At 59.8% G+C, this 47,721-nt stretch carries 43 protein-coding genes and 4 pseudogenes; 18 read left to right on the top strand and 29 right to left on the bottom strand.

Going from position 1 to position 47,721, the window contains the following annotated elements:
- Nucleotides 1–493 precede the first annotated feature (493 nt).
- On the top strand, nucleotides 494–1,252 hold the full coding sequence (locus Q8O69_RS20080; protein WP_090253579.1) for a GntR family transcriptional regulator: 759 nt from the start codon (nucleotides 494–496) through the stop codon (nucleotides 1,250–1,252).
- 91 nt (nucleotides 1,253–1,343) lie between these two features.
- On the opposite strand, the gene guaD is transcribed toward Q8O69_RS20080, so the two are convergent.
- The 5 genes from guaD to Q8O69_RS20055 all read right to left on the bottom strand — a co-directional run bounded on the left by guaD (nucleotide 1,344) and on the right by Q8O69_RS20055 (nucleotide 9,009).
- Nucleotides 1,344–2,648: a guanine deaminase gene (gene guaD / locus Q8O69_RS20075; protein WP_305593994.1), complete on the bottom strand. Its 1,305-nt coding sequence runs from the start codon at nucleotides 2,646–2,648 to the stop codon at nucleotides 1,344–1,346.
- A gap of 61 nt (nucleotides 2,649–2,709) precedes the next feature.
- Complete coding sequence (xdhC, locus tag Q8O69_RS20070; protein ID WP_305593992.1) at nucleotides 2,710–3,546, bottom strand: xanthine dehydrogenase accessory protein XdhC; 837 nt, start codon at nucleotides 3,544–3,546, stop codon at nucleotides 2,710–2,712.
- A 184-nt stretch (nucleotides 3,547–3,730) separates the two neighbouring features.
- Nucleotides 3,731–6,127: a xanthine dehydrogenase molybdopterin binding subunit gene (gene xdhB / locus Q8O69_RS20065; RefSeq protein WP_305593990.1), complete on the bottom strand. Its 2,397-nt coding sequence runs from the start codon at nucleotides 6,125–6,127 to the stop codon at nucleotides 3,731–3,733.
- Nucleotides 6,120–7,559 (bottom strand): xanthine dehydrogenase small subunit, encoded by a 1,440-nt coding sequence (gene xdhA, locus Q8O69_RS20060; protein ID WP_269381215.1) that lies wholly within the window; start codon nucleotides 7,557–7,559, stop codon nucleotides 6,120–6,122. The genes xdhB and xdhA overlap by 8 nt, the downstream gene beginning before the upstream one ends.
- A 310-nt stretch (nucleotides 7,560–7,869) precedes the next feature.
- Nucleotides 7,870–9,009 carry an alkane 1-monooxygenase gene (locus Q8O69_RS20055; protein ID WP_305593988.1) on the bottom strand — a complete coding sequence of 380 codons (1,140 nt, stop codon included), beginning with the start codon at nucleotides 9,007–9,009 and terminating at the stop codon, nucleotides 7,870–7,872.
- Between the two features lie 239 nt (nucleotides 9,010–9,248).
- On the opposite strand from Q8O69_RS20055, the gene Q8O69_RS20050 reads away from it, so the two are divergent.
- From Q8O69_RS20050 to ligA, 4 genes are all read left to right on the top strand, one after another.
- Complete coding sequence (locus Q8O69_RS20050) at nucleotides 9,249–9,908, top strand: GntR family transcriptional regulator (protein WP_305593986.1); 660 nt, start codon at nucleotides 9,249–9,251, stop codon at nucleotides 9,906–9,908.
- Between the two features lie 12 nt (nucleotides 9,909–9,920).
- Nucleotides 9,921–13,409 (top strand): chromosome segregation protein SMC, encoded by a 3,489-nt coding sequence (gene smc / locus Q8O69_RS20045; RefSeq protein WP_305593984.1) that lies wholly within the window; start codon nucleotides 9,921–9,923, stop codon nucleotides 13,407–13,409.
- A 182-nt stretch (nucleotides 13,410–13,591) separates the two neighbouring features.
- Nucleotides 13,592–14,416 (top strand): cell division protein ZipA, encoded by an 825-nt coding sequence (zipA, locus tag Q8O69_RS20040; protein ID WP_275962920.1) that lies wholly within the window; start codon nucleotides 13,592–13,594, stop codon nucleotides 14,414–14,416.
- A gap of 61 nt (nucleotides 14,417–14,477) precedes the next feature.
- Nucleotides 14,478–16,847 carry an NAD-dependent DNA ligase LigA gene (gene ligA, locus Q8O69_RS20035; RefSeq protein WP_305593982.1) on the top strand — a complete coding sequence of 790 codons (2,370 nt, stop codon included), beginning with the start codon at nucleotides 14,478–14,480 and terminating at the stop codon, nucleotides 16,845–16,847.
- A gap of 53 nt (nucleotides 16,848–16,900) precedes the next feature.
- Here the strand turns inward: ligA and Q8O69_RS20030 are convergent, their stop codons facing one another.
- The 4 genes from Q8O69_RS20030 to Q8O69_RS20015 form a co-directional block, all read right to left on the bottom strand.
- Nucleotides 16,901–17,209 carry a TRL-like family protein gene (locus Q8O69_RS20030; RefSeq protein ID WP_090253600.1) on the bottom strand — a complete coding sequence of 103 codons (309 nt, stop codon included), beginning with the start codon at nucleotides 17,207–17,209 and terminating at the stop codon, nucleotides 16,901–16,903.
- Nucleotides 17,210–17,467: 258 nt separating this feature from the next.
- Nucleotides 17,468–17,824: a 6-carboxytetrahydropterin synthase QueD gene (gene queD, locus Q8O69_RS20025; RefSeq protein WP_090241991.1), complete on the bottom strand. Its 357-nt coding sequence runs from the start codon at nucleotides 17,822–17,824 to the stop codon at nucleotides 17,468–17,470.
- Between the two features lie 105 nt (nucleotides 17,825–17,929).
- Nucleotides 17,930–19,063 carry a catalase family protein gene (locus Q8O69_RS20020; protein WP_305593979.1) on the bottom strand — a complete coding sequence of 378 codons (1,134 nt, stop codon included), beginning with the start codon at nucleotides 19,061–19,063 and terminating at the stop codon, nucleotides 17,930–17,932.
- A 53-nt stretch (nucleotides 19,064–19,116) separates the two neighbouring features.
- Nucleotides 19,117–20,991, bottom strand: coding sequence for a di-heme-cytochrome C peroxidase (locus Q8O69_RS20015; protein WP_305593977.1), 1,875 nt, complete (start codon nucleotides 20,989–20,991; stop codon nucleotides 19,117–19,119).
- Here Q8O69_RS20015 and Q8O69_RS20010 point away from each other — a divergent pair.
- Nucleotides 20,990–21,127, top strand: coding sequence for a hypothetical protein (locus Q8O69_RS20010; protein WP_305593975.1), 138 nt, complete (start codon nucleotides 20,990–20,992; stop codon nucleotides 21,125–21,127). The genes Q8O69_RS20015 and Q8O69_RS20010 overlap by 2 nt on opposite strands.
- 25 nt (nucleotides 21,128–21,152) lie before the next feature.
- Nucleotides 21,153–21,620: a DUF3429 domain-containing protein gene (locus tag Q8O69_RS20005; protein ID WP_275962926.1), complete on the top strand. Its 468-nt coding sequence runs from the start codon at nucleotides 21,153–21,155 to the stop codon at nucleotides 21,618–21,620.
- On the opposite strand, the gene Q8O69_RS20000 is transcribed toward Q8O69_RS20005, so the two are convergent.
- Nucleotides 21,588–22,139 carry an AAA family ATPase gene (locus tag Q8O69_RS20000; protein ID WP_305593972.1) on the bottom strand — a complete coding sequence of 184 codons (552 nt, stop codon included), beginning with the start codon at nucleotides 22,137–22,139 and terminating at the stop codon, nucleotides 21,588–21,590. The two genes, Q8O69_RS20005 and Q8O69_RS20000, sit on opposite strands and share 33 nt — an antisense overlap.
- Nucleotides 22,140–22,149: 10 nt before the next feature.
- A complete protein-coding gene (gene pnuC, locus Q8O69_RS19995) occupies nucleotides 22,150–22,716 on the bottom strand; it encodes a nicotinamide riboside transporter PnuC (protein ID WP_275962928.1) in 567 nt (188 codons plus the stop codon).
- A gap of 148 nt (nucleotides 22,717–22,864) precedes the next feature.
- Here pnuC and Q8O69_RS19990 point away from each other — a divergent pair, with 148 nt between their 5' ends.
- Nucleotides 22,865–23,977 carry an ABC transporter substrate-binding protein gene (locus Q8O69_RS19990; protein WP_371136201.1) on the top strand — a complete coding sequence of 371 codons (1,113 nt, stop codon included), beginning with the start codon at nucleotides 22,865–22,867 and terminating at the stop codon, nucleotides 23,975–23,977.
- A 1-nt stretch (nucleotide 23,978) separates the two neighbouring features.
- Here Q8O69_RS19990 and Q8O69_RS19985 read toward each other — a convergent pair whose 3' ends face one another.
- The 5 genes from Q8O69_RS19985 to Q8O69_RS19965 form a co-directional block, all read right to left on the bottom strand.
- Complete coding sequence (locus tag Q8O69_RS19985) at nucleotides 23,979–24,194, bottom strand: DUF2970 domain-containing protein (protein ID WP_275962929.1); 216 nt, start codon at nucleotides 24,192–24,194, stop codon at nucleotides 23,979–23,981.
- 431 nt (nucleotides 24,195–24,625) lie between these two features.
- Nucleotides 24,626–25,294, bottom strand: a complete 669-nt coding sequence (locus Q8O69_RS19980) for a hypothetical protein (protein WP_275962930.1) — start codon at nucleotides 25,292–25,294, stop codon at nucleotides 24,626–24,628.
- A 2-nt stretch (nucleotides 25,295–25,296) separates the two neighbouring features.
- On the bottom strand, nucleotides 25,297–25,869 hold the full coding sequence (locus tag Q8O69_RS19975) for a DUF2589 domain-containing protein (protein ID WP_305593968.1): 573 nt from the start codon (nucleotides 25,867–25,869) through the stop codon (nucleotides 25,297–25,299).
- A 60-nt stretch (nucleotides 25,870–25,929) separates the two neighbouring features.
- On the bottom strand, nucleotides 25,930–26,592 hold the full coding sequence (locus Q8O69_RS19970) for a DUF2589 domain-containing protein (protein WP_275962932.1): 663 nt from the start codon (nucleotides 26,590–26,592) through the stop codon (nucleotides 25,930–25,932).
- Between the two features lie 79 nt (nucleotides 26,593–26,671).
- Nucleotides 26,672–27,055, bottom strand: a complete 384-nt coding sequence (locus Q8O69_RS19965) for a Mor transcription activator family protein (RefSeq protein ID WP_160014328.1) — start codon at nucleotides 27,053–27,055, stop codon at nucleotides 26,672–26,674.
- A gap of 165 nt (nucleotides 27,056–27,220) precedes the next feature.
- On the opposite strand from Q8O69_RS19965, the gene Q8O69_RS19960 reads away from it, so the two are divergent.
- On the top strand, nucleotides 27,221–27,775 hold the full coding sequence (locus tag Q8O69_RS19960) for a pesticin C-terminus-like muramidase (RefSeq protein ID WP_305593964.1): 555 nt from the start codon (nucleotides 27,221–27,223) through the stop codon (nucleotides 27,773–27,775).
- 49 nt (nucleotides 27,776–27,824) lie between these two features.
- Here Q8O69_RS19960 and Q8O69_RS19955 read toward each other — a convergent pair whose 3' ends face one another.
- The gene (locus Q8O69_RS19955) at nucleotides 27,825–28,283 is read right to left on the bottom strand and encodes a hypothetical protein (RefSeq protein ID WP_305593962.1); all 459 of its coding nucleotides are present in this window, start codon (nucleotides 28,281–28,283) and stop codon (nucleotides 27,825–27,827) included.
- A 187-nt stretch (nucleotides 28,284–28,470) separates the two neighbouring features.
- Between Q8O69_RS19955 and Q8O69_RS19950 the strand changes: the two genes are divergently transcribed.
- Nucleotides 28,471–28,854: a hypothetical protein gene (locus Q8O69_RS19950; RefSeq protein ID WP_305593960.1), complete on the top strand. Its 384-nt coding sequence runs from the start codon at nucleotides 28,471–28,473 to the stop codon at nucleotides 28,852–28,854.
- A gap of 30 nt (nucleotides 28,855–28,884) precedes the next feature.
- On the opposite strand, the gene Q8O69_RS19945 is transcribed toward Q8O69_RS19950, so the two are convergent.
- The 5 genes from Q8O69_RS19945 to Q8O69_RS19925 form a co-directional block, all read right to left on the bottom strand.
- The gene (locus Q8O69_RS19945; RefSeq protein ID WP_305593958.1) at nucleotides 28,885–29,076 is read right to left on the bottom strand and encodes a DUF1272 domain-containing protein; all 192 of its coding nucleotides are present in this window, start codon (nucleotides 29,074–29,076) and stop codon (nucleotides 28,885–28,887) included.
- 23 nt (nucleotides 29,077–29,099) lie between these two features.
- The gene (locus tag Q8O69_RS19940; RefSeq protein ID WP_305593956.1) at nucleotides 29,100–30,095 is read right to left on the bottom strand and encodes a GlxA family transcriptional regulator; all 996 of its coding nucleotides are present in this window, start codon (nucleotides 30,093–30,095) and stop codon (nucleotides 29,100–29,102) included.
- Nucleotides 30,096–30,265: 170 nt separating this feature from the next.
- Nucleotides 30,266–30,535, bottom strand: a complete 270-nt coding sequence (locus tag Q8O69_RS19935; RefSeq protein ID WP_108487995.1) for a hypothetical protein — start codon at nucleotides 30,533–30,535, stop codon at nucleotides 30,266–30,268.
- Nucleotides 30,536–30,724: 189 nt separating this feature from the next.
- The gene (locus Q8O69_RS19930; protein ID WP_305593954.1) at nucleotides 30,725–31,564 is read right to left on the bottom strand and encodes a hypothetical protein; all 840 of its coding nucleotides are present in this window, start codon (nucleotides 31,562–31,564) and stop codon (nucleotides 30,725–30,727) included.
- Nucleotides 31,565–31,614: 50 nt separating this feature from the next.
- Entirely contained in the window at nucleotides 31,615–32,694 is a 1,080-nt protein-coding gene (locus Q8O69_RS19925) for a patatin-like phospholipase family protein (protein WP_305593952.1), read from the bottom strand.
- A 195-nt stretch (nucleotides 32,695–32,889) separates the two neighbouring features.
- Between Q8O69_RS19925 and Q8O69_RS19920 the strand changes: the two genes are divergently transcribed.
- Genes Q8O69_RS19920 through Q8O69_RS19905 form a run of 4 tightly spaced genes read left to right on the top strand, consistent with a single transcriptional unit; the run spans nucleotide 32,890 to nucleotide 35,500 of the window.
- The gene (locus Q8O69_RS19920; protein WP_275962941.1) at nucleotides 32,890–33,198 is read left to right on the top strand and encodes a PepSY domain-containing protein; all 309 of its coding nucleotides are present in this window, start codon (nucleotides 32,890–32,892) and stop codon (nucleotides 33,196–33,198) included.
- Nucleotides 33,198–33,515, top strand: a complete 318-nt coding sequence (locus Q8O69_RS19915) for a PepSY domain-containing protein (RefSeq protein WP_275962942.1) — start codon at nucleotides 33,198–33,200, stop codon at nucleotides 33,513–33,515. Before Q8O69_RS19920 ends, Q8O69_RS19915 begins: the two co-directional genes overlap by 1 nt.
- Entirely contained in the window at nucleotides 33,516–34,184 is a 669-nt protein-coding gene (locus tag Q8O69_RS19910; RefSeq protein WP_305593950.1) for a response regulator transcription factor, read from the top strand.
- Nucleotides 34,181–35,500, top strand: coding sequence for a sensor histidine kinase (locus tag Q8O69_RS19905; RefSeq protein ID WP_305593948.1), 1,320 nt, complete (start codon nucleotides 34,181–34,183; stop codon nucleotides 35,498–35,500). Before Q8O69_RS19910 ends, Q8O69_RS19905 begins: the two co-directional genes overlap by 4 nt.
- Before the next feature lie 27 nt (nucleotides 35,501–35,527).
- Here Q8O69_RS19905 and Q8O69_RS19900 read toward each other — a convergent pair whose 3' ends face one another.
- The 3 genes and pseudogenes from Q8O69_RS19900 to Q8O69_RS22290 form a co-directional block, all read right to left on the bottom strand.
- Complete coding sequence (locus Q8O69_RS19900) at nucleotides 35,528–36,124, bottom strand: NADPH-dependent FMN reductase (RefSeq protein ID WP_275962945.1); 597 nt, start codon at nucleotides 36,122–36,124, stop codon at nucleotides 35,528–35,530.
- Between the two features lie 112 nt (nucleotides 36,125–36,236).
- Nucleotides 36,237–36,749, bottom strand: a pseudogene (locus tag Q8O69_RS22295) (methyl-accepting chemotaxis protein); the annotation flags it as partial.
- Between the two features lie 345 nt (nucleotides 36,750–37,094).
- A pseudogene (locus Q8O69_RS22290) lies at nucleotides 37,095–38,162 on the bottom strand (HAMP domain-containing protein); the annotation flags it as partial.
- A gap of 497 nt (nucleotides 38,163–38,659) precedes the next feature.
- Here Q8O69_RS22290 and Q8O69_RS19890 point away from each other — a divergent pair.
- From Q8O69_RS19890 to Q8O69_RS19880, 4 genes and pseudogenes are all read left to right on the top strand, one after another.
- Nucleotides 38,660–39,979, top strand: coding sequence for a Na+/H+ antiporter family protein (locus tag Q8O69_RS19890; protein WP_305593943.1), 1,320 nt, complete (start codon nucleotides 38,660–38,662; stop codon nucleotides 39,977–39,979).
- 119 nt (nucleotides 39,980–40,098) lie between these two features.
- Nucleotides 40,099–40,875: pseudogene (locus Q8O69_RS22285) on the top strand (cache domain-containing protein); the annotation flags it as partial.
- An 84-nt stretch (nucleotides 40,876–40,959) separates the two neighbouring features.
- Nucleotides 40,960–41,781, top strand: coding sequence for a methyl-accepting chemotaxis protein (locus Q8O69_RS22280; RefSeq protein WP_371136202.1), 822 nt, complete (start codon nucleotides 40,960–40,962; stop codon nucleotides 41,779–41,781).
- Nucleotides 41,782–42,198: 417 nt separating this feature from the next.
- The gene (locus Q8O69_RS19880) at nucleotides 42,199–43,593 is read left to right on the top strand and encodes a pectin acetylesterase-family hydrolase (protein ID WP_305593939.1); all 1,395 of its coding nucleotides are present in this window, start codon (nucleotides 42,199–42,201) and stop codon (nucleotides 43,591–43,593) included.
- 36 nt (nucleotides 43,594–43,629) lie between these two features.
- On the opposite strand, the gene Q8O69_RS19875 is transcribed toward Q8O69_RS19880, so the two are convergent.
- The 4 genes and pseudogenes from Q8O69_RS19875 to Q8O69_RS19860 all read right to left on the bottom strand — a co-directional run.
- Entirely contained in the window at nucleotides 43,630–44,268 is a 639-nt protein-coding gene (locus Q8O69_RS19875) for a hypothetical protein (protein WP_305593937.1), read from the bottom strand.
- Nucleotides 44,269–44,344: 76 nt separating this feature from the next.
- Nucleotides 44,345–44,833: a DUF4442 domain-containing protein gene (locus Q8O69_RS19870; protein WP_167144644.1), complete on the bottom strand. Its 489-nt coding sequence runs from the start codon at nucleotides 44,831–44,833 to the stop codon at nucleotides 44,345–44,347.
- Nucleotides 44,834–44,924: 91 nt separating this feature from the next.
- On the bottom strand, nucleotides 44,925–46,925 hold the full coding sequence (locus Q8O69_RS19865) for a PhoX family phosphatase (protein WP_305593934.1): 2,001 nt from the start codon (nucleotides 46,923–46,925) through the stop codon (nucleotides 44,925–44,927).
- Between the two features lie 269 nt (nucleotides 46,926–47,194).
- Nucleotides 47,195–47,721, bottom strand: a pseudogene (locus Q8O69_RS19860) (isocitrate lyase); the annotation flags it as partial.

The raw sequence follows: 47,721 nt of genomic DNA, 5'->3' as shown, positions 1-47,721 counted from the left end.
CGATTATGAGGTTGTATACAAAAAAAGCAAATAATGTTTCTGGTTGAAATCCGCGATGTACTCGGCTTTTTCACCTATGCAATACCAGTCCTTTTCCTGATGTGTGCCGGAGCACCCACTTAGCCGGCCTGGCGAGGCGCTGATATCCCCATGATCAGCGGGTCTTCGGCAATAATCGTAGGCATCGCGGCCTTGCTGTCGTGACTTATCAGAACGGCTGCTAAGCAGATTCGCGAACAAGAAAAATGCTGCATATAAGAAATGAATCTGCCGACTGCGCGTTCTTCGGCAGAGAAGTGCGAACAGAAAGCGCGTGAAAATGCACCTTTACACGATGGCTATGCCTTGGTAGCGGTGTACGTGCTGGTTACATTGTGTACAATGCAAGGGCTTTTTATTTGTGACTTTTCACTGATTTGCTGCTTGCCAGAGGGTAGGTAGCACACAGTAGAGTTGCATCAGCAACCGCCGAACCTTGATCACGCGAGCCACAATGAACGAACAATTGCAGCCCCTTAAGAAGCAGACGCGCGAAGGCAAGAGCACTCGCAGCGGGACTCAGGACGATGTCGTTTACGCCCATATCTTCGATGCCATTCTCGAGCAGCGTCTGGCTCCTGGCACCAAGCTCAGTGAAGAGGCGCTCGGTGAAATCTTCGGCGTCAGCCGCACCATCATCCGTCGCGCTTTATCGCGCCTGGCCCACGAAGGCGTGGTGCTGCTGCGGCCTAACCGTGGCGCGGTCGTGGCCAGCCCGGGTGCGGAAGAAGCGCGGCAGATCTTCTATGTACGCCGGATGATCGAGCGGGCGATTACCGAGCTGGCCTGCAAGAACGCCAAGCCGGAACAGATTGCCGCGCTGCGCCAGATGGTGATTGATGAGCGCGATTGCTTCGCTCGTGGTGATCGCGGCATGGGCATTCGCCTGTCGGGTGAGTTCCACCTGAAACTCGCGGAAGCCGCCGGCAACCTGACCCTGTTGGGCTTTCTGCGCAGCCTGATTTCGCAGACTTCGCTGATCATCGCCCTGTACGAAAGCAACAGCCGCACCCATTGCTCGGATGCCGAACACGACCAGGTGATTGATGCCATCGAGGCCGGTAACGTAGAAGTGGCCGTGGACCTGATGATGCGCCATATGGACAGCGTTGACGCCAAGCTCAACCTGGATGGCGAAACCGCCTCCGATGATCTGCACGCGGTGTTCTCGCACCTGCTGCCTGGCAGCAAGAAGAAAGCCGCGAGCCGCTAATTGGGGCAACCGGCCTAAACGAAAAAGCCCGCTCATTGAGCGGGCTTTTTCTTGGTCGGAATTTAGCCTGCCTGGCTTAGTCTTGGCGATCTCAGTCGCGGCGATGCACCGACTGGCCGGCGGCGAAGGTTTCCTTAACGGCGCGGTCGTCACCGAGCATGGTCAGGGCGAAGAGTCTTTCGTCGAGGGTCTTGGCCTGTTGCATGCGGTAGCTGATCAGCGGCGTGGCGTTGTAGTCGAGCACCACGAAGTCGGCGTCTTTGCCGCTCTCGAAGTTGCCGAGCTTGTCGTCCAGGTACAGCGCGTTGGCGCCGCCGAGAGTGGCCAGGTACAGCGACTTGAACGGATCGAGTTTCTTGCCCTGCAGTTGCATCACCTTGTACGCCTCGTTCAGCGATTGCAGTTGGCTAAAGCTGGTGCCGGCCCCCACGTCGGTGCCCAGGCCGACGCGCACGCCGTGCTGTTCCAGCTTGTTCAGGTCGAACAGGCCGCTGCCGAGGAACAGGTTTGAGGTCGGGCAGAAGGCCACGGCCGAGCCGGTTTCGGCCAGGCGTTTGCATTCGTCGTCGCACAGGTGCACGCCGTGGGCGAATACCGAGCGCGCGCCGATTAGTTTGTAGTGGTCGTACACATCCAGGTAGCCCTTGCGCTCGGGGAACAGTGCCTTGACCCATTCGATTTCCTTGCGGTTCTCGGACAGGTGGGTGTGCATATACAGATCCGGGTACTCGCCCAGCAGCTTGCCGGCCAGGGTCAGTTGCTCCGGGGTGCTGGTCGGAGCAAAGCGCGGGGTCACCGCGTAATGCAAGCGGCCCTTGCCGTGCCAGCGTTCGATCAGCTCCTTGCTGTCGGCGTAGCCGGATTCCGGGGTGTCGGTCAGGTAGTCCGGCGCGTTGCGATCCATCAGCACCTTGCCGGCGATCATGCGCAGGTTAAGCGCTTCGGCAGCTTCGAAGAAAGCGTCCACTGATTGCTTGTGCACGCTGCCAAATACCAGGGCGGTGGTGGTGCCGTTGCGCAGCAACTCTTTCAGGAAGATACCGGCCACGTCGGCGGCATGGGCCTTGTCGGCGAACTGCTGCTCGGTGGGGAAGGTGTAGGTGTTCAGCCAGTCCAGCAGCTGTTCGCCGTAGGAGGCGATCATCCCGGTTTGTGGGTAGTGAATATGGGTGTCGATAAAACCGGGGGTGATCAGCGCGTCGCGGTATTCGGTGATTTCCACGCCCTTGAGGCTGGGCAGCAGGTCGGCGGCGTGGCCGACTTTGGCCACCTGGCCGTTGTCGATGACCAGGAGGCCGTCTTCGAAATACTCATAGGATTGCTCAACGCCCACCACGGCAGGGTCGGCGATGCTGTGCAGGATGGCGGCGCGGTAGGCTTTCACTGGGCTAGTCATGTAACGCTTATCTCAATCTATGGATTTGGTCGCCCAGGCGCGTGTGCGCCTGAGCAAATAGTCAGGCCTGGGTACGGCGAGAGGCGGGCAGCAGCTTGGCAACGCTGGGCTGGCCCTTTTTGCTCTCTTGGCCAAAGGCGGCGTTGTAGGTGGCGATCACTTCACCGGCGATGGACACGGCAATTTCCACCGGCAACTTGCCTTTGACCTCGGCCAGGCCCATCGGGCAACGCATGCGCGCCACCACTGCTGGGTTGAAGCCGCGATCACGCAGGCGGTGTTCGAACTTGGCGCGTTTGGTCTGTGAGCCGATCAGGCCGTAGTAGGCAAAATCGTTGCGTTTGAGGATTTCGGCAGTCAGCTCTAGGTCGAGCTGATGGTTGTGGGTCATAACGATAAAGTAGCTGCCGGCGGGCATGCGCTCGATCTCGTCGATCACCTCCTCATTGACCACCTTTTCCACCCCGGCGGGGATCTGCTCGGGGAATTCGTTTTCCCGCGAGTCGATCCAGCGCACCTTGCACGGCAGGCTGGCGAGCAGCGGCACCAGGGCGCGGCCGACGTGACCGGCGCCGAATACGGCGATCTGCGCCTGCGGCTGGCCCATGGGTTCAAACAGCAGCACGGTGGCGCCGCCGCAGCACTGGCCGAGGCTGGCGCCCAGGCTGAAGCGTTCCAGGCGGGTGTCCTGGCTGCGGCCGCTGAGCATTTCGCGGGCCAGCTCCATCGCCTTGAATTCCAGATGACCGCCACCGATGGTTTCGAAGATGCGGTCAGCGGTGACCACCATTTTCGAGCCAGCATTGCGCGGGGTTGAGCCGCGTTCTTCGATGATGGTCACCAGCACGCAAGGATGACCTTGCTGCTGCAGTTCGGCGAGGGCGCTGATCCAGCTCATTTGCTCAGCCTCCAGGTAGGTGGCAGTTGTCCGGGGCGCGGTAAGCGCCAGTTGCTCGGCGACGGATCCAGTATCGGTACCGGAATCGGTCGCGGTGTTTGCGGTTTCGTTTCGGTGTGTTTTGTCATTGTTGTACACCTGTTTATGCAGCGCCTGGGTGGATGGCCACCCAGGCGAATTGGCGTTACGCCGGTTGCGCTTCTACGGCGGCTGCCGACTTGGCGGGTTGCTGGAGTTTTTTCATCTGCTCCACACCCCAGAGCACGCGCTCAGGAGTTGCCGGGGCGTCGATGTTCGGTTGTACGCGGTAGTCAGCCAGGCTGGCCACGGCGTCCTTGATCGCACACCACACGGCGATGCCGAGCATAAACGGCGGCTCACCAACGGCCTTGGAGTGGAACACGGTGTCTTCCGGGTTCTTGCGGTTTTCCACCAGGTTGACGCGCAGGTCCAGCGGCATATCGGCGATGGCCGGGATCTTGTAGCTGGCCGGGCCGCTGGTCATCAGCTTGCCTTTGCCATTCCACACCAGCTCTTCCATGGTCAGCCAACCCATGCCCTGGACGAAGGCACCTTCGACCTGGCCGATGTCCAGCGCTGGGTTCAGTGATGCGCCAACGTCATGCAGGATGTCGGTGCGCAGCATCTTGTACTCACCGGTCAGGGTGTCGACGATCACCTCGGAGCAGGCGGCGCCGTAGGCGAAGTAGTAGAACGGGCGGCCGGCGGCCTTGTCACGGTCGTAGTAGATCTTCGGCGTGCGATAGAACCCGGTGCTGGAAAGCGATACCTGGCCGAAGTAGGCCTTCTGGATTACTTCCTCGAAGCTCAGGAACAGGTCGCGTACGCGCACCTGGCTGTTGCGGAACTCCACATCTTCCGGGGTGACCTTGTACTCGCGCACCAGGAAATCAACCAGACGCTGCTTGAGGGTTTCGGCGGCGTTCTGCGCAGCCTTGCCGTTCAGGTCGGCACCCGAGGAGGCCGCAGTCGGCGAGGTGTTTGGCACTTTGTCGGTATTGGTGGCGGTGATCTGGATGCGCGAAATGTCCACCTGCAGCACTTCAGCAACGATCTGCGCGACCTTGGTGTTGAGACCCTGGCCCATCTCGGTGCCGCCGTGGTTCAGGTGGATCGAACCGTCGGTGTAGATGTGGATCAGCGCGCCAGCCTGGTTGAGGAAGGTGGCGGTAAAGCTGATGCCGAATTTCACCGGGGTCAGCGCCAGGCCTTTCTTCAATACTGGGCTCTTGGCGTTGAACGCGCGGATTTCTTCGCGGCGCTTGGCGTAGTCACTGCTGGCTTCCAGCTCGGCGGTCATCTCGTGGATAACGTTGTGCTCGACTGTCTGGTGGTAGTGGGTGACGTTGCGCTCGGTCTTGCCGTAGTAGTTGGTCTTGCGCACTTCCAGCGGGTCTTTGCCCAGACTGCGCGCGACCGCATCCATGATCTCCTCGATGGCGACCATCCCTTGCGGGCCGCCGAAACCGCGGTAGGCGGTGTTCGACGCGGTGTTGGTCTTGCAGCGGTGGCCATTGATGGTGGCGTTGCCGAGGAAGTAGGCGTTGTCGGAATGGAACATTGCGCGGTCGACGATCGAGCCGGACAGGTCCGGCGAATAGCCGCAGTTGCCGGCCAGTTCAATCTCGATACCGTGCAGCAGGCCGTTATCGTCAAAGCCGACGTCGTACTCGACGTAGAACGGGTGACGTTTGCCAGTGATCTGCATGTCTTCGACGCGCGGCAGGCGCATCTTGGTCGGCCGGCCGGTGAGGTGGGCGATCACCGCACACAGGCACGCCGGGCCTGCGGCCTGGGTTTCCTTGCCGCCGAAACCGCCACCCATGCGGCGCATGTCGATGACGATCTTGTGCATTGGCACGCCGAGCACTTCAGCCACCAGCTTCTGTACTTCGGTGGCGTTCTGCGTCGAGGTGTAGATGATCATGCCGCCGTCTTCGGTGGGCATCACCGAGGAAATCTGGGTTTCCAGGTAGAAGTGTTCCTGGCCGCCGATATGCAGGCTACCTTGCAGGCGACGTGGCGCAGTGGCCAGCTCGGCGCTGGAATTGCCGATCTTGTGCTGGTGGCTGTCGAGGACGAAATGCTTCTTGCGCAGCGCATCGACCACATCCAGCACCGGCTCGAGGTCTTCGTACTCAATGATTGCCGCCATGGCCGCCTTGCGTGCGGTTTCCAGGCTGTCGGCACCGACGGCCAGTACCACCTGGCCGACGTATTCAACCTTGCCATCCGCCAGCAGCGGATCGCCAGCCACGACCGGGCCGATGTCCAGCTGGCCAGGTACGTCATCCTTGGTGATGGCAATCGCCACGCCCGGAATGGCGTAGCAGGGGCTGGTATCGATGCTGACGATGCGCGCGTGAGCGCGGTCGCTCATGCGGGCATAGACATGCAGCTGATTGGGAAATTCCAGGCGGTCGTCGACGTAGATGGCTTCGCCGGAGACGTGTTTGTCCGCACTTTCATGTTTGACGCTCTTGCCGACGCCAGTGGTGATGTCGGCGCGGAACAGTTCGGCCAGTTCGGCCTGGCTTTTAATTACATGATGATTAGACATACGCGGTCACCCGGGTTTCGACTTCGGGAGCTTGCAGCTCGAGGAAGAATTTACGCAGCAGATTCTGTGCAGTGAGCAGGCGGTATTCCTTGCTGGCGCGGAAGTCACTGAGCGGGGTGAAATCCTCGGCCAATGCAGCGCAGGCGCGTTCGATCACGCCCGGGTACCAGGCTGCGCCTTGCAGTGCGGCTTCACAGGCAGCAGCGCGTTTCGGGATTGCGGCCATGCCACCGAAGGCGATGCGGGCGCTTTGCACCACGCCATCTTCAACCACCAGGTTAAAGGCGGCGCAGACCGCGGAGATGTCGTCGTCCAGACGTTTGGACACCTTGTAGGCGCGGAACGCCTGATTGGCCTGATGGCGCGGCACGATGATCTTCTCGATAAATTCGGCTTCCTGGCGGGCAGTCACCTTGTAATCGAGGAAGTAATCTTCAAGCGGCAGGGTGCGGCTGCTGTTGCCTTTGCGCAGAACGATCTGCGCGCCGAGGGCAATCAGCAGCGGCGGGGCGTCGCCAATTGGCGAGGCGTTGCCGATATTGCCGCCCAGGGTGCCCTGGTTGCGGATTTGCAAGGAGGCGAAACGGTGCAGCAGCTCGCCAAAGTCCGGGTAGTCCTGGGCCAGGGCGGCGTAGCAATCGGAAAGGGCGGTTGCAGCACCGATTTCGATGCTTTCGGCGGTCACTTCGACGCGCTTCATCGCTTCGATATGACCAACGTAGATCATCACCGGCAGTTCACGGTGGAACTGGGTGACTTCCAGGGCCAGGTCGGTACCGCCAGCCAGCAGACGCGCTTCCGGGTTGGCGGCGTAGATATCGGCCAGGTCCGCCACGGTCAGCGGCAGCAGGCAGCGTTTGTCGCCACTGTTAAGCTCGGCAGTATCCTGCGGGGCGATGGCTTTCAGTTGCGCAACGGTTTGCGCTTCGGCAGCGTCGAACTGGTCTGGCTGCTTCTGGCAGCAGGCCTGTTCGGCGGCATCGATAATCGGACGGTAACCGGTGCAGCGGCACAGGTTGCCGGCCAGGGCTTCCATGGTGTCGGCCTTGTCGAAGCCACTGCTGTTCTTCTGCAGGGCAAACAGCGACATGACAAAACCCGGGGTGCAGAAACCGCATTGCGAGCCATGGCAGTCGACCATGGCCTGTTGCACGCTGTGCAGTTTGCCTTGGTGCTTGAGGTCTTCAACCGTGATCAGCTGTTTGCCGTGCAGGCTGGAAACGAAGGTCAGGCAGGAGTTGAGAGTGCGATAACGCACGCGCTCGCCATCCAGCTCACCGACCACCACGGTGCAAGCACCACAGTCGCCAGAGGCGCAGCCTTCTTTGGTTCCGGATTTGCCGACATGCTCACGCAGGTAATTGAGCACGGTGACGTTTGGGTCGAGGGCATGCTCAGTACGCAGCTCCCGGTTGAGTAAAAACTGGATCAAGGACGACCTCCAGGCACTTTATTGTTCTCGTATCAGGCTCTGTTGAAACGGCTACGTTGGGCAGCACAGCGTTTCCACACGGCTTGGCATGAGGCGAATCTAGAGTTTTCTGACTTTAGGGTCAACAAATATTTGACTCTTTGGTCAGGCGATTGTCATACGATTCAGTTATGAGCGCGAAAAGCCCTGCAGCCTGGTTAAACGCTAGCTGCTTTTGTGCCAAGCAGGCGTTGCGAAAACATGGCGACCAGCAAACAAAAAAACGCCAAGGGTGCGGGCCCTTGGCGTTTTTTTGTTGCGGTGTCTGGACTTAAGAGTGGGTCAGCTGCGAATCAGTCAATTGATGTTCTTCACCGGCGTAGTAGGCGCGTACCCGCGGGTCCATCACCGCGCGCCACAGCGGCGGGAACAGCGCCAGAACGATCATCCCGGCATAGCCATTGGGCAGCTGCGGGCTGTCGTCGAAGTGGCGCAGCACCTGGTAGCGACGTTTGGCGTAAGCGTGGTGGTCGGAATGGCGCTGCAGGTGGAAGAGGAACAGGTTGGTCAGCAGGAAATTGCTGTTCCAGGAATGCGTCGGATTGGTGCGCTCATAGCGGCCATTGTCCAACTTGCGCCGATGCAAACCGTAGTGTTCCACGTAGTTGACGATTTCCAGCAGGGTGAAGGCGACCAGCGATTGGGCAATAAAGAACAGTGCGCCGAGCCAGCCGAAAGCCAAACTGAAGCCGAGCAGGAACAGTACGCTGATGGCATACCAGGCAATCAGCTCATTGCGCCAGTGCAGGGCGGGCAGGTTCTTGCGTTTCAAGCGTTCGGCTTCGAGCTTCCAGGCATTGAGAAAGTTGTGCTTGTAGGCATGCGGCAGAAAGGCATACAGGCTCTGGCCATAGCGCGAGGAGCTGGCGTCTTCCGGGGTCGATACATTCACATGGTGACCGCGCACATGTTCGATCTTGAAGCCGCCATAGCACACAGCAGCGAGCAGCAGGCCGCCAGCGTTCTGCTCCAGCTGTGGGTCCTTGTGGATGAACTCATGGGCCACGGTAATACCTATCGCCCCGGTGACAGTGCCAACCGACAGCACCCAGCCCAGCTGGCCTACCCAGCTCCAGACCTCATGGCTGACAAAGACCCAGCCGGCCCAGCCGAGCATGCCCAGCAGCGCGGGTACTGTGGCCAGGCTTAAGAGCCGGTAGTAGCCCTGCTGCTCCATTTGCGGAACTTGCACGGTTTCATCCGGGTTAGCCGGGTCGCGGCCAATGATGAAGTCCAGCAGCGGGATAAGCCCAAAGACCACCACGATGACCAGCCAGGGCCAGGCGTTAGCGTATTGGCTGTTTAATGACCAGTAATAGCTCAATGGGATACCCAATACCGGGATCAACCAGAACCAGTAGCCGATGCTTTTAATGGCAAGCATCCAGTTTGAGGGCAGGCGTTCGAACATGGTGGCTCCGTACTTGTTATTGTTGGAATAGGGTGTTGGTAGGATTGTAGGACAATCCATTTTTATGACCATCCCTCAGTAGCCCACCTTTTGGTTTGAATGCAGGGCGCGGGCGGCCTTGGCCCGGTAACACCCTGTGTTACACTCGCGCCCTGCGCTGTACCGCCCAAGCCAAGCCTGGCGTGGGGTTGAGACCCTTGTTTGCCCCCCAATAGGTCAGATAGAGCCTAAGGATCATCATGACGTTCAAGGCACCGGATAGCCTCGCTGAGCAGATCGCCCATCATCTTGCCGAACGCATCATTCGTGGTGAGTTGAAGGCGCGTGAGCGGATTCAGGAACAGAAAGTCACTCAGGCGCTGAATGTCAGCCGAGGGTCGGTGCGTGAAGCATTGCTGATTCTTGAGCGCCGCCACCTAATCGTGATCCCGCCGCGCCGCGGCGCGCAGGTGGCTGAACTGACGCCGCATAATGTCAAGAGCCTGTATGCCCTGGTCATGGAACTGTACATCCTGCTGGGCAAAGCGGTGGCGGATAGCTGGCAGGTCGAGGCTGATCTCGGTCCGTTCCTGGTGATTCAGCAGCGTCTGCAGGACAGCCTGCAACGCGAAGACATCGACGGCTTTGTCGAGAGTAGCTTCGACATCATGCGTGCCGCGTTCCCGTTCTCCAACAATCCCTACCTGCAGGAAACCGTGGAGAATCTGTTGCCGGCCATCAGCCGCACCTATCACCTGGCGCTGGAGCGGCGCAAAGGAGAAATGGGCCAGTTCCTCAATACCTTTGCTGCCTTGCTGCAGGCGATCATCGCCCGTAACCATCAGGCCATTCGTGAGGTATTGCTGGGTTACGGTGAGCACAATTGCCAGCTGGTGCTGGCCGCACTGGCCGACGCTTAAGGAAGGCTGTCTATGCGGCTCAAGTGCATCAAACTGGCCGGCTTCAAGTCCTTCGTCGACCCGACCACGGTAACTTTCCCCAGTAATATGGCGGCAGTGGTTGGGCCGAACGGCTGCGGCAAGTCGAACATTATCGATGCCGTGCGCTGGGTGATGGGCGAAAGTTCGGCGAAGAACCTGCGCGGCGAGTCGATGACCGACGTCATCTTCAATGGCTCCAATACCCGCAAGCCGGTGACCCAAGCCTCCATCGAGCTGATCTTCGACAACTCCGATGGCACCCTGACGGGCGAATACGCGGGCTATAACGAAATCTCGATTCGCCGCCGGGTCACCCGCGACAGCCAGAACACCTATTTCCTCAACGGCACCAAGTGCCGTCGCCGCGACATCACTGACATCTTCCTCGGCACTGGCCTGGGCCCGCGCAGTTACTCGATCATTGAGCAGGGCATGATCAGCAAGCTGATCGAAGCCAAGCCGGAAGACCTGCGCAACTTTATTGAAGAAGCCGCCGGCATCTCCAAATACAAGGAGCGCCGCCGCGAGACCGAGAACCGCATCCGTCGCACCCATGAAAACCTGGCGCGCCTGACCGATTTGCGTGAAGAACTGGAACGCCAGCTCGACCGCCTGCACCGTCAGGCTCAATCGGCGGAGAAGTATCAGGAATACAAAGCCGAGGAGCGCCAGCTCAAGGCCCAGCTCACAGCTCTGCGTTGGCAGGCGCTGAACGAGCAGGTGGGCAGCCGCGAGGCGGTGATCAGCAACCAGGAAATCAGCTTCGAAGCGCTGGTGGCCGAGCAACGCAATGCCGATGCCAGCATCGAGCGGCTGCGTGATGGTCATCATGAACTGAGTGAGCGATTCAACCTGGTGCAGGGCCGCTTCTATTCAGTGGGGGGCGATATCGCCCGTATCGAACAGAGTATCCAGCACGGCCAGCAGCGTCTGCGTCAGTTGCAGGATGACCTCAACGAGGCCGAACGCGCACGCCTGGAAACCGAATCGCACCTAGGCCACGACCGCACGTTGCTGGCGACCTTGGGCGAAGAGCTGGCCATGCTTGGACCCGAGCAGGAGCTGACTGCAGCGGCGGCCGAAGAGTCTGCGGCCGGGCTGGAAGAATCCGAAACCGCCATGCATGGCTGGCAGGAACAGTGGGACAGCTTCAACCAGCGCAGCGCCGAACCGCGTCGTCAGGCCGAGGTGCAGCAATCACGCATTCAGCAACTGGAACAGAGCCTGGAGCGTCTGGCCGAGCGCCAGCGCCGTCTGACCGATGAACTGCAGCAACTGGCGGCTGACCCGGAAGATGCGGCAATTATTGAACTGAGCGAGCAGATCGCTGCCGGCGAAATCAGCCTGGAAGACCTGCAGCTGGAAGAAGAACAGCAGACCGAGCGTCTGCAGCAACTGCGCAATGACCTGCAGCACAGCGGTCAGGCCCAGCAGCAGGCGCAAGGTGAACTGCAACGCCTGAATGGCCGTTTGGCATCGTTGGAGGCGCTGCAGCAAGCGGCGCTTGATCCCGGCAAAGGTGCTGGCGAATGGCTACGCGAGCAGCAACTGAGCGAACGCCCGCGTCTGGCTGAAGGCCTGCGGGTTGAAGCCGGTTGGGAGCTGGCGGTGGAAACCGTGCTGGGTGCCGACTTGCAGGCCGTGTTGCTGGATGATTTCCAAGGCTTGGATTTTGCCGGCTTAACCCAGGGCGATCTGCGCCTGGCCAGCCCGAACAAGGGTGGCGCGCGGGTGGCGGGTAGTTTGCTGGATAAGGTTGAAGCCAACGTCGATCTGGCGCCTTGGCTGGGCAAGGTCAAACCGGTGCAGAGTCTGGATGAAGCGCTGGCCGCACGCTTGAGTCTGGGCGAAGGCGAAAGCCTAATCAGCCGTGATGGTTACTGGGTCGGTCGGCACTTTTTGCGGGTGCGCCGCGCCAGTGAAGCGGAAAGCAGCGTACTGGCCCGTGGCCAGGAGATCGAACGGCTTACGCTGGAGCGCGATGAGCGTGAAGCGGCGTTGGCTGTACTGGATGAGCGCTTGACTCATCTGCGCGAAAACCAGCGCACTCAGGAAGAACAGCGCGAGCAGCAACGCCGCCAGGCTCAGGATCTGGCTCGTCGTCTTGGTGAGCTGAAGGCGCATCTGTCCGCCGGGCAAGCCAAGGTTGAGCAGCTGGTATTACGCCGTACCCGCTTGGACAGCGAACTATTGGAGCTGGGCGAACAGCGCGAAATAGAGCACGAGCAACTGGGTGAGTCACGCCTGCAACTGCAGGACGCCCTGGATGCCATGGCGACCGATAATGAGCAGCGTGAAAGCCTGTTGGCCCGCCGCGACAGCCTGCGCGAACGTCTTGATCGCGTGCGCCAGGAGGCCCGGCAGCATAAGGATCACGCTCATCAACTGGCTGTGCGTCTGGGCTCGCTGAAGGCCCAGCATGACTCCACCCGCCAGGCTCTGGAGCGCCTGGAACTACAGGCCGAACGCTTGCACGAGAAGCGTGAGCAGCTCAACCTCAATCTGGAGGAGGGTGAGGCACCGCTGGAAGAACTGCGCATGAAGCTCGAAGAACAGCTCGACAAGCGCATGGCGGTGGAAGACGAGCTCAAGCTGGCGCGTCTGGCCCTGGAAGATGCCGACCGCGAACTGCGTGACGCAGAAAAACGCCGCACCCAGGCCGAGCAACAAGCACAGTTGCTGCGTGGCCAGCTGGAACAGCAACGCATGGACTGGCAATCGCTGACCGTACGGCGTAAGGCCCTGCAGGATCAGCTGCTGGAAGACAACTACGACCTGCATGGCGTACTGGCGACCTTGCCGACCGAGGCCAGCGAGAAAGCCTGGGAAGAAGAGCTGGAACGTCTGGCTGCACGCATCCAGCGTCTGGGCCCGATCAACCTGGCGGCAATTGATGAGTATCAGCAGCAATCCGAACGTAAGCGTTACCTGGATGCGCAGAACGCTGATCTGGTCGAAGCGCTGGAAACCCTGGAAAACGTCATCCGTAAGATCGACAAGGAAACTCGCAACCGCTTCAAGGAAACTTTCGACCAGATCAACGGCGGCTTGCAGGCGCTCTTCCCGAAAGTCTTCGGCGGTGGCAACGCCTATCTGGAGCTGACCGGCGAAGACCTGCTGGATACCGGCGTAACCATCATGGCGCGCCCGCCGGGCAAGAAGAACAGCACCATTCATTTATTGTCCGGTGGGGAAAAGGCGTTGACTGCCCTGGCCCTGGTATTTGCCATCTTCAAACTCAATCCAGCGCCGTTCTGCATGCTCGATGAAGTGGATGCGCCGCTGGATGATGCCAACGTTGGGCGCTATGCCCGGCTGGTAAAAGAGATGTCGGAAACCGTGCAATTTATCTATATCACCCACAATAAAATCGCCATGGAAATGGCTGATCAGTTGATGGGCGTAACCATGCACGAGCCCGGTTGTTCGCGATTGGTGGCCGTGGATGTGGAGGAAGCGCTAGCCTTGGTTGAATCATGATGGCCAGGGCGGTGTAAAGTTATCTTTCGTCGTGCTAGCTTAATGCGCATTGTTATTAGACGTGGCGTTATAACTCAGGGAAAGGCCTGGCAGAACATAGGCTTGGCGTCGCGGAAAAGAATTAGCAAAATGGCCCAGGAAGGCCTTTTTCATCACATTTTTATTAGGGGTTAAGGTATTTCATGGAATTCGGTCTGCGCGAGTGGCTGATTGTCATCGGCATTATTGTGATTGCCGGCATCCTGTTTGATGGCTGGCGGCGGATGCGTGGTGGTAAGGGCAAACTCAAGTTCAAACTTGACCGCAGTTTTGCCAACCTGCCGGATGATGACAGCGATCCTGATCTGCTCAGCCCGCCGCGGGTTATTGATCGCAGTAACGAGCCGGCTTTTGATGAAGAAGACCTGCCATCGCTAAGCGCGCGTGAGTTGAATCGTCGCCGCAGTGGTGAGCCGCAACAAGGCGACCTTAATCTGGGCCTGGAAGAACCTGTACCGACGCTGCTTAACCCGGTCGATGACGACGTGGTCAAACCCGCCAGTCAGGCCAAGGAAAGCAGCAAGGAATTGCCACCGGTTGAAGAAGTGCTGGTGATCAATGTCATCGCCCGCGATGAAGAAGGCTTCAAAGGCCCAGCGCTGTTGCAGAATATTCTGGAAAGCGGCCTGCGTTTTGGCGAGATGGATATTTTCCATCGCCACGAAAGCATGGCGGGCAATGGTGAAGTGCTGTTCTCCATGGCCAATGCGTTGAAACCTGGCACCTTTGACCTCGACGACATTGAAGGTTTCAGCACCCGCGCCGTGAGTTTCTTCCTCGGTTTGCCGGGCCCGCGTCATCCCAAGCAGGCTTTTGATGTGATGGTGGCCGCCGCACGCAAACTGGCCCATGAACTGGGTGGCGAGTTGAAGGATGACCAGCGCAGTGTGATGACCGCGCAAACTATCGAACACTACCGTCAACGCATCGTCGAATACGAGCGCAAGCAACTGACCAATAAGCGCTGATTTAATCGATGAAATACCAAGAGCAGCCAAGGCTGCTCTTTTCGTTTGAGAGCACACCGCAATGACCGACGCCTCGATTGCTGCCCAGCGCATTCTGCAACTGCGTGCCGAACTGGATGGGCATAACTATCGCTATCACGTACTCGATGAGCCGAGTATTCCTGACGCCGAATATGACCGCCTGTTCCATGAGCTGAAAGCCCTGGAAGCCGAACACCCAGAGCTGGTCACGGCCGACTCACCGACCCAGCGCGTCGGTAGCCTGGCGCTTTCGGCCTTCGGTGAGGTCAGGCACGAAGTGCCGATGCTTAGTTTGGGCAACGCTTTTGAAGAAACCGACCTGCTGGATTTCGACCGCCGGGTGCGTGAGGGGCTGGACCTGCCGGCGGGCGATCTGTTTGGTGGTGGCGCCGAGGTTGAGTACAGCTGCGAGCCCAAGCTTGATGGCCTGGCCGTCAGTCTGTTGTATCGCGACGGCCTGTTGGTGCGTGGCGCGACGCGTGGTGATGGCAGCACGGGCGAGGACATCAGCGTCAACGTGCGCACCATTCGCAATGTGCCGTTAAAGCTGCAGGGCGAGGGCTGGCCGTCTGTGCTGGAGGTGCGTGGCGAAGTCTTTATCTCCAAGGCCGGTTTCGAGGCGCTGAATGCGCGGCAGCTGGAGCAGGGCGGCAAGACCTTCGCCAATCCGCGCAATGCAGCTGCCGGCAGCCTGCGTCAGCTGGACTCGAAGATCACCGCCAGCCGTCCGCTGGAGTTCTGCTGCTACGGCATCGGCCAGGTGCAAGGCGAGCTGCCACAGACCCATATCGGTATCCTTGAGGCGCTGAAGCAATGGGGCATGCCGATCAGCCGTGAGTTGAAACTGGCCAGAGGTGCCGATGAGTGCCTGGCCTACTACCGCAGCATCGGTGAGCGTCGTGAGTCGCTGGCTTATGAAATCGACGGTGTGGTGTTCAAGGTCAACAGCCTGGCTTATCAGCGTGAGCTGGGCTTTCGCGCCCGTGAGCCGCGCTGGGCGATTGCCCATAAGTTCCCGGCGCTGGAAGAGCTGACCGAGCTGCTGGACGTGGAGTTTCAGGTTGGCCGTACTGGCGCGGTTACCCCGGTCGCGCGCTTGAAACCGGTCAAGGTGGCGGGTGTTACGGTGTCCAACGCGACGTTGCACAATATGGATGAGGTGGCGCGCCTGGGGGTGATGATCGGCGATACGGTGATTATCCGTCGCGCCGGCGATGTGATTCCGCAGGTGGTTCAGGTGGTGCCTGAGCGCCGCCCACTGGATGCCAAGCCTGTGCAGATCCCTGAAAGCTGCCCAGTGTGCGGCTCCCACGTCGAGCGCACCCAGCTGGTCAAGCGCAGCAAGGGCAAGGAAACCTTCAGCGAAGGCTCGGTATACCGCTGCGTTGGCCGCTTGGCCTGTGGCGCGCAGCTCAAACAGGCGATTATTCACTTTGTCTCGCGCCGGGCCATGGATATCGAAGGCCTGGGTGACAAAACCATCGAGCAGTTGGTTGATGAGCAGCTGATCGCCTCACCGGCCGATCTGTATCAGCTCAAGTATGAGCAGATCATCAACCTGGAAGGCTTTGCCGAGGTGTCCAGCAACAAGCTGCTGCAGGCCATTGCCGACAGTAAACAACCCAGCCTGGCACGCTTTATCTACGCCCTGGGCATACCCGACGTAGGTGAGGAGACTGCCAAGGTACTGGCCCGTGCGTTGGCCTCCCTGGAGCGCGTGCAGCAAGCCTTGCCTGAAGTGCTGACCTACCTGCCGGATATTGGTCTGGAAGTGGCGTATGAGATCCACAGCTTCTTTGCCGATAGCCATAACCAGCAGGTGATCTCGGCTTTGCTGGCCAGTGATGAATGCGGCTTGCAGCTGCAGGAGCAAGGCGAGTTGAGTGCCGAGTTCAGTGCCAGTGCTACGTTGGCAGGCATGCTCGACAAGCTGAATATCCCCTCCGTCGGCCCCGGCGGCGCACAGAAGCTGGCAGATAAGTTTGGCAGCCTTGAGGCTGTACTGGCGGCTGACTGGCTGGATATGCGCCAGACTCTGCCTGATAAACAGGCCAACGCTGTGCGCGATTTTTTCCAGATACCGGCCAATGTCGAGCGCGCGCGCGCCATCGAAGCGCAGTTGCAGGCCTTTGGCATGCACTGGCACAGCGAGAAGAAAGTTATCGAAGGCTTGCCGCTGGCTGGGCAGACCTGGGTACTGACAGGCACGCTGGAAGTGATGAGCCGTGATGCCGCCAAGGAAAAGCTGGAAAGTCTGGGGGCCAAGGTTGCCGGTTCAGTCTCGGCGAAAACCAGTTGTGTGGTGGCTGGGCCTGGTGCGGGCTCAAAGCTGGCAAAAGCCAGTGAGCTGGGTGTGCGGGTGATTGACGAGGCGCAGTTCTTGTCAGCCTTGGCAGGCTACGGCCTCTAGACGAGCGGGTTTTCTGTACTGCCCCCAAACAAGGTTTGGGGGCAGTAGGCAACTTAGTTACCGGTTACGTTCACGCAGGTTTCGCCGAAGAACGGGTAGAAGCCTTTGGTGTGGTAATCAGCGGTAGCGATGGTGCCGATGTTGCCATTGGCCTTGGCGGCAGCAATGGAAGCGTCGCCTTTGTTGATCAGACCAATGATGGTGGTGGCGCAAGCAGTACCGGTTTTGTTGCCGGAAGCGGTAGTGGCAGTGATCGGACCTTTAACGTCGGTGATCAGGCCAACGCTGACTGGCGACAGGCCAGAGGCGCAACCGCTGAGCAGGGTAACCAGGCCGGCAGCCAGAGCAATTTTCTTCAACATGTTGTGATTCCTTTTCGCTTATCCATAAGAAGCTTTACCCATCCAGGTAAAGTGCCCCGGCACCCTAAAACAGGGACGGGGCAATAACAAGTTCGCGTGCTTGTTTTCAAACCGGTTTCAAATTTATGAAATTTTCCGGTGGATTTTTCGGCAGCCGTTGTTCTGCGCTCAGCACAATTGAATTGGCAGCCGAGTGAGAATTATGAGGGCCAGGGGGAGGTTGCCTGGCGCTTCGATCAGACGCCAGGCGAGGTGCGATCAGTCGCCGCGGTATTCGCAGCCGCTGGTGCAGGTTTCGTGGATACGGATACGCGATAGCTCTGGCAGCAGCGGCTTGAGTTGCTGCCAGATCCACTTGGCTAGCACTTCACTGGTGGGGTTTTCCAGGCCAGGAATATCGTTCAGGTAGTTGTGGTCGAGTTGTTCGTAGAGCGGCTTGAAGATCGCCTTGATCTCGGAGAAGTCGCGAATCCAGCCGGTATAAGGGTCAACTTCACCTTCGATATACACCGCCACCTTGAAGGAATGGCCGTGCAGGCGCCCGCATTTGTGCCCTTCGGGGACGTGAGGCAGGCGGTGCGCGGCCTCGAACATAAACTCTTTGAACAATTCCACGGTCTTTCTCTCAGGTGGTACGCGGCTAACAGCGTGTTTAGCAAGGCACGAATACTACCAGCTCAGCGGCTGTTAACCGAGTAGCACAGAGAATTGGATACAGTTTTATGGCTGATTGCGCTCCAACCGGTAGATGCTGACGGCCTCGTACACGGCCTTTCTCAGACGGTTGATACCGCCAATCGGACGATGCTCGGGTAGCGCATGCCAGGGGTTGAACGACAGGTTGTCGCAGAACAGGTTCTGCTCGCGGCTATCAAAATCCTGCGCCGGCACCTTGATGGTGGCGACGGTTTCAAACGGTGAAATGGTTTCGCTCCACTCAACGCTGGGGTCTTCGATGGGCATGTAGTACTCGGCGTTCTGCCGCTGCACTTGCAGGGCAAAGCAGGCCGGTACGCGGTCCAGAGACAGCTGCTGGTACAGCGCATTGCGCAGGAAGTTCGGCAGGTCCTGGTTCTGTTCAGGCAGCTGATAGTCCGGGCAGGCTTCCGGCTGAGGAATGACCCGGTACTTGATGTTGTGCTCGCCCAGTTTGAAGGGGGCGATGGAGTTATAGGTGGTCGCCACCGGTGTTTCCGGGGCCGGGGACAGGGTTTTCAGGGCGATGATCAGGTGGCGGATTTCCCAGGTGCTGGGGTTCCAGCTGGGGAAGAAGGCCATGGCCTTTTTGCCATCGGCCTGGGCGGCGAAATTGCTTTTGTACTCGGCCACGTCGCGCACGAAAAAGGCTGGGTGATTGAACATCACAAAGTCCTGCTCGCTGGCATGCTGCGGGCTTTTGCTGAGCTTTTCACCGGGCACATCGAGTAGCTTGATCGCCATGCCGCGTGCATCGCGGGCCCGGTCGAACTGCGGGTAGGCATTGCCGTTGGACAGACGCATCCAGGCCTGCCAGGTCTTGCCTGGTTCGCTGAGTACGCCACGTTGCAGGCTGCTGTCGATATCGGCACTGACGGTGACTTCCGCCTTCATGCAGCCATGCGCCTTGGCGTGGGCATCACGCAGCACGCGGGTGTTATCACGGTGCTGTTCGACCACGCGGATGGCATCTTCAATGATGCCTTGGGTCAGCGCGGCTTCATCGGCCGGGATCTGTTCTTCAGTGGACACCGGGCCGGAGAATTTCCAGCCGTAGTAGGCCGCGCCGATGGCCCAGCCGCCAATACCAATGGCCAGTAAGAGCACCAGCAATTTGCCCAGTACGCGGCCGAGCCAGAGCCAGAATCGTTTAAACATGCGGTCAATTCCTTTTAATTATTCTCAGTGTGCGATTACAGGCGCTGTGTGTTTCAGTTCTGGCAAGACGGGCCGGGTGTCCACTCCTTGGCGGCAACAGGCTGTAGCTGTTGTTCCAGCGCGGGATTGCCCAAGACCTTGAGGTACTCGATCAGCGCCCAGCGTTCTTCCGGTTGCAGGGCGCGGCCGATCACGCCGTCTTCACGGCAACCTGCGCGGAATTCATGGCCGCGATTGCTGTTGCCGGTGACCCGGGTATCGAAGTGGAAGCCGCCGGTGAATTTCTCGCTGTTGTAGCCAATCTGTTTGGGGTTGAACTCGAAGTTGCCCACCCAGAACTGGGTCTGCCGCTCCGAGACCGGCGAGAGCAGCTGGAACAGGGTCGGCACCGAGCCGTTATGCAGGAACGGCGGGGTAGCCCAGATGCCATCCAGCGAGCGGGCCTTGTAGCCGCGCTTTTCCTGCACACCAATCGGCAGGCCGAAACCGTCCATGCGCCAGCGCTCACGCTCGGAAATGCCGGCGTCCTGATAGGCGCGGTTTTCCACATAGGCGGTGACATAGGCCAGGGCCTTGGCGCTGGAGATACTGCGCATATCGATATCGTCCAGCGTGGCGCCAAACAGGCGCACGTCCAGCTTGCTCAGCTCGGCTTTGGTCCAGCCCAGTTTGCTGATATCGAAGCGGTGGTCGGCGATATTGTCCGCTGTGGTCGGGTCGGTGCCGACGATGGAGGTCGGTACCACGCGCATACGCCATTCCGGGTTACGCGAGGGGGCAAAGCTGTCCTCGGGCTTTTTCGGGTCAGGGGCGTGGCAATAGGCGCAGTTCTCGGTAAACAGCGCGCGGCCACGGCTGGCCAGGGACAGGTCGACCTTGCCGAACACTTCTTCCGGCCAGGTGGGCGGTTGCAGTTGCTTGAGGGTTTCTTCCAGGGTGAACAGGTCACGCAGGCGTACGCTGGAGGCGTAGCGCTCGGCTTCGGCAACCGGATGGCCTTCGGTATTGAGCAGGCGCAAGGTAGCGCCGACGCCCAGGGCTTCACCGACGTTGCGGGCCATGGGCTGCATGGCTGAACCGTTCCACTGCACCCAGTCGAATTTCCAGATATCCCAGACCTGCGGATAGCTCACTGGTGCGTCGGCAACTCGGTAGTTGCTCGGGTCGATGGCATCACCGAACACACTGTTGGCAATACGGCCGAAGGCATCGGTACGGCCAAAGCCTTCCTCGGTCGGATAAAGGCCACGGTGCCAATCATTGAACGCGGTGCCTAGCAGGCGGTCGAGCACCACTTTGAAGTCGCGGCGCAATTGCGCGTTGTGGCTGCTGTATTCATCGCCCAGTACCTGTTTGGCAAAGCGGCGGAATTTCAGTGGGTTGTAATAGGTAAAGGCCATGCTCATACCAAGCGCCTGGCCAAAGCTGCCGCCGCGCACGGTGGGTACGGTGGACGCCAGCGAATGCAGCGCAGCGCCGCCATCGATGCGCACGGCTTGGCCCTTATAGCGCAGCTCGCCGGTGTGGCAGGCGGCGCAGCTGATATCCAGGTAATGCTCGCCACTTTCCGCATCGGCATGCCGAGCAAAACCGACCGGCAGGTTGCCGGGATTTAGCGGTGTGGGCTGTTGGGCGGGATCGACGAGGAAGCCAAAGCGCGCGAGGTAATCCGGGGTGGCGAATTTGCTACTGCTGAACGGCAGCTCCAGAGCGTTGAACCATTCATAACGCAGGCCTTTTACCTGGGTGCCCTGGGGGGTGTAGTAGTAGGTCTGGCGTTCGTCTGCCGACCACTGATCGAGGTAGTGCAGTTTGTCGGGCTGTTGGTAGACCGGTAGGTTGGGGTTGGCGATGAAATACAGGGCGACAAGTAGCCCCACCACCAGCAACAAAAGAAGCCCATAAAGGGCCCGACGGAGAATGCGCATGGATACTTCCTTGTGGCGTTTTTTATTTGTTGTTTTTATGCCAATTGGCGCAGCCAATGGCAAGCAGCCATTACTACGAAACCCAGGAAATAGTCTTCTTTTCGGCCCGAAGATGGTTTTACAGTGCGGTTTATGACGAATTAATCCACAGGAGTGAGTGCATGCATCCTTTTGACGCGCCACAGCCGCCTAAATTGGCGTTGTTGTTGGGCTATGCCGGGCTGGTGCCCTTTGTCACCGGGGCATTAGGCATCTGGGTGACGCCAGAGGGCTGGCGAGTGGTGGTTCTGGCGGCCCTGCTGGACTATGCCGCGGTGATCCTGGCCTTTATGGGGGCGATTCATTGGGGCCTGGCCATGCGCGCGGAAAATGCCGGCGAGCCGGCGCAGATTCAGCTGGGGTTATCTGTGGTGCCGCCATTGCTGGGGTGGCTGGCGATCAGTGGCGGCATGCCAACCAGCCTGGCCTTGCCGCTGTGTTTGCTGGCATTTGGCGGTTTGTATGCCGCCGACGTGCGCGCGGTGAAGCTGGGCCTGGCGCCGCAGTGGTATCCCAGTCTGCGCCGGCCGTTGACGATTATCGTTTGCCTGAGCCTGCTACTGGCCTGGGCCAGTGTGCTGATGCGTTGAGTTGAGCCAATGCGCCACTGTCGTCAGGGTCTGCTCACGGCGCTGCGCCCAGTCGCCCTGAATACACTGCAGCGGCTGTTGATGTAGCCGCAACCAGTGCTCGCACTGTTGGTAGAACGCCAGGCGCTGGGCCAGTTCTGGCTGACAGCGCTGGCCATCGTCGACCCAGGGCACATCGACCGGGTCGAGCAACAGGTGCAGGTGGTAGTCGCGTTCGAGCAAGGCTTGCTCGATCCACGCAGGGCAGTCGCCAAACAGCTGCTGGCTCCAGAGCATATTGCTCAGCAGGTGAGTATCGAGAATCAGCAACTCGGGGCGCGCCGCCCTGGCCTGGTCTTCCCAAGCCAATTGGCCCTGGCCGATGGCGCTGATGTCGGCGTAGCAGGTGTCGCGTTGCTCGCGGTCGATAAAGTGCCGCACATATTCGCCAACCAGCACCCCACCAAAGTTCACCTGGATATGCCCGGCCAGCCAGCTTTTACCACTGGATTCCGGCCCAGTGAGCACCAGTACTTTCATGCTCGGGCCTTCATGCGGTGACCAGCGCGCGGTCACGTCGCCAGGTCAGCCAGCCATTGATCGCCAGCAAGGTAAACAGCCCATAGAGTGCCGCCGTCGGGTACAGACCTTGCTGTACAAACAGTGCAACAAACAGCAGGTCGAGGACGATCCACAGCGGCCAGCATTCAACCCGTTTCTGCGCCATCCATACCTGAGCGACCAGGCTGAACGCGCTCAGCGCCGCATCCTGCCAAGGCGCGGCAGCGTCGGTGAAGGTGGCCATCAGATAACCGAGAATAACTGCGCCAACGCTACCGATTGCTAAGCTGAGCAATATGCCTTGCTGGCTGAGCCGACTGACCTGCACCCCGCTATGGCTACTGCCGCCGCGCGTCCATTGCCACCAGCCGTAGCCTTGCAATACAGCATACACGCCTTGCAGCAGCATGTTCGAGTACAGCTTGCCGTCATAGAAGATCCAGGCGTACATCAGCACCATCAGCAAACCCAGCGGCCAGCACCAGCGGTTTTGCCGCACGGTTAGCCAGACGGCCCAGACACCAAGGGCTGAAGCGATGATTTCCAGAGGCGACATAGAACACCGGTGTGAGAGGGCGGGATTGGCTGGCGATTGTAGCGATTGCGCTGGGCGCCGTCTTGATTGCCCGGCTACGCTTGGCGGCTAGATGGCTAATGGCTATGGCTTTACCGATATACTCCGCGTCCCTTTCAGGAGGCATGGCGTGTTCAGGTCCGTTTTAACTGTTGTTGGCACAGTGTGCGTATTGGCGTTTGGCCTGATAGCCCAGGCCGTCGCAGAAAACTCGCGCGCCTCGGGTAACGCGCCGGCGTCGGTGGTATTCCTTAATCCGGGCTTTTCCGATGAGCCATTCTGGGTGGGCTACAGCGCCTTTATGCAGGCGGCAGCTGATGATCTGGGCATGCACTTGCAGATCATCTACGGCGAACGCAACCCACCGCAGTTACTGGAAAAAGCCCGCAGCGTATTAGCCCGCGACAAGCAGCCGGACTACCTAGTATTCGTCAACGAAATGTATATCGCGCCGGAATTGCTCAGGCTGTTTGCCGATAGCCCGAGCAAGCTGTTTTCCCTGCACAGCACCCTTACCCCTGAGCAGCAACAGCGCATTGGCGCCTCACGTGAGCATTACCGTAACTGGATTGGCAGCCTGATCCCCAATGACGAGCAAGCCGGTTACTGGATGGCCAAGGCCCTGATCGCCAAACTGGCGGGCCAACCCGGTAGCCTGCTGGCCTTTGCCGGGGTGCGTTACACACCATCCTCGACCCTGCGCGAAGACGGCCTGCACCGCGCCTTGCGCGAGCACCCGGAGATCAAACTGCAGCAGATGTTGCAGGGCGAATGGAAGCGTCAGCGTGCCTATGAACAGGCGCAGCTGATGCTGCCACGCCATCCCGAAGTGCAGCTGGTGTGGTCGGCCAATGATGAAATGGCCTTTGGGGTGATGCAGGCTACGCTGGAGTTGGGCAAACAACCGGGCAAGGATATTTACCTGTCGGCGCTGAACAATTCGGATGAGGTGCTGCAGGCCCGTATCGACGGCAAAATTGACGTGCTGGTCGGCGGGCATTTCACTCTCGGCGGTTGGGCCATGGTGATGCTGCATGACTACCATGCCGGGCTGGATTTCGCCGCGCGTGGTGGCAAGGATCGGGTCGATCAGTTGTTCAGCCTGCTGGATGCCGAGCAGGCTGCGCACTTGCAGCAACGCCTAAAAGTGCCAGGCTTCGGCCTGGATTTTCGCCAGTTCAGCGCGGTGTACCACCCGCAGATCAAGGACTACGGTTTCTCCATCAACCCGTTGCTGCAGTAAGTCAGACGCCTGCCAGGTGCAGCACCAGTTTAACGATGCCGAAGATCACCAGCACAAACACCGCGGTGAACAACACGCCGAGAATGATGAAGTGGCTGGGCTTGCCCCGTGAGAAGTCGCGGCTACGGTTCTTCGCGCTTTGCACACCGAGTGCGGCGCTCAGAACGCTTTGCAGCATCTCCCATAGCGTCAGCGGTTTGTTTTCCTCTTCGCTCATGTGTATCTCCGTTATGCAGACTGACTGCTTGCTTAGTAAAGCCTAACCGCAGGCAGGACGTTTGCCGTGGAAACGACTCCTGCTGAAGTTGCTTGAGTATCGCCCCCTAGGCTGAGACTCCATACCTAGCGAGGGATTTTGTCATGAGCAAATCAGTAGTTATTAACACCAGCGAGCCGGGGTGGCTGGATAAAGCCATCCGTATGCGCTTGGTCTTTGGCGCAGTTGAGCTGGTCGACGATGCAAACACTGGCGTGCAACCTGAGGATATCGAAGAGCTGCTGGAGCTGATCCAGAAGCACCAAGGGCATCACAGCGGCCGACTGCGTACCGTGTTGGGCGTGAGTGTCGGCTTGAGCCTGTCGCTGATGGGCTTGTGGATGATCCACGCTGCTGCCACTGACCCGGTCGCAACCAGTGAGCTATGGGTGCTACTGGCCGGCGGCGTGTTTATGGCGTTCTTCGGCGGTTTGGGGGTGTTCTACGCCTTGGGTCAGCGTTGGCGAATCAGCGCCAGCAGCGGCGACCGCAACATGACCTTGGGCTCCGACTAAGGGTTCGGTGCCGTGGCCGCTGGTTACGGCGCTGTTCTCACCGCGCATCAGGTCTTCGAGCAGGGTTATCAAACCGGCGCAGACCAGTAGCAGGCCCCAGTTGAATGCTGCCGTCTGTATATGCCGCAGCAGGCGCATCCATTCGGTCTGCGTCTGCGGTATCCAGATAATCGGCAGCATAAATCCCAATAGCGCCACCATGGCATAAGACATCAAGCGGATAAACGTCTGCGGTGGTGGCGATTGCTGTTGCATACCGTAGACCACAGTGGCGACCACCAGGATGCTGGCCGACGCGGATAGCACGAGGTCAGCGCGGGCATGCAGTACATCGAACAGCACCGCTTCGAATTCCTTGCCGGCTGACGTATCCGGGTGCAGCACCAGCGCCGCGCCGATCAACTGCACCAGTGCGCCGCCCAGCCAGGGGGCCAGTAACAGTGGATAGCGCTGCAGCAGGGCTGGCATCGCGAGGCTACGACGCCAGAACAGCAACCAGGCTATCGCGCTGAAGCTATACACCAGGCTTATCGCCACGCTGTGCATGATCAGGGCGTGGCAGGTTGGGGCGCTGTTGGTTCGCCTTCAATCACGGCTGGCGTGGGTTTGGCCAGGCGAATCGGGCTGATCAGGTTGGTGTACTCCTCAATCAGCCGATGCACCGCCTCCGGTGGCTCACAGGCCTTGAATTCCATGCTGATGGTGATTTCATCCGGGTCGCGTTCCTGCCCCTGGCGTTTTTCACGGCCGAAGGTGACAAAGAATTTTTCACTTTGCAGTTCGCCATTCTCCAGGGCGTGGCTGGCTTTTTCGAGTTCGGTACCGTGCATCTTGACGGAAAGATCGACCTTCATGCTTTCCAGCCCCAGACCGCGTGGGGCGACCAGGGCGATCAGCGGGATGTTCATGGTGTGTTGCTCATCCAGGCTAACTTCCACCATCTTCGCCTTCATGGGCGTCCCAAGGTCGTCCGGGTTGTAGTCAAAGAACTGGTCAAACAACTTGATGTACTGCTGGGCGACCAGGTTATGGGTCGCCGCCGCCGCTTGATGCAGACCGCGGGTGATATGGCTCAAATCACTGGCGCTCATCGGTTCTTTCTTGCTGGAAAACAGTGCCATGGGTGGACTCCTCGCTTACTGATCTAAGGAAGACCCCGCCGAAGCGGGGTCAGGGTGCGCTTACTTCTTGGCTGTGCCGTCATCAGCGGCGGCTGGTTTCGGCGACTCCAGCACGGCGTCAGTAGGCAACGGATCAGTTGCAAGCGTGGCCTTCTCGCTGGGCATCAACACCGGTTTGGTCGCTGCATCAGTGAGGAAGTCGATCACTCGCATCAGCGCTTCAGGTGGGTCCTGACGGGCAATCTTGGTGCTGATGGCATAACGGGCGCGGGTGTCGGTTTTGCGCGTCTGGGTCGACTTGTGGCTGACCGAGCCCTTCACCGAGACACTGAATGGCCCCCAGCCGAGCTTGGCCTCGAAGCTGCCTTCACCAGCTGTTTCACTGGTGTCCTCAGCTTGTTGGCTGATGGTCAGTTCGAAGTCGATGGAGCCTTCTTCGATGGTGATGTTGGGGTGGCTGATGGCCGCCAGCAGCGGGATGCGCATCTTCTTGGTGACGGTGCCTTTGTAAACGCCGTTTTCGTCGACCAGGGTTTCGTCGTAGTCGAATTGTACGGACACCGCTTTGCCATCTTTGATGCACACCGCCATCAGGAAGTCGGCATAGGCTTTGCTCGCCTGCACCTGAGCCGTGATCATGGCCTGCAATGGCCCTGAAATCATGCGATCGAGCGGCAATGCGTTGATGACGGAACCGATCAGGCCGGTATCAATCTGGGACATAGTCAATCTCCTTATCGTATGCGCGAAATGCGCAGTCTCAGGCTATGGAGCCTCGTAATTGAGGTTCAGCAGGAACTACTTACCTATGAGTTTCATGCTCTTGGCGGCGGATGTTGCCGATCTGGCGCAGGCTCAAACCGTACTTGTCAGCCAGAGCGCTACGCGACAGACCATCCGAGCTTTGCTGGACGATCTGCAGGTTGCGTATCTGTCGACAGAAGTGGTCGGCTTTGGGTATCTCGATAGCGATTCCGGCATAACGCTCGATCAGAGCGTCCAGCGCTTGCGGCGGCAGGAGCAGGGCTAGCGAGGAACGGGCAGGGTATTTGGGAATGTATTTGGGGCGGCCGCCGAAGGCGCAGGTCAGTCGGTATGCGCTTTCCAGACCGATACACTCGATCAGTTCCTGCAGTGAGTGGGGCAGTAGCTTGATGTCGACCTGTTGCAGGTCATTCTCGTCCATGGGGTCCTCCTTGTTGTCTCGTGGACTGCCAAGGATGCTAGGAATAGGACGGGTTGTTTTTTCAGCAGGAAATATACCCCCCTGAATGCGCGGGGAAATGCTTCAAGCTGATATGCATTTGTTGCCGGTGATCGACTGCCAATCCCCATAAACGGAGGATTGCACATGTCTCACTACTCGATTTACTTCAGCTTTATCGCCAACCTGGAAGGCGGGCCAGCGACCAAGGGTTATGTTCCCGACGCCGGCAATAGCCGTAGCGGCGTCACCATTGCAACAGGCTTTGACCTCGGGCAGCGCAAGCTGGCTGATTTGCAGGCGCTGGATCTGCCTGATGCCCTGCTTGAGCGGTTAAGTCCCTACCTTGGCCTGACCGGGCAGGCGGCGGTAGCGCGGCTGGCCGCGCAGCCGCTCAACATCACAGCGGCAGAGGCGGAGCAGATTGATGAGGCCTACAAGGAGCCCTTTATCAATCGCTTGGCGGCCAGTTATGCCAAGTCCGGAGGTGGCGATTTTGCCCAGTTACCGGCGCAGATGCAGACCGTTATCGCCTCAGTGGCTTTTCAGTACGGTGATCTTGCCTCGCGCACGCCGAATTTCTGGAAACAGGTGGTGGCGCATGACTGGAGCGCTGCCCATGCCAATCTGTTGAACTTTGGCGACCGCTACACCAGCCGTCGGCGCCAGGAAGCCGAACTGCTGTCCCAGGGCATGCCCTGAACAGCACACTGCCCAGCCGTGAGGCTGGGCAGTTTTGCGGGTGTAATGATTACTGGCAAGGTTGCACCAGCAGCAGACTGACACTGCCCATCTGCCCACTGTCGGTGGTCGGTGTGTGGTCAGGCAGGCTGCGCCAATCCACGTTCAGGCAGATCGCCGTCAGCGCGTGCGAGCCTTCAGTGCCGACCACGCGGGGGGCAAAATCACGACGGTATAGTGCCTGCGTGCCTTTGCCTGGCCGCACGCTGTGGGCGTCGCGCAGGGTTGTACTGACCAGTTCGGGAATCAGCTTCATGGGCAGCGTGAAGCGTACTTGCGCGCCGTCCTGGTTGAAGTATCCGGCGGCTCGGGTGCGCTGCCAGAGCTGTTGCCATTGGCTGCTTCCAGCCCCAACCGCGAGGGATTGGCCATAAGCCTTGAGGGTGGTTTCAGGCAGGTTTTCTGTACTCATGGCATGGCTCAAGCTGCTGGTCAGGATCAGCAGGAAGGACAGGTTGCGTATCAACATGATCAAGCTCCAGAGGGTAGTGGAGCTGGCAAGGTGCCCGGGCCATAGGCAGCTGTTCAGCGGGAAATAGTGCCCATCATGTCAATCCAGTAGGTCGCTGCGGAAGTATTTCCTGCTGTAGCGCAAGGCAGCAGGGCGTTGAGATAGGCCTGCCAATTGGCAGCTACTTCACATGGAGAGACCTGATATGCCTACTTTGAACTCAGCCATCACGCTTGCAGGCAACCTCGCAGACTTCAACCATGACGGTTTTGAGATCGATGCGATGAACTTCCTGTTTGATCGTCTTGATCGCGGCAACCTGACGGTTGACGGCGATGCGCTGTACATCGGCCAGCAAGTGGTACACCACTACACCTGGCGTGACAAAGGTCGCAACCGCACCTGCTCGATGTTTTTCACCTACGGTAATGCTCCCAGCCATATGACGGTTTATGGTTTGGGTAAGCACTGCGGCGACAGTGACAAGGAGTACAAGCTGTATACCTGGGTCGACAAAAAGGAACAGCTTTACACCCTGGAGCCGACGCGCAGCGACTCGCGCTTTCGCTCGTTGTTAGCGCCAAACTGAGCCTGGATAAGCGCTCCTCTGGAGCGCTTTTTATTTCGCCTCGGCGATCATGCGTCGTGGCCGCTGCAGCAATTCTCCACTGCAGTTCGGGCAGCTCCCGCGCAATGTGTGACTGACGCAGTCGCGGCAAAATGTGCACTCGTATGAGCAGATAAAAGCGTCCTGGCTATCGGCCGGCAGGTCCCGCTTACAGCATTCGCAATTGCTACGTAGTTCCAGCATGGCAGGCTCCTTGGGTGAGGTGTTCAGGCGAAGCGTTCGGCATATTCCTGTGGGCTGATGCCGAGGTGCTTGTGAAAGGTGCGGCGCAGGTTTTCCGGGTGGTTAAAGCCGCTCAATCGCGCCACCGTGCTGATCGATGCCTGTGCGTTCTGCAGCAGGCTGCGCGCCACTTGCAGGCGCACAATCTCGACATAGCGACCTGGGCCCATGCCCAGTTCTTGGTTGAAGGTTCTCGATAAAGTGCGTGGCGTCATATTGGCTTGCCTGGCCAGAGCTGCCAGCGACAGGTCCTCATGCAGGTGCAGCGGTATCCACTCCAGCAGGCTGGCCAGGCGTGGCACTCGGCTCGGTTCTGGAGTCAGCAGCGCGCTGAACTGCGCCTGTCCGCCAGGGCGACGCAGAAACAGCACCAGGCGCTTGGCCACGGCTAATGCCAGTGGCCGGCCGAGATCGGCTTCGACCAGAGCCAGCGCCAGATCAATCCCTGCGGTAACCCCTGCTGAGGTAAAAATATGACCATTTCCAGCAGCGTCTTGCGGATCATAGGTGTGCAGGCAGTCGCCACTGATCTCAACCTGCGGATGTTCCTGACGCAGGCAGTCGAGATCGGCCCAGTGAGTAGTGGCGCGGCGGCCATCGAGCAGGCCGGCGGCGGCGAGAATCAATGCGCCGGAACAGACCGAGCCCACTCGCCGGATCTGCGGCGCGGCGCTACGTAGCCAGGTCAGCAGTTCAATGTTCTGACATTGCGCTTTGTCGCCCTGGCCACCGGGGATCAGCAGGGTGTCGATATGTGTCGGGTTTGTGGCACTCCAGGCCTGTTCGGCAACCAGTTGGAAACCCGCTGAAGTAGGCATCGCGCCAGTTTGCTGGCCGAGTACCAGCAGGCGATAAGCGGCGGGCAAACCCTGGCGTTGGCGTTCGTCATTGGCGGAGGCAAATACCTGCAATGGGCCGGTCAGATCCAGGCTCATAACATGCGGATAAAGCAGGCAGGCGATGGTTCGCGGGGCATCCATAGGGGTAGCTCGATAAGCGATGGATGCAGTCTGCGCTTAACGAGTAATTGGCAACAAGGACAATAAACCCACAGATATTGCCAGCTCAGCGTCGCCGGTGCGGCGAGGGAGAGAAGGGCTCTGACAAGAGGGGCCGATTGGCAGCTCAGAGCCCTTGTTGCAGCCGTCGATTACTCCGGCATGCTCCATGGCTCCAGGGTGAAACCTTGCTGGCTGAGTTGCTCACGGGACTGCTTGAGCACATCGGCAAATTGCACCGGGTCACTGTAGATGGTACTGGACAGTTGAGTACGGCCGAGCAGGCGGGTGCTGGTACGGTCGATCACACTCAGGCTGAGGTTGCCAGTGCCATCTTGCGGGGCCCAGGCGACGCATTGGAAAGGTTGAAAGGCGCGGTCGGCAATCAGCAAAGCTTCGTTAAAACGCAGCGGTGCGTTCATGGGGTCGGTTTCTCCGAGGTGATCCCAAATACACAAAGGGGCAAACGGTAGACTCACGCTTGCCAGTCATATGCGTTGATGAACGAAGCTGACCGCTAAGTCACATGTTGGCGAAAAAATGCACGGAATTGTCCGATAAATCACAGTTTTAATCGTGTAAGCCGAGAAACTGGGCGAGGAAGAGGGTGGTTAAGCCTTCTCTGAGCCTGTGCAGACCGCCAGTAATTGCTGCAGATAACGGGCGATATAACGCTGAAAGCCGCGGTCATCCCAATAGCCCAAGTGGCTCAACGGGGTATGGCGCTTGTACCAGGGCCCCACTGGCATGGCGCGGTCCTCGGCGACCACGGCAGCGTAGTTGGGCAGTGGGCGCAACGGGTAACCCAGTGGGTCGGCGGGGGCATAGAGATTGAGCCAGCGCGCCTGCTCGGTCACCGCGTCAGTCAGGCAGTGGCCGGGGAAGCGGATCGGCACAACCGGGTCGTAGGCAAAGGTAAACAGCGGGATATTGCAGCCGAAGGTGATCAATCCGCTGAGGGTTTCCAGGGCCAGAAAGGGGTCCAGTGGGCACTCTTCAACCTGGTTGATGCGCTGCTGATCCCAGACAAAATTGGAGAAGATATGCCCACCCAACGAGTGCGCCAGCACCACCAGTGGGGTATCGGCATCGACCTTGGCGCGCAAGGCATTGAGGCCGCTGCGCAGGCACTGATGGACTTCTTCATAGGTGGTGTCGTAGGCCTGGCTGACTTTGCGGTAACCGCTGGCATCACCGAGAAACAGCGTGACGATGCGGCGCAACCAGCGCCATCGCACGGGCTGGTCACGCAGCTTGTCGAGAAAAGCCAGTTGCCGCTTGTCTAGCACGCTGGCCCAGTACAGGGTCTGGAAGGCCACCTCGTCGGCCTCCGCGCCGAGGCGTTGGCGCAGCCCGGCGATCAGGCTCTGGGCGAAAGCGTGCTGGCCTTCGTCGTCACGCAGGTCGGGTTGCGTGCCGATGCCGTGGATAATGGCGACTGCGAGTTTCATTCTGCCCATCCTTGGTCATGCTGCTTTGGGTGTTCGGTCGGCGTCAGTCGTTAGAGTGGCTGCAGACGCTCGCCGAGGCGGCCGCTGTCGACCAGTTCGAGAAACTCGTCGCCCAGCCGCTGGCTTTCGCTCATGGCTGTGCGCCAATAGCGTTCGCGGCCGGCATCATCGCCCAGGTAACGACTGAAGTCCTTGCGGTCGGGGAGTTTGCCATGGGGCAGGCGCGCCAGGTAGTCGCGTGAGGGGGCCAGCAGCAACACATCTTGCAGGCGTCCGCCATCACCACGACGCCAGGGCATGCCCTTGTCGAACCAGCCGGGGATGACCTTATCGGTGAAGTGCGGGTAAAGCACGATGTCTTCGCCGCTGTAGGGCAGATCGAGGTGATAGTCGAGCAGGCCGCCATCGCGGTAGGTGCCAGGCCCGGCACCGGGAATATCGCGCACCCCTTGCATGATCATCGGGATGGAGCCTGAGGCCAGCAATGCATGGCGCAGGTTGCCGCTGTCGAGTTGCAGATAACGTGAGGGGAAATCGCTGAGCGTACCCAGCGGCGGCGCCAGGCGGGCGTCGTGCAGAATCACCCGCTCGAAGTGTTTGGCCAGTCGCGGACGGCCCAGCAGATTGCTGCCAATCACCGATGACAGGCCCAGGCCGAGGGCGCCGCGGTGATCGTGCTGCAGCAGGCCATGGCTTTTCACCACGACGATATTCAAGCGGTAGTGCGGGTTGCTGAGGATGTTGGCGTCGTCGTTGCCCAGTAGCTGGTCGAGCATCAGGCTACAGCTGTTCGACACCTGCGCCATGCTCACGCCTTTGGCAAAGCGCTGCGAGGTATACAGCTCACCGAGGCGACGCAAGCCGGCTGCCGCATCCGGCAAACAGGCGCTGGCGAAACGCCAGGAACCGATGGATGCGCCAATCAGCGAACGTTCGCGGGGCGCACGCTGCAGCCAGTCGCCAAACAGTGCCAGATCCAGCCCCTGAATGCCCAAGGCCTTCGGGCCGCCTGCAGCGCCAGGCAGAATACCGACATCCGCCGGCTGCAGGCCGTGCTCGCGAATCCGCGCAAGGGCGCGTTTACCGGCCTTAATTGTCAAAGCAGGGGACTTGATTAATATCGCACTCATGCTGGCCTCCATCGCGCAAGGCAGCGATTATAGAGCGCTGGATTGTCAGGCCAAGCGACTTCAGCGCGTGAATGATGCGCGCGTGGGTTGAGATAAATCAGTGTTTACGCCATGTCTTAAGCAAATTCAGCTTGAGTTAAGTCGTGTGCAGTAACTTGGACTCCGTCGAAAGCCAACTCCATAAGGAACTTGAACATGAAAACCCTGACTGCCGTATTTGCCGCTGCTGCCCTGACCCTGACTGCCGGTTTGGCCCAAGCCCGTGACCTGGGCCCGGATGAAGCGCTGAAACTGCGTGACGCCGGCACCATCCAGTCCTTCGAAAAACTCAACGCTGCAGCGCTGGCGTTGCACCCAGGCGGCGTGACTGAAGACACCGAGCTGGAAGAAGAGTACGGCCGCTACATCTACCAGGTTGAAGTGCGTGACGCCCAGGGCGTGCAGTGGGACGTCGAACTGGATGCCACTAACGCCCAAGTGCTGAAGAACCAACGAGACGATTGATGAACAACACTGCTTGGCTTGCCCGCGCACTCCTGGCCTGCCTGCTGCTGACGCTGACGTTCAGCAGCAGCGCGCGTGACCTGGATCAGGATGAAGCATTACGCCTGCGCCGCGAGGGGCTGATCATGCCCCTTGAGCAGTTGCTGCAGATTGCCTTGCAGCGTCATCCCGGTGCGGTTTTGCTGGAAGTCGAGCTGGAAGAAGAGGACGGCGTGTTGGTCTACGAAGTCGAACTGGTGACTGAGCAAGGCGTTGTGCGCGAACTGGAATTGCATGCCGGCACCGGCGAAGTGCTCAAGGACGAGGTGGACGACTGAATGCGCCTGTTGCTGGTTGAAGACCATGTACCCCTGGCCGATGAGCTGCTGGCCAGCTTGACCCGCCAGGGCTATGCGGTTGACTGGTTGGCCGATGGCCGTGATGCCGCCTATCAGGGCGCGACCGAACCTTATGATCTGATCATTCTTGACCTCGGTTTGCCTGGCAAGCCGGGGCTTGAGGTGTTGCAGGAATGGCGGGCGGGTGGCCTTAGTACGCCGGTTTTGATCCTCACGGCGCGCGGTTCCTGGGCTGAGCGTATTGAAGGACTCAAGGCTGGGGCCGATGATTACTTGAGCAAACCCTTTCACCCGGAAGAACTGCAACTGCGCATTCAGTCACTGCTGCGCCGCGCCCGTGGTTTGGCCAACCAGCCACAACTGGAAGCGGCGGGCTTGCAGCTGGATGAAAGTCGGCAATCGGTGCAGCGCAATGGCGAAGAGGTGCAGCTGACCGCCGCCGAGTTCCGCCTGCTGCGCTATTTCATGCTGCATGCCGGGCAGCTGCTGTCGAAGAGCCACCTGGCTGAGCACCTGTATGACGGCGAGAGCGAACGCGACTCGAATGTTATCGAGGTGCATGTCAACCACCTGCGCCGCAAGCTGGGCCGCGAGATCATCGAAACCCGGCGCGGCCAGGGTTATCGCTTTAGCGGAGATGCTGCTTGAGGTCGATTCAGCGGCGTTTGAGCCTGGGCCTGATCAGTGTCTTGCTGATTGTTGGTCTGCTGCTGGCGCAAAGCAGCCTCTGGCTGTTCGACCGCAGCCTGCGCAGTTACCTGCAGACAACCCTGCAGGATGAAACCCAGACCCTGCTCGGCGCGATTGTGCGTGGCCCCAATGGCCTGCAACTGGATGAGCGCCGCCTCAGCGCAGCATTCAAACGGCCTTACTCCGGCTTGTATTTTCGTATCGATCTGGAGGATCAGAGCTGGCGTTCGCGCTCACTCTGGGACCGTGACCTGCACCTGAATGAAACGGCTGGCTTGCAAGATGCGCTGGGTGATGGGCCGCAAGGCCAACAATGGCTGGTGTACCGCGCCGACTATCAGCGCTTTGGCCAGCCCATCGTGATTCACGTGGCGCGCGACTACACACCGATCCTCAACAGCTTCAGCCAGGTTCAAAAGATTGTTCTGGGCCTTGGGGTTAGCGCCTTGGTGCTGATTCTGCTGCTGCAGCGGCTGATCGTCAGCCGGGCGTTGCGCCCGCTGGAGCAGACCCGCCGGCAGCTTATGCAACTGCAGCAAGGCCAGCGTAGTCAGCTGGACCAGCAGGTGCCGCTGGAGCTGGAACCGTTGGTGGCGCAGATCAACCACCTGCTGACACATACCGAAGACACCCTCAAGCGCTCGCGCAATGCCCTGGGCAACCTCGGCCATGCGCTAAAAACACCGTTGGCGGTACTGGTCAGCCTGGCCACCCGGGAAGAACTCAAGCAATTGCCGCAATTGCGCGAGAGCCTGAATGGCCAGCTGCAACAGATCGAACAGCGTATCGCCCGCGAACTGGGCCGCGCCCGCTTAGCCGGCGAGGCCTTGCCGGGTGCGCATTTTGACTGTGCCAATGAGCTGCCGGAACTGTTCTCGACCCTGACGATGATCCATGGCAACCACCTGCAACTGGACTGGCAGGCCGAGCCTGGCTTGCGTTTGCCCTGGGACCGTGAAGACCTGCTGGAACTGCTCGGCAACCTGCTGGACAACGCCTGCAAATGGGCCGACAGCCAGGTGCAGCTGCAGATCCGCAAGGTGGGCGAGGATTACCAATTGCTGATTGATGATGACGGACCGGGCATCGACGCCGCGCAGCGCGAGGACGTGCTCAGCCGTGGCAGCCGTCTGGATGAGCAGGTGGCTGGGCATGGCCTGGGCCTGGGCATAGTGCGCGATATCGTCGATGCCTGGGCCGGGCAATTGCAGTTGACGGATAGCCCGCTGGGCGGTTTGCGCGTAACGGTCAGCCTGCCGGTGAAGCGCATCTGAGTTCATCGGGTACGCTTCACCTTGTACTCACATGCCGTTAGCAAATGCCGGGTTGCTCATATCGATACTGGCGCGTACCGGAAGTAGGGCGTGTGCGTACTTGGCCAGAATATCCAGCTCGTAATCGATACGCGCATGCAGGCGCTGATCGTCTTCGCTGCTCGGCTCTGGGGTATTCAGCACCTTCTCGACGCTGCGCACGATCAGATGCTCAGGCAGGTAGCAGAGGCGGCAGTTCTTGTAGCTGGAGGCGCGCAGTTCGCTGATCGGGTAAGCCCCGCCGACGCCCGAGGATACGCCCACCAGCAGCCCTGGCTTGTGCGCCAACTCGGCCTTGCTGGCGTAGATAAAGAAGTTCTTGATCGCCGGGCAGGCCATGCCATTCCACTCCGGAGAGATGATCACCACCGCATCGGCGGCCGCCAGTTGTTTGCTGTACAGCCCCCAGGGGCCGGTGTCGTCGGCGGGCCATAGCGGCAGCGGGGCGAGGCCCAGGTCAATCACGTTGCTCTGCGCCGCATCGGTGTGGCCCAACTGAATCAGGCGCTGACGCAAGAAGCGGGCGACCTTGCCCGATTGGCTGTTGCTGCGGCTGGAACCGGCCACCAGGGCGATATTAAGCATCGTGCACCTCTATTAATTTATGCGTCGTAAATGAAAAACGCAGGCTAACGATTGCTAGCCTGCGTCACAAGGAAGCAGCCGCCAGAGTGGCGGTCCGATGGTGCCATGTCGACTAAACGCGGAACTGGTCCATCAGACTCTGCTGGTGATTGGCCAGTTTATTCAGACCCTGGCTGATTTTCGCCGACTCATCGGCCTGGGCGGAAATCGACTCGGTGACATCACGGATCGAGGCCACATTGCGGTTGATCTCCTCGGCCACCGAGCTTTGTTCTTCGGCGGCGCTGGCGATCTGCAGGTTCATATCGGTAATCACGCTGACCGCTTGGCTGATGCGTTGCAGCACGGCCACCGCCTGTTCCACCTGATCGACGCTGCCCTGGGCCTGGCGATGGCTGCTGTGCATGGTGCTGACCACCTCCTTGGTGCCGCTTTGCAGGCCTTCGATCACCTGGCGGATTTCCTCCACCGAGTCCTGGGTGCGTTTGGCCAGGTTGCGCACTTCATCAGCCACCACGGCAAAACCACGGCCGGCTTCCCCGGCGCGGGCGGCTTCAATCGCCGCGTTGAGGGCCAATAGGTTGGTCTGTTCGGCAATCGAGCGGATCACTTCGAGTACCGAGCCGATCTTCTCGCTGCTGTTGGCCAGGCCTTCGACTTCCTGCATGGCCACGTTCATTTCGTTGGCCAACAGTTCGATGGTCGAGGTGGTTTTGCCGATCACGCTCATGCCTTCGCGGCTGGCCTGGTCGGCGGTACGCGCCGCTTCTGCGGCTTGCGCGGCGTTGTGCGCCACATCCTGCGCCGTGGCGCTCATTTCCTGAAACGCGGTGGCCACCTGGTCGACTTCACGGAACTGCTGCTGCATGCCATCACTGGTCTGACTGGCGATCAGCGCAGACTGGTCGGCGGTGCTGCGGGCGTCCTGCACACTGCGTTTAACGTCAGCGATGATCGGCTGCAGCTTGTCGAGGAAGCGGTTGAACCAGCTGGCCAACTCGCCCAGTTCATCCTGCTTGGCGTATTCCAGGCGGCGAGTCAGGTCGCCTTCACCGCTGGCGATATTCTTCAGCATCGCCGCGACCCCGAGAATCGGCCGGGTCACGCCCAGCGCCGTCAGCCAGATCAACAGAATACCCACCACTCCGGCAGCCAGGCCGAGGCCCAAGGACACCGCCGTGCTGCGGGTGCCCATTTCATCCATCTCGGCTTCCAGGCGGGTGGCCGGCTCCAGCAGGACTTTCTCGGGCACCTCCATCAATACGCCCCAAGGTTGCGATTCGGGAATCGGCAACAACGGTTGCAGCACCTGCAGTGCGCCCTCGTGGTGCAGAACCTCCGGGCGGTTGCTAGCCACCAAATTGAGGATTTCGCGGTGTTGGTCTGTGAAGGCTTTTTCCAGTTTGCCGCCCAGCAGGCTGCTGTCGCGGCTATGGCCGGCCAGCAAGCCCGCGGGGCTGATGATGCTGACATGTCCGGCGCCATCGAACAGGCCCTGGTGCGCGCTGGTGCTGAGTTCTTGCAGGCTGGCCAGGCTGATATCCACGCCGAGTACGCCGATCACCTTGCCGTCTTGTTCCAGTGGGAAGGCGATGCTGGTCATCAGGACTTTCACCCCGTCAGCCTCATCGATATACGGGTCGAGCAGGCAGACCTTTTTTTGCTGCAGTGGGCAGCTGTACCAGGCGTTATAAGGCGCACCGCTGAGACCTGGCGTGGTGTCGTTGAGAGTCTCTTCAGTCATGGATTCGGAGCTGAGCTCGCCGTCGGCGCCCTGCGCCCAGTAGATCGAGTAGCGGCCCTTGTCATTGCTGCCGAGGTTGGCCTGATCGGCAAACAGCTCGTCCTTGCCATCCAGGGCGTTGGGCTCGAATGTCACATAGATGCCCAGCAGGCTGCGGTTGGCTTCCAGTGCGCTGCGTACCTGGCGTGTCAGGTCTTCGCGCAGGTCAAAGGCATCAAGAAAGCGCTTTTCCGCCTGCTCACGGATAAACAGCACCTGGGTGGCGGCACCACGTCCATATTGGTAGGCGTCCATAAAGTAGCGCTGCATCTGCAGGGCCTGAGACTCACCGCGCGCCGACATCCGCAGCTGTGCAGATTCCTGCAGCATGGCCGAGCTGGCCTGCTTGACCAGGCTGGCGCTGCGCGAGGCCTGAATGACCGAGGCCGAAACCAATACGGCAACAATGGCCAGCAAGCACAGGCCGGCCAGCAGGGTGATCTTCAACTGGATGGAAAGTCGGCTGAACAGCATTTTCAGGACCTTTTGATGGCAGAGGCTTAGAGCGCCTATCGGCGCTTAGGGGCTTTTCTTTAAGTTTCAGGTTAAGTAAAGCAGAGCAAATTGCAGGCCAGCGGCAGCATGGAAATGGCAGGGTAATCGAAATTAGCAACACCTTGTACAGAATAATTTACGGGTGTTTTGACAGGTCAGTCAGCATTGTGCAGAGTACGCGCCCTTCGCCGAGCCGGCGCAGCATCCAGAGAAGGTCGAAACCTTCGCGGACCTACTTAAATTGCGGGAGTAAATCGATGAACGCAGTCGTTGCGGCAGTGGGGATCATGCTGATTCTCAGCTTGTGCCGTGTGCACGTGGTGGTAGCCCTGATTGTCGGTGCCTTGGCCGGTGGTCTGCTCGGTGGCCTGGGTATTGAAGGCTCGCTGGCTGCCTTCAACAAAGGTCTGGGCGGTGGGGCGACAGTGGCGTTGTCCTATGCCTTGCTCGGTGCCTTTGCCGTGGCGATTGCCAAATCCGGCCTGGCCCACGCCTTGGCGGACAAAGCCCTGGCCATGGTCGGCAAGCAGGACGCCAAAGGCGCCGGCCTGCTCAAGTGGCTGCTGATTGCGCTGCTGTTGGCGGTGGCGATTTCCTCGCAGAACATCCTGCCGATTCATATCGCCTTTATCCCGCTGCTGGTGCCGCCGCTGCTGTATGTATTGAGCAAGCTGCAGCTCGACCGCCGCCTGATTGCCTGTGTGCTGACCTTCGGCCTGATTACCCCCTATATGTTTCTGCCGGTGGGCTTTGGCGGGATCTTCCTCAATGACATTCTGCTGGCCAATGTTGCCAGCGGCGGCGTTGATACCAGCAACCTGGACGTGACCAAGGCCATGGCCATTCCGGCACTGGGCATGCTGTTCGGCTTGCTGGTGGCGGTGCTGTTCAGCTACCGCAAAAAGCGCGTGTATGACCTGAGCAAGATCGAACAGGCCGAGCGCGTGGATGTTGCCTACAACCCGCTGAGCCTGCTGGTGGCGGGCGTGGCGATTGTCGCGGCATTTGTCGTGCAGCTGTGGCTGGATTCGATGATTATCGGCGCCCTGGTCGGCTTTATCATTTTCTCGGTGTCTGGCGTAGTGCGCTGGAAAGAGGCCGATGGCCTGTTCACCGAAGGCATGAAGATGATGGCGATGATCGGCTTTATCATGATCGCCGCCGCCGGTTTTGCTGAGGTGATGAAGGCCACCGGCGACGTAAAAAGCCTGGTCGACAGCTCCGCCGAGCTGATCGGTCATGACAAGGCGCTGGGGGCGTTGCTGATGCTGCTGGTCGGCCTGCTGGTCACCATGGGCATCGGTTCGTCGTTCTCCACCGTGCCGATTATTGCGGCGATCTTCGTGCCGTTGGGCCTGCAGCTGGGCTTCAGCCCGCTGGCCATTCTGTGCATCGTCGGCACTGCCGGCGCGCTGGGTGATGCCGGCTCGCCAGCTTCAGATTCGACCCTCGGGCCAACCGCCGGGTTGAACGTCGATGGCCAGCACAACCATATCTGGGACAGCGTGGTGCCGACCTTCCTGCACTACAACCTGCCGTTGCTGGTATTCGGTTGGGCAGCAGCTATGGTGATCTGACCGGGGCATTGCTCGTTTGCCGCGCGATAGCGCCAGACGACTCAACCTTTCAGCGGGGCTACCGATAAAGCGGTAGCCCCGTTTTTATTTCGCTCTACTGCCAAGCAAGGATCTGCCCGATGCGCCTTACCTTGAAATCAAAAGTAGTGCTGTTGGCACTGATACCGGTGGTGCTGTTTGCCCTGGTACTCAGTGGTGCCGCCGCCAAGGTGTTACAAAACCTGGCGGCCCAAGAGGTTGAAGAAACTCGCGAGCGCCTGCTGCAGGAAAGCCGCAGCGAACTGCAGCACTACGTGCAGATCGCTCTGGGTTCGGTACAAACCCTGTATGACGGCGCCGCGCAAGGTGATATGGCCAGCCGTGAGCAGGCCGTGGCGATCCTGTCGAAGATCAAGTTCGGCAAGGACGGTTACTTCTTCGGCCATGACTCCAATGTGGTGCGCCTGTTCCGTGGCGACAGCCCGGTGGATGTCGGCAAGAGCCTGGCGGATCGTCGCGACCCGAATGGCGTGTACATCAACCGTGAACTGGTGAATGTCGCCAAGAACAACAGCTACTACGTCAATTACAGCTCGCCACTGCCGACCGATGATTCGGTGCTGGTGCCGAAAATGGCTTACAGCTACTACCTGCCGAAATGGGACATGGCCCTGGGCACTGCGATCAACCTGGACGGCGTTGAAGCGCAGATCGCCCAGGTGCAAGTTGAAATCGACGAGCGCATCAGCACCATCATTACCAGCATCATGGTGATTGCCGCCGTGCTGCTGGTGGTCTTCGGCATTGTCGGTGTGGTGCTGAGCAATACCTTCCTGCGCCCGCTGCAGCAGATCAAGGACAACCTCGATGACATCGCCGCCGGTGAAGGCGACCTGACGCGCCGCCTGCCGATTAATGGTGATGATGAGCTTGGCCAGCTGGCGGGTTCGTTCAACCGCTTTGTTGAGAAGATCCACGGCCTGGTGCGGCAGATCGTCGACATGACCGGCCAGCTGACCGAACTGGTCGGCCAGGTATCGGCGCAGGCGCAGCGTTCGGAAGAGGCCATGGAGCGTCAGCGCCATGAGACCGATCAGGTGGCGACTGCCATCAATGAAATGTCCGCTGCGGCCCATGAAGTCGCGCAAAGCGCCCAGGGCGCAGCCGAGGCAGCGCAGAAGACTGACACCGAAGGCCAGGCCGCGAAAAAGGTGGTCGATGGCAGCATCGAGCGCATTCACACCCTGGTGCAGGACATCCGCGACAGCGGCGTGTCCCTCGACACCCTGCAGAAAGACGTGTCGTCGATTGTCAGCGTGCTCGATGTGATCCGCTCCATCGCCGAACAGACCAACCTGCTCGCGCTCAACGCCGCCATCGAGGCAGCGCGAGCCGGTGAAGCGGGGCGCGGTTTTGCCGTGGTCGCCGATGAGGTGCGGGCGCTAGCGAGCCGTACGCAGCAAAGCACCCAGGAAATTCAGGGCATGATCGACCGCCTGCAAAAGGGCACCCAGGATGCGGTGACGGCGATGCGCCGCTCCAGTGATGCCGGCGATGTCACCAGCGAACAGGCCAACCGCGCCGGCACATCGCTGGATGCCATTGCGCAACTGATCGGCACCATCAACGCGATGAACGCGCAGATCGCCAGCGCCGCCGAAGAGCAGACCGCAGTGGCCGAAGAGATCAACCGCAGCGTGCACAAGATTGCCGTGGCGGTGGACAGCGTGGCCGACGAAACCCAGCAGGGCGCACAGACCGCGCGCAACCTGGCCGGGCTGGGTGAGCGGCTGGGCTCACTGGTGCGCCAGTTCCGCATCTAGCACCTGACGCAGCCACATTGAAAGGGAAGCCATGCTTCCCTTTTTTATTGTTCTGAGCATTAGTCCGTAGGAGCGGGCCATGCCCGCGATAATCGTTTCGCGGGCATGGCCCGCTCCTACGGAAATAGCGCGGCGACAGATAACCGCAACAGCTTAAAACCCACCGCGCTATATCCAATAAGTATGTAGCCCTGTGGTTAGTGGGAGTTTCTTGGACTAACGTGCACGAATCGCCAGGCTGGCTTGAATGTCGAGCAGCGGCGACACGTTTGGGTGCGCGCAGTTACTGCTGCTTCGGCGCGGTGTATGAGCAGTCTCCAGTGGGTGATGGACTGATTTCGGGTGACAGCTGGAGGGGATTCGTACAACGGCTCGGGTATGTGGACCCATCGATAACAACAAGATGAGGGACTCACCATGTCTGTAGCGATAGCACTTCGGCGCTGTGCCGCGCCGCTGATAGTTTCGGCCCTGGCCATGCCAGCACAGGCCGAGGAGGGCGATTACAACTTCTGGCAAACCCTGAGCAACCTGGTAGTGGCACCGGCGGCGGATAACAAGGTCACCCCGGCGCAACGCCTCGGCCCGTACCCGCTGCTGGCCAACCCGAGCGGCTTCAACAGCGGCTTCAAACCGGCCAATTACTACGCCTGGCAAACGGTGCAGATGGCCCCGCAAACCGGCGCCGTGTGCGGCAACGGCTCGCCGTACAAGTTCTTCGTCAATCGTGTACCCAATACCCGTAATACCATCATCTACCTGGAGGGCGGCGGTGCCTGCTGGGACTACGCCAGTTGCACCGGCCAAAGCGGCATTCGCGGCGCACGCAACCCCAACGGCATTCCCAATGACTACATGAGCCTGCTCAATCCGGGTGCCAGTCTGGTCAGCCCCTTCGTGGTGCGCCTGCATCCCTGGACGCGGGTAAAAACCCAGAACTGGAACATGGTCTATGTGCCGTATTGCACCGGCGACATCTACTCCGGCGACAAGGTCGCGGTCTATCAAGACCCGCAAAGCCAGCAGGCGCCGCTGATCTGGCACCACAACGGCCTGCGCAATATGCGTGCGGTGGTGGGTTGGCTGAAAGACAACCTGCCACGTCCCACGCAGATGCTGACCACCGGCTGCAGCGCTGGCGGTGCCGGCAGCCTGACCAACTACGCACCGACCCGGCAGGATATTGCGCCGACGCGCAGCTTCCTGATCAATGATTCCGGCCCGGTGTTTTCGGCCATCAGCGGTGGTGGTAATAGCGCTTATCCATCCTTGCCGCTGCAAGGCTTGATTCGCAGTGCCTGGGGGCTGGATGCCGGGCCTTTGCCGTACCTGCAGTCGCGTTTACCGGGGCTTAACCTGAACAACCTGGGCAGCATTTATCCGGCGTTGTCGAGCAACCTGAGCGCTGATCGCATGGGCCATACGCACTTCTGGAAGGACCTGAATTACTCGTCCTATTCCTACGAGCGCTTCTATCCGGAGATCATCAATGCACCGAACCAGGCCGCCAAGGAGGCGCTGATTCACGCCAAATGGGATGTGGATACCGGCAGGCTGCGTAACGAGCTGGCCAACCTGCCGAATGTCGGCGGTTACTTCCCGCAGTACCGCGCGGTCAATGAAAGCCACTGCACCAGCATCATCGAGTTTGCCAACGCGGATATTCAGGAGCAGAACCTGCAGCTGGATGACTTCGTCAATAACGTGATGAACGGCAGCGGCCCGGTACTCGATGCCTCCGAGCAGAGCGACACCGCCGACCGCAACAAACCCTTCAACCTGCTGTACTACGCGCTCGACCAATTACTGTAACGCCAGCCCCGGCCTGAGCAGCCTGCTCAGGTCGGGTTATTGGTAGTGCTGTTCACGCGCCTGCTGCAGGCGTTGACGCAGGTACTCATCGCGGCTCAAACCATCGGGAAAGCTGTCCATGCTCAGGACTTCCTCAACGATGCGTTTCTCATCAGTCTTGTAACGACGAAACTCGGCGCTGGGCGTCGCGGCCTTGGCTTCGCGCTCGGCGCTAATCGCTTTGTAGCGGGCGACCAATGCGGCGGCCTGATCTTTCTGCGCTTGTTCATCGCCAGTGGTGAGCTGAATCAGGCCCAGTTGCAGTAACAGCGACTCGCTCATGGCCAGTTCACTGCGCTGCTCGTAAGTCTCGATCTGCTCACGCAAGGCCTGCGCCTGGCTTTCACGTTGCGCGGGTGACAGCTCGGCGGCGCCGCTGACAAAGCTGCGGTAGGCCTGATGGAACGCCAGGCGCTGCTCCTGGTTTTTGACGGCGGGGTTTTGCAGCAGCTCCTCTAGCTGCGCCTCAGTGGGCATCTGCGTTGCCGGGCTAACGCCCGAGAGCACGCTTGTGGGGTTGTCGGCCTGACTGGCCAGCGCTACTACTTGCGGCTCGCTCTGTAGGCGCCAATACAGCGTGCCGAGCACCGCAATCAACACCAGCCCACCACCGAATAGAAGAGGTTTTCCCTGCACCGGCTATCTCCTGAATGACGCCGCACCGTGCGGCGTTTTCAGCTTAGCAGGGTGTTGAAAAACCTAGCCGAGGCATTCAGCGCTTCTTACTGACCCAGGCCCAAAGCATTTCACACTGGATCGGCTGGATACCGGCTTCATCGGTCACGGTCACGGCAACCAGTACTTCGCCTTTTTCCTGGGTGTGAATGGCTTGAATCTGCTCGGGTGTCAGGCTGGCCACGGCGCGCAGACTGCCGGTGGCGCGCTTGAGGTAGTCGACCTTGAGACTTTTGATTAGCGGCAATTTGTCATCCGGCACGTTCATGCCGACCAAAAAACCCGTAGCGGATTCAGCCAGCAGCGCCATGGCGGCGGCATGCACGCCTTTGATGTGGTTCTGCACCTTGCGCTTGTTGGCGATGCTCATCACCGCCTGCTGCTGGGTCAGCGTATGCACGCGTACCTTGGCGGTACCGGCGAACTTCACCTGGGAGCCAAATAGCAGCGACAGCGCCGGGCTTTGCAGGGCGCTGGGCAGTTGCTGGATTTTGCCGACGATGCGGCTCAAGCGGTTGCTGGACATGCTGATGCTCTTTGCGCAGAGGGAAGGGCATGAGTCTGTCACAGCGAAATGTGACCGGCCAGGGCTGACCGGTCACATTATTGCCAGTCGATTAGAGCAACCGACGGCCGTCTTCGCGGGTGATGATCACAGTGGCCGAGCGCGGACGCTGACCAGAACCATCCGGCCAGGTGCTGAGTAGGTTGGTCGCCGTTGAGCCTTCGCCCGGGTGCTGGATATTGACGAACAGGGTGCGGAAGTCCGGGGTGGCGGTAATACCCGTTACCTCGGCGCCCACAGGCCCTACCAGGAACCGCTTCAGCTCACCGGTACGCGGTTCGGCAACCAGCATCTGGTTGTTGCCGAACGGGCCGCTGCTCAATTGGCTGCCGCTCATGTCGGTCTGAATCCACAGCCGGCCTTCCTCGTCGAACCACAGCCCATCTGGGCTGGCCAGGCGATTATCAGCAGTCAACGGTTGGCCATTCGGACCGATGCTGTCGGTCTCCGGGCCTGCCAGCATAAACAGGCTCCAGGCAAACTGGCGGCCGGCGTAGTCCTTGCTCAGCTCACGCCAGCGGATGATATGGCCGAACGCGTTGGCTGGGCGCGGGTTGGCGGCATCGGCACTTGTCCGGGCACTGTTGTTGGTCAGGGTGAAGTACACCTCGCCGTTGTCCGGATTGACCGCGCCCCATTCCGGCCGGTCCATCTTGGTGGCACCGACCACGTCTGCCGCCAGACGGGTATTGATCAACACCTCACCCTGGTCGGCAAAGCTCACTCCGGCGGCCTTGCAGGCTTTCTGGAACTTCTTGTCGTTGATATCCAGCGCGAGCCATTCACCCTTGCCGCTGGCATCGAAGCGCGCGACATACAGCGTGCCTTCGTCCAGCAAGCGGCCATTGCTGCGCCCTGGCCGGTATTTGTCGCGGCTGACGTATTTGTAGATGTACTCGTTCTGCGAATCGTCGCCGGAGTAGCACACCACTGGCCGGCCCGACTTCACTGGGGCGAACACCAGGCCTTCGTGGGCGAAGCGACCAAGGGCCGTGCGTTTGACGGGAATGGACTCTGGCGCGAACGGGTCGATCTCAACAATCCAGCCAAAGTGATTGGGCTCGTTGCGATAATCCGCGCTGGCAGTGGTGGTAATGCGCGTGGCATCGAAGCGTTCGAACTCATCACCCTTGAGGTGATCCCAGCCGTAGCGGCTGCTGCTGCGAAGGCCATAGCGGCTCAGCTCGCGCGGCAGGTCGCTATCGCGGCTGGCAAAGTAGCCGGCCCAGTTTTCTTCGCAGGTCAGGTAAGTGCCCCACGGGGTGAAGCCGTGGGAGCAATTGTTCAGGGTGCCGCGAGTGGCCGTGCCTTTCGGGCTGTAACGGGTTTTCAGCAACACATGGCCGCGCGCCGGACCGCTGATCTGCATGGGCGTGGCCCCGGTAATCCGGCGGTTTCTGGCGCTCGGCAACACCGCCCATTCGCCATTCAGGCCACGGCGTACTTCCACCACGGAAACGCCATGGGCGTTGATTTCCTTGCGCACTTCTTCGGCGCTGCTGCGTTTACCGGCCACTAGCGTCGGGCCATTGGGGTGCAGCAGCGGCGCATCGACGTATTCGTGGTTGAGCACCAGCAAGCCGTGATCGCTTTTCTTGCCGCCGCGCTGCGCGTCAATCGGGAAGAAATGCATGCCGTCATGGTGCATGCCCAGTTGCTCGGCCTGATCCTGGGCGCTGTTGCTGCCATCGCTCAGGTAAGCCGGGTAGTTGCCGGTGATCGGCGTGCCCCAGGGGATAAAGGTCGTGGCGCGGTAACCGCTCGGTACGCTGATGCTGTCTAAACGGTTGGTCGCAATGGCCGTGAAGGGCAGTTTGCTGCGCGGTTTAAAGCGCAGTTTTTCCAGGCCCTTGGCAGCGGGCTCTGCCGCTACCGCGGCGCCAGGCATAAGACTGCCGAGAAACGCCAGGGTGCCGAGTGCGGCTCCGGCAGCCAGCACTTGTCGACGGCCGACGCCGTCGATCAGCTGGTTGATATGCGGGTTGTTGGACGCATTGCTGGGCAGTTCATCGCCATTGCCGAACAGCACTGAGTTGTCATTATCGTGGCTCATGCAGGCTCCTTGGATTAATCGACGGGTGCCTGACGCTATCCAATGAAATTGACGTAAACATGACAGCGGCTGTGCGAAAGCGCACAAAACCGGAAGAAGGGCGAATCGCGGGCAAAAAAATGGCCGGGAGCCATTTTTAACGTCGCACAGCGACGGCCAGAAGGGTGGCCGCCATGGATGGCAGGCCATAAAAAAAATCCCAGCATTTCTGCTGGGATTTTCTTAACACCCTCAACCTTGATCGTGGCCTCGGTTGAGTGAACCGGTTCTTAGCTGAACTGGTTCATGGTGTTGTCTTTGCCGCCGGCTTTCAGGGCCGCTTCACCAGCGAAGTACTCTTTGTGAGCGTCGCCGATGTCGGAACCGGACATGTTCTGGTGCTTAACGCAGGCGATACCTTGACGGATCTCCTGACGCTGAACGCCTTTCACGTAGGCCAGCATGCCTTGCTCTGCGAAGTAACCTTTGGCCAGGTTGTCGGTGGACAGCGCGGCGGTGTGGTAAGTCGGCAGAGTGATCAGGTGGTGGAAGATACCAGCCTGAGCAGAACCATCACGCTGGAAGGTACGGATCTTCTCGTCAGCAACCTGGGCCAGCTCGGTTTCGTCGTAGTCGACGCTCATCAGCTTGGTGCGGTCGTAGGCGGAAACGTCCTTGCCTTCAGCAACAAAGGCATCGAATACCTGCTGACGGAAGTTCAGGGTCCAGTTGAACGATGGGCTGTTGTTGTAAACCAGCTTGGCGTTCGGGATGGTTTTACGGATTTCGTTAACCATTTCTGCGATCTGGCCGACGT

Origin of the sequence: Pseudomonas sp. (assembly GCF_030690725.1) — a bacterium.
Taxonomy (GTDB): Bacteria; Pseudomonadota; Gammaproteobacteria; order Pseudomonadales; family Pseudomonadaceae; genus Aquipseudomonas.
The sequence above is the reverse complement of the archived record's forward strand: the minus strand, read 5'-3'. Positions and strand labels throughout refer to the sequence as shown.

What these genes read in the sequence shown, in the direction of transcription:
- Q8O69_RS19880 (WP_305593939.1), top strand. Translation starts at nt 42,199, where the DNA reads ATGTCTGTAGCGATAGCACTTCGGCGCTGTGCCGCGCCGCTGATAGTT.
- Q8O69_RS20005 (WP_275962926.1), top strand. Translation starts at nt 21,153, where the DNA reads ATGCATCCTTTTGACGCGCCACAGCCGCCTAAATTGGCGTTGTTGTTG.
- Q8O69_RS20030 (WP_090253600.1), bottom strand. Translation starts at nt 17,209, where the DNA reads ATGTTGAAGAAAATTGCTCTGGCTGCCGGCCTGGTTACCCTGCTCAGC.
- ligA (WP_305593982.1), top strand. Translation starts at nt 14,478, where the DNA reads ATGACCGACGCCTCGATTGCTGCCCAGCGCATTCTGCAACTGCGTGCC.
- Q8O69_RS19975 (WP_305593968.1), bottom strand. Translation starts at nt 25,869, where the DNA reads ATGGCACTGTTTTCCAGCAAGAAAGAACCGATGAGCGCCAGTGATTTG.
- Q8O69_RS19935 (WP_108487995.1), bottom strand. Translation starts at nt 30,535, where the DNA reads ATGAACGCACCGCTGCGTTTTAACGAAGCTTTGCTGATTGCCGACCGC.
- Q8O69_RS20000 (WP_305593972.1), bottom strand. Translation starts at nt 22,139, where the DNA reads ATGAAAGTACTGGTGCTCACTGGGCCGGAATCCAGTGGTAAAAGCTGG.
- Q8O69_RS19920 (WP_275962941.1), top strand. Translation starts at nt 32,890, where the DNA reads ATGAAAACCCTGACTGCCGTATTTGCCGCTGCTGCCCTGACCCTGACT.
- Q8O69_RS20080 (WP_090253579.1), top strand. Translation starts at nt 494, where the DNA reads ATGAACGAACAATTGCAGCCCCTTAAGAAGCAGACGCGCGAAGGCAAG.
- Q8O69_RS19870 (WP_167144644.1), bottom strand. Translation starts at nt 44,833, where the DNA reads ATGTCCAGCAACCGCTTGAGCCGCATCGTCGGCAAAATCCAGCAACTG.
- Q8O69_RS20055 (WP_305593988.1), bottom strand. Translation starts at nt 9,009, where the DNA reads ATGTTCGAACGCCTGCCCTCAAACTGGATGCTTGCCATTAAAAGCATC.
- Q8O69_RS19900 (WP_275962945.1), bottom strand. Translation starts at nt 36,124, where the DNA reads ATGCTTAATATCGCCCTGGTGGCCGGTTCCAGCCGCAGCAACAGCCAA.
- guaD (WP_305593994.1), bottom strand. Translation starts at nt 2,648, where the DNA reads ATGACTAGCCCAGTGAAAGCCTACCGCGCCGCCATCCTGCACAGCATC.
- Q8O69_RS19980 (WP_275962930.1), bottom strand. Translation starts at nt 25,294, where the DNA reads ATGCACAGCGTGGCGATAAGCCTGGTGTATAGCTTCAGCGCGATAGCC.
- Q8O69_RS19915 (WP_275962942.1), top strand. Translation starts at nt 33,198, where the DNA reads ATGAACAACACTGCTTGGCTTGCCCGCGCACTCCTGGCCTGCCTGCTG.
- Q8O69_RS20050 (WP_305593986.1), top strand. Translation starts at nt 9,249, where the DNA reads ATGACGTTCAAGGCACCGGATAGCCTCGCTGAGCAGATCGCCCATCAT.
- Q8O69_RS19890 (WP_305593943.1), top strand. Translation starts at nt 38,660, where the DNA reads ATGAACGCAGTCGTTGCGGCAGTGGGGATCATGCTGATTCTCAGCTTG.
- zipA (WP_275962920.1), top strand. Translation starts at nt 13,592, where the DNA reads ATGGAATTCGGTCTGCGCGAGTGGCTGATTGTCATCGGCATTATTGTG.
- Q8O69_RS22280 (WP_371136202.1), top strand. Translation starts at nt 40,960, where the DNA reads ATGACCGGCCAGCTGACCGAACTGGTCGGCCAGGTATCGGCGCAGGCG.
- Q8O69_RS19965 (WP_160014328.1), bottom strand. Translation starts at nt 27,055, where the DNA reads ATGGACGAGAATGACCTGCAACAGGTCGACATCAAGCTACTGCCCCAC.
- Q8O69_RS19925 (WP_305593952.1), bottom strand. Translation starts at nt 32,694, where the DNA reads ATGAGTGCGATATTAATCAAGTCCCCTGCTTTGACAATTAAGGCCGGT.
- smc (WP_305593984.1), top strand. Translation starts at nt 9,921, where the DNA reads ATGCGGCTCAAGTGCATCAAACTGGCCGGCTTCAAGTCCTTCGTCGAC.
- Q8O69_RS19910 (WP_305593950.1), top strand. Translation starts at nt 33,516, where the DNA reads ATGCGCCTGTTGCTGGTTGAAGACCATGTACCCCTGGCCGATGAGCTG.
- xdhB (WP_305593990.1), bottom strand. Translation starts at nt 6,127, where the DNA reads ATGTCTAATCATCATGTAATTAAAAGCCAGGCCGAACTGGCCGAACTG.
- Q8O69_RS19960 (WP_305593964.1), top strand. Translation starts at nt 27,221, where the DNA reads ATGTCTCACTACTCGATTTACTTCAGCTTTATCGCCAACCTGGAAGGC.
- Q8O69_RS19955 (WP_305593962.1), bottom strand. Translation starts at nt 28,283, where the DNA reads ATGTTGATACGCAACCTGTCCTTCCTGCTGATCCTGACCAGCAGCTTG.
- pnuC (WP_275962928.1), bottom strand. Translation starts at nt 22,716, where the DNA reads ATGTCGCCTCTGGAAATCATCGCTTCAGCCCTTGGTGTCTGGGCCGTC.
- Q8O69_RS19865 (WP_305593934.1), bottom strand. Translation starts at nt 46,925, where the DNA reads ATGAGCCACGATAATGACAACTCAGTGCTGTTCGGCAATGGCGATGAA.
- Q8O69_RS19940 (WP_305593956.1), bottom strand. Translation starts at nt 30,095, where the DNA reads ATGGATGCCCCGCGAACCATCGCCTGCCTGCTTTATCCGCATGTTATG.
- Q8O69_RS20010 (WP_305593975.1), top strand. Translation starts at nt 20,990, where the DNA reads ATGGATACTTCCTTGTGGCGTTTTTTATTTGTTGTTTTTATGCCAATT.
- Q8O69_RS19930 (WP_305593954.1), bottom strand. Translation starts at nt 31,564, where the DNA reads ATGAAACTCGCAGTCGCCATTATCCACGGCATCGGCACGCAACCCGAC.
- Q8O69_RS19950 (WP_305593960.1), top strand. Translation starts at nt 28,471, where the DNA reads ATGCCTACTTTGAACTCAGCCATCACGCTTGCAGGCAACCTCGCAGAC.
- Q8O69_RS19945 (WP_305593958.1), bottom strand. Translation starts at nt 29,076, where the DNA reads ATGCTGGAACTACGTAGCAATTGCGAATGCTGTAAGCGGGACCTGCCG.
- Q8O69_RS20020 (WP_305593979.1), bottom strand. Translation starts at nt 19,063, where the DNA reads ATGTTTAAACGATTCTGGCTCTGGCTCGGCCGCGTACTGGGCAAATTG.
- Q8O69_RS19970 (WP_275962932.1), bottom strand. Translation starts at nt 26,592, where the DNA reads ATGTCCCAGATTGATACCGGCCTGATCGGTTCCGTCATCAACGCATTG.
- Q8O69_RS19985 (WP_275962929.1), bottom strand. Translation starts at nt 24,194, where the DNA reads ATGAGCGAAGAGGAAAACAAACCGCTGACGCTATGGGAGATGCTGCAA.
- xdhC (WP_305593992.1), bottom strand. Translation starts at nt 3,546, where the DNA reads ATGAGCTGGATCAGCGCCCTCGCCGAACTGCAGCAGCAAGGTCATCCT.
- Q8O69_RS20015 (WP_305593977.1), bottom strand. Translation starts at nt 20,991, where the DNA reads ATGCGCATTCTCCGTCGGGCCCTTTATGGGCTTCTTTTGTTGCTGGTG.